46 protein-coding genes are annotated in these 57,671 nt (G+C 34.0%); 37 read left to right on the forward strand and 9 right to left on the reverse strand.

The window, feature by feature from the left end; all coding sequences use genetic code 11:
- Positions 1-235 precede the first annotated feature (235 nt).
- Positions 236-862 carry a response regulator transcription factor gene (locus tag MUN42_RS08645; protein ID WP_243344390.1) on the reverse strand — a complete coding sequence of 209 codons (627 nt, stop codon included), beginning with the start codon at positions 860-862 and terminating at the stop codon, positions 236-238.
- Between the two features lie 226 nt (positions 863-1,088).
- On the opposite strand from MUN42_RS08645, the gene lanM reads away from it, so the two are divergent.
- Genes lanM through MUN42_RS08665 form a run of 4 tightly spaced genes read left to right on the forward strand, consistent with a single transcriptional unit; the run spans position 1,089 to position 8,884 of the window.
- Positions 1,089-3,983 carry a type 2 lanthipeptide synthetase LanM gene (gene lanM / locus MUN42_RS08650; RefSeq protein WP_243344391.1) on the forward strand — a complete coding sequence of 965 codons (2,895 nt, stop codon included), beginning with the start codon at positions 1,089-1,091 and terminating at the stop codon, positions 3,981-3,983.
- Positions 3,973-6,108 (forward strand): peptidase domain-containing ABC transporter, encoded by a 2,136-nt coding sequence (locus MUN42_RS08655; RefSeq protein ID WP_243344392.1) that lies wholly within the window; start codon positions 3,973-3,975, stop codon positions 6,106-6,108. The genes lanM and MUN42_RS08655 overlap by 11 nt, the downstream gene beginning before the upstream one ends.
- 1 nt (position 6,109) lies before the next feature.
- Entirely contained in the window at positions 6,110-6,865 is a 756-nt protein-coding gene (locus MUN42_RS08660; RefSeq protein WP_243344394.1) for an ABC transporter ATP-binding protein, read from the forward strand.
- On the forward strand, positions 6,866-8,884 hold the full coding sequence (locus MUN42_RS08665; protein ID WP_243344396.1) for an ABC transporter permease: 2,019 nt from the start codon (positions 6,866-6,868) through the stop codon (positions 8,882-8,884).
- Positions 8,885-9,151: 267 nt separating this feature from the next.
- Here the strand turns inward: MUN42_RS08665 and slmA are convergent, their stop codons facing one another.
- From slmA to MUN42_RS08685, 4 genes are all read right to left on the reverse strand, one after another.
- Positions 9,152-9,352, reverse strand: a complete 201-nt coding sequence (gene slmA / locus MUN42_RS08670) for a salivaricin M family lantibiotic (protein WP_243344398.1) — start codon at positions 9,350-9,352, stop codon at positions 9,152-9,154.
- Positions 9,353-9,517: 165 nt separating this feature from the next.
- A complete protein-coding gene (locus tag MUN42_RS08675; RefSeq protein ID WP_243344400.1) occupies positions 9,518-10,051 on the reverse strand; it encodes a 5-formyltetrahydrofolate cyclo-ligase in 534 nt (177 codons plus the stop codon).
- Positions 10,035-11,015, reverse strand: coding sequence for a YihY/virulence factor BrkB family protein (locus MUN42_RS08680; RefSeq protein WP_243344403.1), 981 nt, complete (start codon positions 11,013-11,015; stop codon positions 10,035-10,037). The genes MUN42_RS08675 and MUN42_RS08680 overlap by 17 nt, the downstream gene beginning before the upstream one ends.
- A complete protein-coding gene (locus tag MUN42_RS08685) occupies positions 11,005-12,924 on the reverse strand; it encodes a S9 family peptidase (RefSeq protein WP_243344404.1) in 1,920 nt (639 codons plus the stop codon). The genes MUN42_RS08680 and MUN42_RS08685 overlap by 11 nt, the downstream gene beginning before the upstream one ends.
- Before the next feature lie 115 nt (positions 12,925-13,039).
- On the opposite strand from MUN42_RS08685, the gene raiA reads away from it, so the two are divergent.
- From raiA to MUN42_RS08715, 6 genes are all read left to right on the forward strand, one after another.
- Positions 13,040-13,579, forward strand: a complete 540-nt coding sequence (raiA, locus tag MUN42_RS08690; protein ID WP_243344407.1) for a ribosome-associated translation inhibitor RaiA — start codon at positions 13,040-13,042, stop codon at positions 13,577-13,579.
- A gap of 1,089 nt (positions 13,580-14,668) precedes the next feature.
- Positions 14,669-17,404: a preprotein translocase subunit SecA gene (secA, locus tag MUN42_RS08695; RefSeq protein WP_243344408.1), complete on the forward strand. Its 2,736-nt coding sequence runs from the start codon at positions 14,669-14,671 to the stop codon at positions 17,402-17,404.
- A protein-coding gene (prfB, locus tag MUN42_RS08700; protein ID WP_243344410.1) for a peptide chain release factor 2 occupies positions 17,404-18,508 on the forward strand; the annotation gives its coding sequence in 2 pieces (ribosomal slippage) (positions 17,404-17,478 and positions 17,480-18,508; 1,104 coding nt in all). The genes secA and prfB overlap by 1 nt, the downstream gene beginning before the upstream one ends.
- A gap of 52 nt (positions 18,509-18,560) precedes the next feature.
- A complete protein-coding gene (trpS, locus tag MUN42_RS08705) occupies positions 18,561-19,643 on the forward strand; it encodes a tryptophan--tRNA ligase (RefSeq protein WP_243344412.1) in 1,083 nt (360 codons plus the stop codon).
- Positions 19,644-20,205: 562 nt separating this feature from the next.
- Entirely contained in the window at positions 20,206-21,510 is a 1,305-nt protein-coding gene (locus MUN42_RS08710; protein WP_243344414.1) for a sodium-dependent transporter, read from the forward strand.
- Between the two features lie 55 nt (positions 21,511-21,565).
- On the forward strand, positions 21,566-22,801 hold the full coding sequence (locus MUN42_RS08715) for a Gfo/Idh/MocA family oxidoreductase (protein ID WP_243344415.1): 1,236 nt from the start codon (positions 21,566-21,568) through the stop codon (positions 22,799-22,801).
- A gap of 73 nt (positions 22,802-22,874) precedes the next feature.
- On the opposite strand, the gene thiC is transcribed toward MUN42_RS08715, so the two are convergent.
- Positions 22,875-24,170, reverse strand: coding sequence for a phosphomethylpyrimidine synthase ThiC (thiC, locus tag MUN42_RS08720; RefSeq protein ID WP_243344417.1), 1,296 nt, complete (start codon positions 24,168-24,170; stop codon positions 22,875-22,877).
- A 294-nt stretch (positions 24,171-24,464) separates the two neighbouring features.
- Here thiC and MUN42_RS08725 point away from each other — a divergent pair, with 294 nt between their 5' ends.
- The 16 genes from MUN42_RS08725 to MUN42_RS08800 all read left to right on the forward strand — a co-directional run bounded on the left by MUN42_RS08725 (position 24,465) and on the right by MUN42_RS08800 (position 43,183).
- Positions 24,465-25,193, forward strand: coding sequence for a hypothetical protein (locus MUN42_RS08725; protein ID WP_243344419.1), 729 nt, complete (start codon positions 24,465-24,467; stop codon positions 25,191-25,193).
- 1 nt (position 25,194) lies between these two features.
- Complete coding sequence (locus MUN42_RS08730) at positions 25,195-25,626, forward strand: hypothetical protein (protein ID WP_243344421.1); 432 nt, start codon at positions 25,195-25,197, stop codon at positions 25,624-25,626.
- Between the two features lie 464 nt (positions 25,627-26,090).
- Positions 26,091-26,234: a hypothetical protein gene (locus MUN42_RS08735; RefSeq protein ID WP_243344423.1), complete on the forward strand. Its 144-nt coding sequence runs from the start codon at positions 26,091-26,093 to the stop codon at positions 26,232-26,234.
- Between the two features lie 29 nt (positions 26,235-26,263).
- A complete protein-coding gene (gene purF / locus MUN42_RS08740; protein ID WP_243344425.1) occupies positions 26,264-27,610 on the forward strand; it encodes an amidophosphoribosyltransferase in 1,347 nt (448 codons plus the stop codon).
- Positions 27,607-28,149 (forward strand): phosphoribosylglycinamide formyltransferase, encoded by a 543-nt coding sequence (locus MUN42_RS08745; RefSeq protein ID WP_243344427.1) that lies wholly within the window; start codon positions 27,607-27,609, stop codon positions 28,147-28,149. The genes purF and MUN42_RS08745 overlap by 4 nt, the downstream gene beginning before the upstream one ends.
- Positions 28,146-29,651 carry a bifunctional phosphoribosylaminoimidazolecarboxamide formyltransferase/IMP cyclohydrolase gene (purH, locus tag MUN42_RS08750; RefSeq protein WP_243344428.1) on the forward strand — a complete coding sequence of 502 codons (1,506 nt, stop codon included), beginning with the start codon at positions 28,146-28,148 and terminating at the stop codon, positions 29,649-29,651. Before MUN42_RS08745 ends, purH begins: the two co-directional genes overlap by 4 nt.
- Before the next feature lie 8 nt (positions 29,652-29,659).
- Complete coding sequence (locus MUN42_RS08755; protein WP_243344430.1) at positions 29,660-34,558, forward strand: phosphoribosylformylglycinamidine synthase; 4,899 nt, start codon at positions 29,660-29,662, stop codon at positions 34,556-34,558.
- Positions 34,558-36,009: an IMP dehydrogenase gene (guaB, locus tag MUN42_RS08760; protein ID WP_243344431.1), complete on the forward strand. Its 1,452-nt coding sequence runs from the start codon at positions 34,558-34,560 to the stop codon at positions 36,007-36,009. The genes MUN42_RS08755 and guaB overlap by 1 nt, the downstream gene beginning before the upstream one ends.
- Positions 36,010-36,018: 9 nt before the next feature.
- Complete coding sequence (gene purE, locus MUN42_RS08765; protein ID WP_243344432.1) at positions 36,019-36,495, forward strand: 5-(carboxyamino)imidazole ribonucleotide mutase; 477 nt, start codon at positions 36,019-36,021, stop codon at positions 36,493-36,495.
- Positions 36,495-37,517, forward strand: a complete 1,023-nt coding sequence (gene purM / locus MUN42_RS08770) for a phosphoribosylformylglycinamidine cyclo-ligase (RefSeq protein WP_243344433.1) — start codon at positions 36,495-36,497, stop codon at positions 37,515-37,517. Before purE ends, purM begins: the two co-directional genes overlap by 1 nt.
- An 8-nt stretch (positions 37,518-37,525) precedes the next feature.
- Positions 37,526-38,209, forward strand: coding sequence for a phosphoribosylaminoimidazolesuccinocarboxamide synthase (locus MUN42_RS08775; protein ID WP_243344434.1), 684 nt, complete (start codon positions 37,526-37,528; stop codon positions 38,207-38,209).
- Between the two features lie 62 nt (positions 38,210-38,271).
- Positions 38,272-39,927: a formate--tetrahydrofolate ligase gene (locus MUN42_RS08780; RefSeq protein ID WP_243344435.1), complete on the forward strand. Its 1,656-nt coding sequence runs from the start codon at positions 38,272-38,274 to the stop codon at positions 39,925-39,927.
- 123 nt (positions 39,928-40,050) lie between these two features.
- Positions 40,051-40,602 carry a hypothetical protein gene (locus MUN42_RS08785; protein ID WP_243344436.1) on the forward strand — a complete coding sequence of 184 codons (552 nt, stop codon included), beginning with the start codon at positions 40,051-40,053 and terminating at the stop codon, positions 40,600-40,602.
- Positions 40,572-40,937, forward strand: coding sequence for an ABC transporter transmembrane domain-containing protein (locus MUN42_RS08790; protein ID WP_243344437.1), 366 nt, complete (start codon positions 40,572-40,574; stop codon positions 40,935-40,937). The genes MUN42_RS08785 and MUN42_RS08790 overlap by 31 nt, the downstream gene beginning before the upstream one ends.
- 10 nt (positions 40,938-40,947) lie before the next feature.
- Positions 40,948-41,625: an ABC transporter ATP-binding protein gene (locus MUN42_RS08795; protein WP_243344439.1), complete on the forward strand. Its 678-nt coding sequence runs from the start codon at positions 40,948-40,950 to the stop codon at positions 41,623-41,625.
- 253 nt (positions 41,626-41,878) lie between these two features.
- Positions 41,879-43,183 carry a sodium-dependent transporter gene (locus MUN42_RS08800; RefSeq protein WP_243344440.1) on the forward strand — a complete coding sequence of 435 codons (1,305 nt, stop codon included), beginning with the start codon at positions 41,879-41,881 and terminating at the stop codon, positions 43,181-43,183.
- Positions 43,184-43,271: 88 nt separating this feature from the next.
- Here the strand turns inward: MUN42_RS08800 and MUN42_RS08805 are convergent, their stop codons facing one another.
- On the reverse strand, positions 43,272-44,030 hold the full coding sequence (locus tag MUN42_RS08805; protein WP_243344442.1) for a DeoR/GlpR family DNA-binding transcription regulator: 759 nt from the start codon (positions 44,028-44,030) through the stop codon (positions 43,272-43,274).
- A 155-nt stretch (positions 44,031-44,185) separates the two neighbouring features.
- Between MUN42_RS08805 and MUN42_RS08810 the strand changes: the two genes are divergently transcribed.
- The 11 genes from MUN42_RS08810 to MUN42_RS08860 all read left to right on the forward strand — a co-directional run bounded on the left by MUN42_RS08810 (position 44,186) and on the right by MUN42_RS08860 (position 56,716).
- Positions 44,186-44,986: an ABC transporter permease gene (locus MUN42_RS08810; RefSeq protein ID WP_243344444.1), complete on the forward strand. Its 801-nt coding sequence runs from the start codon at positions 44,186-44,188 to the stop codon at positions 44,984-44,986.
- Positions 44,968-45,759 (forward strand): ABC transporter ATP-binding protein, encoded by a 792-nt coding sequence (locus MUN42_RS08815; RefSeq protein ID WP_243344446.1) that lies wholly within the window; start codon positions 44,968-44,970, stop codon positions 45,757-45,759. Before MUN42_RS08810 ends, MUN42_RS08815 begins: the two co-directional genes overlap by 19 nt.
- 19 nt (positions 45,760-45,778) lie before the next feature.
- Positions 45,779-46,864, forward strand: coding sequence for an ABC transporter substrate-binding protein (locus MUN42_RS08820; protein ID WP_243344447.1), 1,086 nt, complete (start codon positions 45,779-45,781; stop codon positions 46,862-46,864).
- 87 nt (positions 46,865-46,951) lie between these two features.
- Positions 46,952-48,046 carry a class II fructose-bisphosphate aldolase gene (locus MUN42_RS08825; protein ID WP_243344449.1) on the forward strand — a complete coding sequence of 365 codons (1,095 nt, stop codon included), beginning with the start codon at positions 46,952-46,954 and terminating at the stop codon, positions 48,044-48,046.
- 14 nt (positions 48,047-48,060) lie between these two features.
- The gene (locus MUN42_RS08830; RefSeq protein WP_243344451.1) at positions 48,061-48,897 is read left to right on the forward strand and encodes a triose-phosphate isomerase family protein; all 837 of its coding nucleotides are present in this window, start codon (positions 48,061-48,063) and stop codon (positions 48,895-48,897) included.
- 11 nt (positions 48,898-48,908) lie between these two features.
- Complete coding sequence (locus MUN42_RS08835; protein WP_243344454.1) at positions 48,909-50,387, forward strand: lactate racemase domain-containing protein; 1,479 nt, start codon at positions 48,909-48,911, stop codon at positions 50,385-50,387.
- Position 50,388: 1 nt separating this feature from the next.
- On the forward strand, positions 50,389-51,558 hold the full coding sequence (locus tag MUN42_RS08840) for a diphosphate--fructose-6-phosphate 1-phosphotransferase (protein WP_243344455.1): 1,170 nt from the start codon (positions 50,389-50,391) through the stop codon (positions 51,556-51,558).
- On the forward strand, positions 51,559-52,722 hold the full coding sequence (gene nagA / locus MUN42_RS08845) for an N-acetylglucosamine-6-phosphate deacetylase (protein ID WP_243344457.1): 1,164 nt from the start codon (positions 51,559-51,561) through the stop codon (positions 52,720-52,722). It begins immediately after the preceding gene.
- Positions 52,722-53,618 (forward strand): haloacid dehalogenase-like hydrolase, encoded by an 897-nt coding sequence (locus tag MUN42_RS08850; RefSeq protein WP_243344458.1) that lies wholly within the window; start codon positions 52,722-52,724, stop codon positions 53,616-53,618. The genes nagA and MUN42_RS08850 overlap by 1 nt, the downstream gene beginning before the upstream one ends.
- Positions 53,619-53,634: 16 nt before the next feature.
- Entirely contained in the window at positions 53,635-54,357 is a 723-nt protein-coding gene (locus tag MUN42_RS08855) for a glucosamine-6-phosphate deaminase (RefSeq protein ID WP_243344459.1), read from the forward strand.
- A 292-nt stretch (positions 54,358-54,649) separates the two neighbouring features.
- A complete protein-coding gene (locus MUN42_RS08860; protein ID WP_243344461.1) occupies positions 54,650-56,716 on the forward strand; it encodes a glutamine synthetase III in 2,067 nt (688 codons plus the stop codon).
- A 384-nt stretch (positions 56,717-57,100) separates the two neighbouring features.
- On the opposite strand, the gene MUN42_RS08865 is transcribed toward MUN42_RS08860, so the two are convergent.
- Positions 57,101-57,289, reverse strand: a complete 189-nt coding sequence (locus MUN42_RS08865) for a DUF6440 family protein (protein ID WP_243344463.1) — start codon at positions 57,287-57,289, stop codon at positions 57,101-57,103.
- Positions 57,290-57,311: 22 nt separating this feature from the next.
- Entirely contained in the window at positions 57,312-57,638 is a 327-nt protein-coding gene (locus tag MUN42_RS08870; RefSeq protein ID WP_243344464.1) for a hypothetical protein, read from the reverse strand.
- Positions 57,639-57,671 lie beyond the last annotated feature (33 nt).

Raw genomic sequence — 57,671 nt, forward strand, 5'->3', positions numbered from 1 at the left:
CAAAATTAAACGGGATGTCTCCTGTTATTTACAGATTACATTCCGCTTAAAATATTATTAAATTATTCCGTGTTTAAGGGTTCAGGTCAAAATTTGAATCAAAAATTCAAGCACTCTTTTAGCTGTATTACAAGCTTTAGGATCGCTTTTTTCTTTTTAACTGTCAAATTCAGGATTTTGCCAAAAGAAATCAGATAATATAGATATTAATTATAATAAATGTTATATATGTACTTTAGAAATCTAAAAAGTAACCTAATTTTTCTGCTTGATATATAGCCCCTTCTTTATTGTGGACTTTAAGCTTTGAATATATATTAGCTAAATGATTGTATACAGTTCTTTTACTAATAAAAATTTTATGTGCAATTTCGTCAATATTATCTCCCTTTCTTAATAAATCTAATATTTTTAACTCACTAAAAGTTAAGATATCTTTATTATTTATTTCATCTTTAAATTTTTTAAAATATTTTTCACCTTTATAAATCTTCTTTAAGATTTGTAACAACTCAGCAGGTGATATATTTTTATCTATAAAAGCTTTGACTCCTATTTTTTCGGATATCAACTTATATATCTTTTTTAAATGGCCCGTCAATATGGCAATTTTAATATCCTCTTTTTTATCAATTAATTTTTCTGCTAATTGTAATCCTGTTTCATTATGTAATCCTGTTTCATTAGATAAATTATTTAAATCTATATCAATAAGATATATATCGTAAAAATCGGTATCTATTTGCTCTAATTTTTTTATATCATCTAAAGAATCAATTTCATCAATATCATCAAAACTATTCAAAACCATTTGCAAACTTAAGGTAAATAACTTATGGTCATCTATTAATAATAATTTCAACCTTATCCTCCTATAAGTATTTTAGCTAATTTTATATTAATTTATCATCTGAATTAATTTTTATTATTATACTCAAAATTATAAGAATGTCAAAAAAATATCATACCATACATAAAAGCGAGAAAGGATGATAATTACAACCTAATTAAATTTGCATATTTTACTTATTTACTTATATCATCATAGTGATATCATAATTACATATTATGAAGAATTGGAAGTAAAGATGAACAATATTGTAAAAAAATGGATTGATATTTTAGGAAATATTAACAGTGAAGAAGAATTAGATGATTTTTTAATCAATAAAACGGGTAGAGATTTAGATTTTTTTCTAAGAGAAAGAAGAAAATTAGACAGGCATTTAGATATTAATTTTAATGATATTGATAATGATCAATTAAGGAAAATTTGTGACTGGGGCAAACTTTATAATATAATATACTTTAAATATAGGAAAAAATTTCTAAGAACAGTGCATAATAACAAATATATCCAAATAAACAAATTAATTAAAGATGTGGATAATTATTGTGTTCAAGAATTACTAAATATATCTTATAGATGTGTTATAAAGGAAATAAACAGACTAAGAGTACAAAATCATTTGGTTGGGGATACAAGTGAGGAAAGATATTATTATTTTTGTAATTATTTATGTAGTGACAAGCAATATTTAAAAGAATTTTATAGAAAATATCCTTTGCTAAAATCTTTATTAGAGTTAAGAATGAAACAAATAATGGACTATCTTACAGAGATTTGTATAAATGTTTGTAGAGATAATAAAGAGATATCAACAAAATTTTTTGATTGCGAAAAGTCAACTTTATGTGGTTTAGACTTTAATATGGGCGATGCTCATAATAATGGAAAGTTTGTATGTTTACTAGAGTTTGAAAATAATAAAAAACTTATTTATAAACCTAGGAGTATGTCCATAGATAGTAAATTAATTGATTTATCTAAATTTATTTCACTTAAAAGTAATGGTGCAATTAATATTTATGTCCCTGATGTAATTACAAAATGTGATTATGGATATGCAGAATTTATACAAGAAAATAGTTGTAAATCAAACTTGCAAATAAAAAAATATTATAAAAATATGGGTTATATTATGGGTTTATTATATTTTTTACAATCAAAAGATTATCATGGGGAAAATATTATTAATTCGGGCGATAAACCTTATTTAATAGATAACGAAACTATTTTACATAAAATTGATTCTAGTGTACTTTATAAAAATTGTACAGAATTCATTTATAATAAAATAAATAATTCCGTGTTCTCGACAGGTCTATTGCCATATTCAATTTATTCATCTAAAAATAATTTGTCAATGGAGGTTGGTGCTTTAAATTCAGGGAAAATAAGAAAATCGCCTTTTAAAACTCAAGAAATAGTTAATAAAAAAACAGATAAGATCAAGATAATAAGTGTTTTTAAAAATCTGATGACATTTCCTAGTTCTCCGAAAATAAATGAAAAATCAGTATCTTGTGAAATGTATTTAAGAGATATTGAAGATGGTTTTATTGAATTTTTTAAGTTCATATTGGGCATTAAAAAAGAATTTATCGAAACAATAAAAAAATTGTTTGCTAACGAAAAAGTAAGGTACATATATAGGAATACGAACACATATACTCAACTTTTAGAAACAAGTAAACATCCGGATTTATTGGAAAATAAAATTGATAGATATATTTATTTTTTAAGATTATATACCGTAACAGAGGATAATAATGTTGATAAAGCAATTTGTAGTAGAGAGATAAAATATCTCTTAAATAATGATATTCCTATGTTTTATATAAAATGTAATGAGAATATCGTTTATGATACAAATGAAAATACAATAATAAAAGATAAAAATTCAACTATTATTAAAAGTTTAGTTCAAAATATTAGTCAAATAGATTTAAACGATATGGAATACCAACTAAAAATTATTAATATGTCTTTTTTAGGAAATAATATGACTAAAGGAATGGCTAAGACTAATTTAGTTATTGATAATTTAAAAATATCAGAAATTATTGTACAACGTATTCTAAAAAATTCTTTTACTTATAATAATGAGACAGGTTGGCAGTCGTTAATTAATATGGGTAATGGACAATATAATATAGCCCCTATTGATTTTTCTTTGTATCAAGGAACAAGTGGAATTATGCTTATATTAGCTAAAAGTGGATTATTAAATAAAGATACGCTTAAAAGAATAATTAATTATACTATATCTAATTATAAATTAATAAATTTCGATAAATTTGGTGCTTTTGATGGAAAGTTTGGAATATTATATTCTTTAGCTAATATTTATAATATGAATATAGGATATAGAGATGAATTAAAAAAAATCATTTTAGATGAGTTGATTGGAATATTCTCTAATGAAAAGTTAACGAATCTAAAAAATGATATAATATCAGGTTATGCCGGTATATTGGGAGTGTTATTAACAATTAATGATATTTTTAGGAATGATGTAAAAATTAAAGATTTGTCATATAGAATGTCTGATTACATCCTCAATATTATACTTGAATCAAAAATCGATAAGACGGATATAGGGTATGCTCATGGTAATGCAGGTATTATTGTACAATTGTACAGGTATTTAAAATATTATAATATTAATAATTCTTTAAAGTTGAAAATTAAAAACAAAATATCTAAGTTAGAAAGTGTGGAGAGAATAAGTAATGGTAGATATGAAATTAGAAAAGATGCAAAATATTATTCTTGGTGTAACGGAGTATTCGGTTTACTATTAAAGAATAAATATATTAATAAGAACTATGTAATACCTTACTATATTAAAAATGATTTACTTAATAATGGATTTGGAGAAGATTTTTCAATTTGCCATGGAGATATAGGTAACATATCTATATTAAATTATATTTGTAATTTAAGTAAATGTTATAGGAATAAAATGGTTGATAAGTCAATAAATAAATTATTTTCATTTAAAAAGAACAACGATTATGATGATCGGGGACTTATGACAGGTGAAACTGGAATATTAGCATATTATAATGATAACGGTTATGATGATATCGTAAGAATACTATGCTTAGAGAAGCTGAGAGTTAATAATGAAAAATAAGATTAAAGTACCATTTATAGAACAACATCAGAAGACAGAATGCGGCTTATGTTGTGTAGCTATGCTTGCAAGTTATTATAATCATGAAGTATCAATCAAAGAATTAAGAAATACTATTGAAACAGGGAGAGACGGTACCAGTTTCATACAATTAGTTAATTTACTTAAAAAAATGAATTTTCATGTAAAAGCATATAAGATTCCGAACGAATTAGAAAATGTTAAATTCGTAATTCCTAAAAGTATTGCATTATGGAATAGCAAGCATTTTGTTGTAATTGATAAGATTACAAAAAGAAATGTATATGTTATTGATCCTGAAATTGGCAGGATAAGCTATACTTATAGAGAATTCATGGAAGGGTTTTCAGAATATCTTATATCAGTACGAAAAACTGATAAAGTAAAAAAAAGACATATAAAAACGAATTATTCATTTATAAAAAATATATTCACCAATAATATTGAAAAAATTATGCTATTACTAATTTTAACGGTATTTATGTATTTTATTACATTTATTATACCGATATTTATAAGAGAAATAATAAATTCTATAGATAGTGGGAAAAATATTTACCAGTTTAAACAGATATTTCCATATGTCTTTCTTTTTGGTTTGTTATATTACTTAATTTCTGTTTTGCTGAATAATTGTGCAATATGGTTAAGATCATCACTTGATAAGGATTTAAATAGAGTTTCAATAATAAAATTATTTAAATTACCTTATAAATTTTATTCAAATAGGAGCAAGGGAGACATAATTTATTCTTTAAACGGACTTTCCAGTATACGAGAGCTATTTGCCAACAAAATAATTACAGGGATATTAGATATAGGAATATTGGTATGTATATCAGTTTATTTATTTTATTATGATTCGTCAATATTCTTTATTGTTTTATTACTATTTAATTTAAATTTGATATTACTTTTTATATCAAAGCAAAAATTAGAGCAAAATAATACAATGTTATCAATTCAACAAAATTTGGTTCAGAATAAACAAATGGAAATTATATACTCAATGATGGGAATAAAAATGGAAGGGTTTGAAGATGATATTTATAAGCAACGGGAAAATCAATTTCAAAAATATATATTCAGATATACACGAACCGAAAGATTTTCGAATTATATTAACTCATTGTTACAGACCATAACTTTTATATCGCCTTTTATTATTTTATTAGCATCTATAAGTAAATATAGTATGAATAAAATGAGTATAGGAACGGTTATTTCAATATATTCATTCAGTAGTATATTTTTTAGTAAGACTGATAGCGTATTCAATACAATTGTTTCTATTATAAATAGTAAAGTTTTTATTTTAAGAATTAATGATATTTTATCGGAAGAAGACGAAAAAACAGGGAAAATTAAACACATAGTTCAAGGAGATATTGAATTAAAAAACGTATCTTATTCTTATACAAAAGATAGTAAGGAAATACTGAAAAATGTGAACATGACAATAAAGAAAGGTCAAAAAATTGCCATAGTGGGTACTTCTGGTTCTGGGAAATCAACGATATCAAAACTAATAGTTGGATTATATAGTCCTATAAAAGGGGAAATATTATATGATGGTTTGCCTAATGATAAGGTTGATCTAAAATTTATAAGAAAACAGATAGGAATAATTCCTCAGGATATTACACTTTTTAATAAAACAATTAAGGATAATATTTTAAACGGTCTCAAATGCAATATGGATGAAGTAATTAGGGCTTGCAAATTAGCTAATATACATAATGAAATAATGGATATGCCAATGAAGTACAATACTATTATTTCAGAAATGGGTTTAAATTTATCAGGTGGACAGAGGCAAAGAATTATTCTTGCTAGGACTTTATTGAAAAAACCAAAAATAGTTTTATTGGATGAGGCTACAAGTTATTTGGATAATATTAATGAAAAACTGATAATGGATGAATTTAAAAAGAAGAATATTACTCTTATTGTTATTGCACATAGACTTTCAACTATAATTGATTCAGATATGATTTATGTTTTTAATGATGGTAATATAATAGAAAATGGTACTCATGATGAATTAATAAATAAAAAAACAGGTCTGTATAGACAATTATATCTAACATTAAAAGGAGATTAATATGTTATTAAAAATTGATAAAGTTAGCAAAATTTATGGTGAAGGAGATAACAGTGTTATTGCCCTTGATAATATATCTTTAGATTTTAATGCAGGCGAATTTGTTGCAGTAATGGGTAGTAGCGGGTCTGGCAAGACAACTTTGTTAAATTGCATTTCAAGTATTGATAAGCCAACAAAAGGAAACATCTATTTTGGTGAAAGAAATCTTTTGAAAATGAACGATGATGAATTATCAGAATATAGGGCTAAACATATATCATTTATATTTCAAAACTATAATTTGATAACAAATTTATCTGTATATGAAAATATTATTTTACCATTACAAATTTTAGGGAAAAGCATAAAGGAAAATCAAAATAATATAGAAAAAGTAATGGAAGAATTAGGTATAAGCAAATTAAAATCAAAATTTCCAAATCAGTTATCAGGTGGTCAACAACAAAGGGTTGCTACAGCAAGAGCAATAGCGAACTCAACTGATATATTGATTGCAGATGAACCGACGGGAGCTTTAGATTCATCTAATTCGGAGAATCTGATGAAATTGTTCAAAGATTTAAATAAAAAATTGGGTCTATCTATTTTTATGGTAACTCATGATCCTTTGGCTGCAAAATTTTCTTCTAAAGTCATATATCTTTCTGATGGCAAAGTAATAGATATACTTATGAAATATAAGAATGAAAGTGAATATGAATTTTTAGAAAAGATAATAGAAAAGCAAAAAAGTATTGATGAAGGGGTGATATAGGTGTTAACAAAATTAGCTTTTAGGAATGTAAAAAGGAATATTAGAACATATTCTATATATTTTGCTACCCTTGCTTTAGTGTATAGTCTATTTTATTCTTTTAATGCTGTAATCGGTAGTCCCTTGTTAAATGATATTAGCGAAACAAAAAGAATATTAACTAATTTTATGGAAGAGTTTATGGGTATATTTTCTGTAGTTGCTTCTTTAGCATTTATATTTTTGGTGTTATATACAACTCAATTTATATTAAAAAGAAGAAGTAACGAATTGGGATTATATGCATCTTTAGGAATGAAAAATAAGAAGATTAGCAATGTACTGTTTTTAGAGAATTTACTAGTAAATGCTTTGGCCTTATTTGTTGGTGTTATAATTGGTGTAGTAATATCTATATTTTTACAAGGGCTGTTAATTAATATTTTTTCTTTAGATGGGAGTATAGATTATTTCTATTTAAATGGTAAATCTATAAAAATAACCTTAGTATGCTTTGTGATGATTGTTGTTATTTCATATATATTTAACAAGATTAAAATAAAAAATACAAATATAATTTCTCTATTGAAAGTTGATGAAACAAAAGATGTGGAAGTATCAATTGTTAGGATAAAGCAAATAGTATTTATGATAATTTTCTTAGTATTATTGTCTGTATCTGCATATTTAATTTATTCTTTAAAGGATATGTCTGAATTAAAGCACTCAGTTTATGCTATTTTAATAACAGCTATAATCGGCGTTATAGGATTTTTCTATGAAATCGGTAACTTCATTTTTGTTCTTATAAACAGAATTCCAAACTTATATTATAAGGGTATGAATACTGTTTTTATTAGGAAATTATCATCGGAAACAAGCAAAAATTCTATAACAATAGCTGTTATCTCTATCTTCCTTTCTTTATCATTTACATCGATACTTATAGGAGGAAGCTCTTATATTTCTATGAATAGAGAAATTATTAAGGCTAGTCCTTATAATTTAAGTCTATTTTCAGTGAATCCGTTACAGGAAAATCAATTTATTGATGAATTAGAAGAATGGGGAATAGATACTAAATCTACATTCAGTTCTTTTCACGAATTTTATGTCCATTCATCAGAGGTTAAATATGAGAATTTAGGAATTATGGAAAAAAAATTATGGAAAGTAGATAAGGGATTAGTTAATATCGATGTACCTGTTATTAGCTTATCAGACTACAATAAAAATATGAAAATGCAAGGAAAAGATCCTCTAAAATTAAAAGAGAATCAATATATAATAAATTGCAACTATAAGGGAACTATTGCAATGATAGAGGATTTTTTAAAAGAGCAAAAATCAATTAAGATAAATAACTTATTACTGGAACCTGCATTAGAAAAACCTACAAAAAATACTTGGATGATGACAAGTGTAGGAAATAATGACAGAGGAACTTTGATAGTAAGTGACTATATTGCCGATAAATTAAAAAAAGATTATAGTTATTTAAATGCTGTATACTTTGATGGTGTTCCTGAGAGGAAATTAACAAAAGAATTAAATGACTTTATTATGAAAGAAACATGGCAAGATGAATCAGGACTTCATTTTGACTATCAATTTCAAACAAGAGATAGACTTAAAGATATGTTTACCGGGTTTATGGGTGCTCTTGTTTTTATAACCTTATTTGTAGGTATAATATTTACATTGATTTCTTTATGCATTTTGTCCCTTCATAGCGTAACAAATTCAATGAGTTTTAAGAGAGATTCAATAATAATACATTCTTTAGGTTCAAGGTATAGGGAAATAAATAAGCTAATGTTTAAGGAAACTTTATTCTATTTCTTGGTACCTTGTATAATAGCAGTACCAGCAAGTATATTAATAGGTCAAAAGGCGATTGAGTTTTTTGAAAAATTTTTAAACTTTCATATTGAGATAAATATATTTGTATTACTAATCCAAGTTGTCTTGTTTATAATATATATAATTTTATCATATAATGTAAGTAAAAGGATTATTTTAGAAACAAAAGAACAATAAATATTATAAAATTTTAAGTTGAGGAGATATATGTCTCTATTATATAATGAATAAATAAAAGGATGCCATATCTATTTCAAGAATGGCATCCACTAATTAATTAAGTATCGTGAATGATACTTATTATGTTAAGATTTAAATTAGTTTACTTTTTAAAAATTTATTTATTTTTCTTTTTAACTAATAAAACTACGCAAATTATTATTATTATAATTATTATAATTGGTGCATAAAATCCTAATGTACCCTTAATTGCTTCTATATTCATTAGCAAGATACGTTATTACTTGTGCATTCATAGGATCCTGTAAAGAGTTTACCACATTTACTTGCTAATGTTAGTTGAATAGCTGTAAATATACCACTACCTGATTTTCCTTCCAATTCTTGGTTATCAATTTCAAATTTCAAACTTTCTATTGAATCGTTTTCTTCATTGTTGAATTTAGATAATGAACTTTTTTTCATAACATCCTCCTTTGATTTTTACTATAGCTGTTGATCAACTTTGCTATGATATTATTTTAATGCTCAAAATAAAAAATTACAATAGGTAAAAAATGCAATTTTTTCAAAAAATCATATTTTATACTAATATCCAATTGAATATAGATTAGATTTACTATTTTATTTTTATATAACTTCCTTATCAGTGATTATATAATCCAGGGCCACATCCCACTTATCCCTAGGTAGTCTTGTTGTTTCAAATTCTGATAGGAAGAGGCCGATTTTTAGGGTCTTGTTTGTATCTAGAAATTTATCATAGTAGCCTCCACCATAGCCCAGACGGGTTTTGTTTCTATCGAAGGATAGGCCAGGGACTAGGGATAGGTCGGGGTTTGTTATGGTTTCATCCGACCTAGTCGTAGGAATCCCGTATTTTCCTTCAATTATATCATCCAGGCCATTTAGTCTAACTGCCTTCATTGAATCTCCATCTATATGAGGAATGTAGACTTTTTTCTTATCGGCTAGGGCCTTCGCTATGATTTTTCTTGTATCGACTTCTTTATCTATTGATAGGTAGGTAAAGATCGTACTTGCCTCTTTGTAGAAGTCGCTAGCTATTAGTTTTTCATAGATGGCAGCTGATGCAGCCTTAATTTTTTCTTCAGACATTTCTCTTCTTAGGTTTTTAAAAAATCTTCTATATTCGTTCTTCATCTTTATTCCTTTTTAGTAATTCGATAAGGGTGTTCATTATCCTATTTTTTTTCTTGTTTGCTAGATTTTTGGTAAAGAAGTTCTCCTTGTAGCCCTCCCTATAGGCCGCTATGGCTTCGGCGCAGAGGATTATTATTAGGGAAACTATGAGTAACCATATAAATAAGGCCAAGATTCCTGCCAAGGCTCCATAGACTACAGACTTATTAGAGAAGTTGTTTATAAAGAAGGAGTAAACAAAGCTTGATATAAATATGGCTATAGTGGCAAGGAGACCTCCGAGGAAGGCTTCCTTAAAGGATATTCTATTTTTGGGCTCTGATGGACTATACTTATAAAAAACTCCTAGTGCCGTTGCCATTACTAAAAATGGTAGGGCAAAGGTAATAATCTTAAAGATAGGCGATGATATCATATCGAGGGCCACCTGGATAACAGATGAGAAGTGCTCGGTTATTTTCTCAAATATCTGGGCATCCAGGATACCAAGGATTGTAGATCCATAGACTTGGAAGACTAGCATAAATACGATAAGGACTATAAATATTATGGTAAATACTAGGCTCATTAGTCTTTGCCTTACAGCGTTTTTATTAGTCTTTAAACCGTAGGCATGATTTATGGCGTTCATCAATTTATTTATACCGGAAGTTGCAGACCGTAGGGCAAACAAAATTGTAAAGGTCGTAACAGCTGCAGATTGGTTACTTTTGATAAGGATATCGATCATTCTTGCTAGGATATCACTTGATGTTTTTGGTAGCAGATCCAAAAATCTGTATATTATCAGCTCATTTCCCTCTAATAAATTAGATAAAATATTTATAAGCACCATCATTAGAGGGATTGAGGCTTGCAAGATATAAAAAGACAAGGCAGCTGAGTAAGTTGTTATGTCATGCCTATTTATCCTATTTATTAGGTTTAGTATAAAGTTCTTGAAATTTCTTTTTTTAATTTTCATCTTTTAAATATTTATCAAACCATGCTTTGATTTCAGTAAGTCTTTTTAACCTGCCCTTAGGTTTACCAGACCTAGAAAGTTCGTGGTTTTCTCCATGGAAGATATACATTTTGGTATCAACTCCATTTAATTTAAGTCTAGTATACATTTGTAGGCCTTGTTCTAATGGGCACCTGTAGTCTTCATCAGAGTGGATAAAGAGAGTAGGGGTTGTTACATTCTTGGCATACTTGATAGGAGATTGGTCCCATAATTTGTCAAAGCTATCCCATATATCAGCATCAGTTTGGTCAGTAGCAAAGTAGTAGCCTATGTCAGATACACCATAGAAACTTGTCCAGTTGGAGATAGACCTTTGAGATACTGCTGCCTTAAACCTCTTAGTGTGGCCTATGGTGAAGTTAGTCATAAAGCCACCGTAGCTTCCTCCATAAACTCCTAGCCTATCGACATCAATTTGTGGGTATTTTTCTATGGCAAGATCGACAAATCTCATTAGGTCATCGTAGTCTGTATCTCCATAATGACCCCTTATATCAGAGAAGTCTACTCCCCTACCAGATGAGCCGTGTGGGTTGGTGTAGATTATTATATAGCCATCGCTGGCAAACATTTGGTGTTCATGGTGGAAGATATCAGAAAATTCGGTCTTTGGACCACCATGGACAGATAGTAATGTTGGATACTTTTTGCCCTCATCAAAGTCTTTAGGTAAGACTACATAGCCAGTAAGCTTATCTTCATTTGACTTAAAGTCGAAGGTCTCGATTGGGGATACAAAAGTACTTACCTTATTTTCTATTAGTACGTCACTTGATCCATTTCTTCTTAGTTCAGCCAAGTGGTCTGTTCCTATTTCAAAATAATAGATATTATTCTCACCTAGGGCAAAGTCTTCTACTCCTGACTCTATTTCGCATCTTAAGTCACCCTTGAGGTTGATAGAATAGAGCTTACTTTCTTCAAAGTCAGTTACTACAAAATAGAACCTACTGTTTTTGACATCAAAACTCCTAGCTCCACCAAATCTCGCATCAGTTCCAACAGAATTAACGAAGGCCATATCAAAGTCGCTGTCTACGATTTTTTTATACTTTCCATTAAAGTCTAAGGAATAGATAAAGGCATCTTCGTTAATACCATGCTTGTTCATATCAGTTCCTACAAAGATTATCTTATCTTCCAAGAAATTAGCAGTGTAGGTAGCAAAGGACTTTTCAACTAGGGTCTTAGTTTCCTTGGTTTCAAAGTCTAAAAGAACTATGTCATCCCTAAACTCATCAACCATATTTTCATTACTGTTATATCTAATAAATAAGGCTTTCTTGTTAGCAAGGTCAACATCACTTAGGTACAACCTATTATTTGAATCGGTTTCTAGTAAGAGGTCAAGCTTATCCTCTTCTTTATTATATAAATAGAAGGAAGAATAATTTTCTTTGACATAGCCTTCCCCATTACTGTAGAAAGGAAGTCTAGTAACCTCTTCAAAAAAGGCTTGGTCCTTTTCTTTTTGGATATCTTCTTTGGATTTCTTCTCACTTGCCTCTATGAAGTAGGTGGTTGCATCTAGGGCCTTGATAAAGGAAACATTCTTCTTGATCTCCATAAATTTTTTTGGAAGACCTGGATTATCCTTAATATAAAAGACATCTGCTTCATCAGTAGACTCTTTTTTGAAGATAAACTTATTATCTGTAGTGAAGGTAGAAATACTAGCCTTGTTATCTTCGCTTACTTGGTAAGTTTCATTACTCTTAGTGTCATAAAGATAAAAATTGCTATCATAGCGGTTTTCTTTTTCGTTAGCTCTAGTTTTTTTGTAAGAAAGTAGACTTTCATCATCAGCTATATTTAATTCTGATAAGAAGTCATATGTTAAAATATCTTTTAATTGTGTTTTTTCCATAATTACTCCTTTATTTATGCTTTAATTATACTTTAATAATTAAATTTTGTTAAAAGAAAACGTTTATAATTTTGGGAAATGGGTATCAAAATAAAAAGCAAATAGGAGGCACCTTATGAAATTAAATTTGATAGGTAAAAATTTTAAAATTACTAGCGATATCAAAGAAGAAGCTCAAAAGAAGTTTGATAGGCTTGACAAGTACTTTGACCAAGCTTATGAAATGGATGTAAGATTTTCAAAGGAGGGAAACTTCTATACCGTAGAATCAACAGCCTTTCTGAATAGGGGTAGGATACTAAGAAGCGAAACTACAGCTGATACCTACCTCACTGCCATTGACCAAAATATAGATGGTCTTGTTAGACAAATTAGAAAAAACAAAACAAAACTAATGAGAAATAGGCAAAGTGGAGATTCTATCAAATTCGAAAACCTAGAAGAAGACCTAAAAGAGCTAGAAAACACAGATTTAAACATAGTCAGAAGAAAAGAAATCCACGTAAAGCCAATGGATGAACAAGAAGCAATCCTTCAAATGGAACTCCTGGGTCACAACTTCTTTGTATATCTAGATAGTGAGGACAACGAAGTAAGAGTAATTTACAAGAGAAAAAAGGGAGACTATGGACAAATAATACCATACCTTGACTAAAAACCGACAACTAAGATAGATAATCCTGTCTTAGTTAAGATACAAAACTATACAAGCTCTGGAATTAGTTTAATTATTAATTTCAGGGCTTGTTTACCTTAACTATGGTCGAAATACTTTTTGAAATTAAAAAACAATATATTAATTAAAAATATATTTAAAAAACAGCATCTGAATTTATTAAATTATTTATTTTCAGTAATAAGAATTTATTAAAAAATACAAAAACAGGATCAGCTATACATCATCTAAATAAAACTCTATTTAAGGATTTGTTGGTAGGCATTCCTCCTATAAGTGAACAAAAAAGAATAATAAGAAAAGTTAAGATAACGAATCAATTAATTAAAAAAATTGTTTAACTTTAATTACAATTAAATTTTGTTCTTCAATAGGTGGAATAGGCAAAAATAGCTTTTCTAAATCATTTTTGTTAAATCCTGACTGCGCACTCATTGAGTTATTCTTTACTAAGGATTGATATATCTGAGTTATAAAAAATATACATAAATTCTTTAGTTAATATTTCGGCTTTATAAATAGGAGTTACTTTTGCCATTGCTACATTATATGCACCCTCTTCAGCAATAAATACTTTTCCAATAGATGCTCCATATCTAGCTAAAAGAATGTCATTATTTTCAGTTGTCTTCTTAGCGTATTTTTGGGGAATATAAATTGGTACAGGATTTTGACCATAATCTCGAATTTGATATAGTCTTATACACCCAACGGCAGGGTAACTAATAAATTCAGATTTAGGAGGTTGAGATCCCCTGGATATCTCAAATATTTTATTATGTATCCCTATTTTCCAATTATTAGGTATATTAAAATAAGTATAGAACTTCTCATAATATGAGTTATCATCACCTGTATGAATGATATATTACCAAAGATTGTTATAAAATATCTTTTATTCCTTAATATAAACTTATTTTTACTCTCAAGTATTTTTTTATTGAAATTAACTGGTATAGTAATAAAAGCGAATATAAGTAGATTTTTTAGAAATATTAAAGATACTATAATATAATTATAACCCACAGTTTATTTTTAGTCTTGTGGAAGATATGGAAGGTGAATAATTTGGCATTATTTAATTTTTTTAAGTCATTTAGCCAAAAGGAAATCGACGAGGATATGAAGCTTGTCGATCAAATCCTTGCCCTAGATGAATCGATGCAAAAGCTGACAGATGCTCAGTTACAAAATAAGACAAGTGAATTTAAGCAAAGATTAGCAAATGGCGAAACTGAAGATGATATTTTGGTTGAGGCTTTCGCTGTAGTTAGGGAAGCAAGCTTTAGGGTACTAGGTTTGAAACATTACCCAGTACAACTTTTGGGTGGTATTGTGCTACATAATGGACAAATAGCAGAGATGAAGACAGGAGAAGGTAAGACCTTGGTTGCAACTCTTCCTGCCTATTTAAATGCTCTAAGTGGTAAGGGTGTCCATGTTGTTACAGTAAATGACTACCTTGCTAAGCGTGACCAAGAGTGGATGGGAAAGGTTCATACTTTCCTTGGACTTAGTGTAGGTTGTATAGTTTATGGACTAACTAACAGTGAAAGAAGGAAGAATTACCAAGCCGATATTACCTACGGTACTAATAACCAATTCGGTTTTGACTACCTAAGGGATAATATGGTTATTTATAAGCGAGATATGGTACAAAGGGGACTCCACTATGCCATAGTCGATGAGGTGGACTCTATACTTATCGATGAAGCGAGAACTCCTCTTATTATTTCAGGACAAGGGGATGAATCAACTGATACCTACAAGAAGGCTAATGAATTTATCCAAACTTTAGAAGGTAGAATTCTAGATCCTAATGAAGATGCTGAAATTGATCCTTTTGATAGGGAATTTAAGGTAGAGGATGTTGACTTTATAGTAGATGAGAAGAGAAAGTCATCCAACCTTACTGAAAAGGGTACTGCTAAGGCAGAGAAGTTCTTTGGTATAGATAACCTATCAGATAGTGATAATATCGAGCTTGCCCACTATATTAATAATGCCCTAAAGGCAAATACTACAATGACCAAGGATGTTGACTATGTAGTAAACCATGGGGAAGTTGAAATCGTAGACGAATTTACTGGAAGAATTATGCAAGGTAGGAGGTTCTCAGACGGACTCCACCAAGCAATAGAAGCTAAGGAAGGTGTAGAGGTTAAGGCTGAGAGTAAGACTCTTGCTACAATTACCTTCCAAAACTACTTCAGAATGTATGAGAAGCTTTCTGGTATGACTGGTACAGCCAAGACTGAAGAAGACGAGTTTGACGAAATCTACAAGTTAGACGTTGTAGAAATTCCAACCAACAAACCTGTTCAAAGAGCAGATGATGTTGACTATGTATATATAAATGAACGTGGTAAGTTCAACGCTATAATTGAAGAAATCAATAAGGTCCATGCTACTGGTCAACCAATCCTTGTTGGTACAATATCAATCGAAGCAAGTGAGAGATTATCATCAGCCCTCAAGAAGGCTGGCATTGCTCATACAGTATTAAATGCAAAGAACCACGAAAGGGAAGCTGACATAGTAGCTCAAGCTGGTAGACTAAACCAAGTTACCATAGCTACCAACATGGCTGGTCGTGGTACTGATATTATGCTAGGTGGTAACGTAGACCACATGGCTATGCAAAGACTTAAGAGAGAGGGATTAAGCGATGAAGTCCTAGAACAAGTTGATTCCTTTGCAGAAACAAGCGATAAGGAAGTTCTGGATGCTCGTAAGAAGTATAGACACTACAAGGATATATATAGACCAGATATAATGGCTGAGGCAGAAAAGGTAAGAGAAGTTGGCGGCCTCTACATCATAGGATCAGAAAGACATGAGTCAAGACGTATCGATAACCAATTGAGAGGTCGTTCAGGTCGTCAAGGAGACCCTGGTAAGTCAAGATTTTTCATTTCCCTAGAGGATGACCTAGTAAGGTTAAATGGTGGAGAAGCTGTATCAAAGTTTGTAGAAAAATACGACTATGACGAAAATGAACCTATTGTTTCAAAAATGGTATCAAAGGCCGTAGAAAAGGCTCAAATCAGAGTAGAAGCTAATAACTTCGCTACAAGAAAGAGAGTCCTCCAATACGATGATGTTATGAATAAACAAAGAACTATTATCTACAACGAGAGAAAAGAAGTTCTTTACGGAAATGATATGAAGAACCAAATTATATCTATGATAAAGGATGTTATATCATCAGCAGTTTATACCTTCACAAACCCTGATATCAAACCAGAAAACTGGGAAATGACAGCCCTCTTAAACTACTTGAATGGATTAGCAGTTCCAGTTTCAACCTTGCATTTTGAAAATATAAATGATTATAGCCAACAAGACTTGATTAACTATATAACAGATGCAACACTTGCTAAATACGAAGATAAAGAAGCTCAATTTGGATCTGAAAATATGAGAGAAGTCGAGAGAGTTATCCTCCTTAGAGTTATAGATCAAAAATGGATGGATCATATCGATGCCATGGATCAAATGAGAAAGGAAATCGGAGTTAGGGCTATGGGTAACGAAGACCCAGTAAGAGCTTATACTAATGAAGGTTTCGAAATGTATGAAGATATGACCAAGTCTATCCAAGAGGATACTGTAAAATATATGCTATCAGTTCAAATTAGACAAAATATCGAGAGAAGACAAGTCCTAAAACCTAGCGAAGAAGTCAAAGAAGCAGAACCTAGCCAAGGAAGTGATGGCAAGGACCCAAGACTTGAAGGTCTAGGTAGGGCTGAGAGAAGGAGACTTGAGAGAGAAGCAAAGAAATCTCAAGTTAAGAAATAATGAAAGAAGTATTTGAATTAAGAGAAGAAATCGAAGACCTACAAGGAAGACTAAAATTAATCGGAGACTCTCTTTGACCCAGCTAGGCTAAGAGAAGAGATAAAGGACTTATCCAGGCAAAGTCAAGAGGCAGACTTTTGGGATGATAGTCAAAAGGCAAGTAAGATTATGGCGGATCTTTCCCAAAAGCAAGATGACCTCAAAGACTACGAAGAGCTTGAACAAGGGCTTCTTGATAGTACAGACTACCTTGACCTAGTTGAGTTGAGTGATGGCAGTGAGCTAGAGACCCTTGAAGTTGTTGAAGCAAATCTAAGGGCTTTACAAAAGCTTGCCAAAAAAATGAAACTAAAGACCCAACTTAATGGGGAGTACGACCGTAATAATGCATACCTTTCTATAAATGCAGGTGCAGGTGGACTTGAAGCGACAGACTGGGCAGATATGCTCTTTAGGATGTACACTAGGTATGCAGAAAAGAGTGGATTCAAGGTCGAGATCAAGGATATTAATAATGAAGAAGCAGGGGGAATTAAGTCTGTTACCATGCACATAACAGGTCCTTTTGCCTATGGCTATCTTAGAGGGGAGAAGGGTGTTCATAGACTTGTAAGGATTTCACCTTTTGATAGTCAATCCAGACGCCACACTTCCTTCGCTTCTGTGGATGTCTTTCCTGAACTTGATGAAAATATTGAAGTAGATATCGACCCATCTGACCTAAGGATAGATACCTACAGGGCATCAGGAGCAGGAGGCCAACATGTAAACAAGACCGACTCTGCAGTAAGGATTACCCACATACCAACTGGAGTAGTTGCGACAAGCCAGGCAGAAAGGTCTCAGATCCAAAACAAGCAGACTGCTATGAATCTTTTGCTATCAAAGCTTATACAAATCAAGGAAGAAGAGCAAAGAGAAAAAATTGAAGATATCCAAGGTAAGTATTCTCAAATAGCCTGGGGAAGTCAAATAAGATCCTACGTCTTCCAACCCTACACCATGGTTAAAGATCATAGGACAGGCTATGAAGTGGGAAATATTGATGCAGTAATGGATGGGGACATCCAAGGCTTTATAGACGCTTACCTATCTACGAAATAAAGAAAAGCTGTTTAGCCTTAGGGTTACTACGGCTTTTTTATAAGGAGGATTTATGAAAGATATAATACTAACAGGAGATAGACCAACAGGTAGGCTCCATCTAGGCCACTATGTTGGTTCTCTAAAAAATAGAGTCCTTATGCAAAATGAGGGCGAGTTTGACCAAATGTATATCATGATAGCAGATAGCCAAGCCCTAACTGATAACTTTGATAATCCAAAAAAAATCAGAGACAACCTAATTGAAGTGATCCTAGACTACCTATCAGTAGGAATTGACCCAGCGAAGACTAATATTTTTGTCCAAAGTCAAGTAAAGGAACTTGCTGAGCTAAGTTTCTACTTCCTAAACCTAGTTACCCTATCAAGGCTTGAGAGAAATCCTACAGTCAAAAACGAGATCAAACAAAGGGGCTTTGAAAACTCTATCCCTGCAGGATTCTTGGTCTATCCAGTAAGCCAAGCGGCAGATATCTTGCTCTTTGATGCCAATATCGTCCCTGTTGGAGAAGACCAAGAGCCAATGCTTGAGCAAGCCAGAGAAATCGCAAGAAGCTTCAATAATATCTATGGTCAAACCTTTGTTGAGCCAAAGGCAGTCCTACCAGAAGGCAAGGTCGCAAGGAGGATGCCAGGAATAGACGGCTCAGCCAAGATGAGTAAGTCCCTAAATAACGCAATCTACCTAGCAGATGACAAAAAAACCCTAAAGAAAAAAGTTATGTCCATGTACACAGACCCTAACCATGTCAATATAGAAGATCCAGGTCAAGTCGAAGGCAACATTGTCTTTACCTACCTTGATGTCTTTGCCAAGGATGACCAGTTCGAAAGATATTTACCTGAATTTAAGAACCTTGAGGACCTCAAAGACCACTATTCTAATGGAGGGGTTGGAGATGTCAAGGTCAAGAAATTCTTAATCAAGGTCCTAGAAGAAGAACTAGCACCTATCAGAGAACGCAGAGCAAACTACGAAAAAAACATAGACCAAGTTTTTACAATTCTAGAAGAAGGAACAAGAAAAGCCCAAGAAGTTGGAAGAGCTAAGATAGAAGAAGTTAAAAAGGCCATGGGTATCGACTACTTTGATGATGATAACTTAAAAAAACTTATCCAAGAAAAGTACAATTAAATTATATAAGAAGATACTGCTGTAAAATTTACTTACGGCAGTTTTTTTATTATACAGTTAATTGAATTGAGTGAGCGATAGAGAGTGAAAAAAAAATAACCTGCTATGAGGTTGGAGGAAATTAGCTTTAGCTTCAAGTCCAAGAAATGTTATTAGTATAATTGCGGTTATAAAACGCACAATCAAAAAGAAATATTGGACAAAATACTTATTCCATAATGTTTATATGCAAATATAATAATCTCTTTGAACCAAAATACAGGCACATAGACAATTTAAAATATAGGAACTATACTTAGAGATTATGTTCAAGCAAAGGTATAAATAGAACAGACGCAGAAATATGAACAGTCCATGAACACTAACTGGTAGTTTTGATTATATTGAATAGAGTTAATAGCTTGAATAGAAGCTTACAAGGTCTAAAAAAATAACCAAGTACTTGAATTTTAAAAAATAGAATAGAATCAAAGATAATTTTATTAATAGCCCTATAAAAATAATTAAAATCTATGGTATAATATAAAATAATAATTATAAATATTAATTGTTAACCTATTTTATGAAAGGTGGTGGTATTATTAATAAGTTTAATAATAAGTTGGGTTTTATTTTGACAGCAGTCGGATCTGCAGTCGGAATGGCGAATGTGTGGGGTTTTCCCTACAAGCTCCAAGAGGGTGGTTTAATTTTTTTAATATTTTATTTATTATTTATTGCCCTATTTTCCTATGTGGGACTTTCTAGTGAATTTGCCATAGGAAGGGCAGCAGATGCTGGTACTGTTGGCTCTTATGAGAAGGCCTATGAGAAATATAACAGAAGAGTAGGAACTATTGTTTCGATTCCTCCCCTTATAGGCCTAATCTTACTTACTATAGGTTATAGTGTAGTAATAGCTTACATATTTAAGGCTCTAGTCGATAGCCTAACAGGAACGATTATGACTTCTGATATTAATATATGGTATAGCGACCTCTCTGAAAGAGCGTATTCTGTATGGCCCTACCATTTGATAATTATTATATTGACAGCCCTTACTACCCTAGGTTCTGCCAAAACACTAGAGAAGTCTTCTAAGTTTATGATGCCAATATTTTTCCTTTTCTTTGTTATAATTACCCTAGTAATTATGACTTTGGATGGGGCGAGCGATGGTTATAGGTATATGTTTAGACTTGATTTATCCAAGATAAGCATAAGTACCCTGGTATCAGCAATGGGGCAAGCCTTCTTCTCCCTATCTATAACAGGCTCTGCCATGATGGTTTGTGGGGCATATTTAAAGAAGGATGAAGATATTGTCCATTCATCAAAGATAACAGGCCTCCTTGATACTGTAGCATCAATGGTGGCAGCCCTAGTTATGATTCCATCGGTTATAGTTTTTGATATGGAAAATGCCCAAGGCCCAGGACTTTTATTTCAGATTTTACCAACAGTCCTTAAAAATATTCCCGGGGGTAGGATTATTGCTATAATCCTATATACAGCCGTATTATTTGCAGGTATAACTTCCCTTCAAATAATGATTGAAGTAGTGGTAGAGTCTCTTAATTACAAGGTCAAAAATTTAAATAGAAAGATTACCCTAGTTCTTTTATCTGCCTTTATATTTATTATAGGAATAAACATGGAAGAGATAAAGATTTGGGGACCATTTATGGATATTATCTCAATATATATCATTCCAATAAGTGCTGTAATAGGTGCTATATCCTGGTTTTATGTTTTGGATAAGAAGACCCTGGTTGATGAAATAAATCAGGGTGCCAAGAAAACCTATGGGGACACTTGGTATTGGATAGGAAAGTATTTTTATACCCCCCTTGTTGTGATAATTTGTATTTTGACTATAATAATATAAAATACTTTGACCAAATAAATTAGGTCATAATTTTAAAATTTGGGGATGATAAAAAATGATTAAAGTAGCAGTAATAGGAGCAGGAAACAGAGGATATGAAGCATATTATCCTTATATAAGAAAAAACGAAGAAATAGAACTAGTATCTATATGCGATATAGATAAAGAAAGACGTGAAAAAATCAAAAAAGAAGTTGACCTTGATGAAGAATATATATTTGAATCTACTGAAGAATTCTTCAAAAAAATGGACAAAGGAGTCTTCTGTGATGCCATAATAATTGCGACCAACGATAGAGACCACTACAAGACAACCATGAAAGTATTGGACTATCCTGTCCATGTCCTACTCGAAAAACCAATTAGTGGAAACAAAAAAGAAGTAGTAGATATAGCCAAAAAATCCGAAAACATGGATAGGGTTTTTATGATCTGCCATGTATTAAGATACGCTCCACTATACAAAAAAATAAAAGAGCTTCTTGATAAGGGAGAAATAGGAAAAATAATGAGCATAAACCATAACGAAAACATAGGCTACTACCACTTTGCCCATTCCTTCGTAAGAGGAAACTGGTCAAACGCAGAAAAAAGCTCACCACTAATCCTACAAAAATCATGCCATGACATGGACATCCTCCTATACTTCATAGGAAAAAAACCATTAAGCCTATCAGCCTATGGTCACCTCTCCTACTTTACAAAAGAAAACCAACCAGAAGGAGCAAGCTCAAGGTGCCTCGATTGCAAATACCAAGACACCTGCGTATTCTCATCAAAAAACTTCTATAACTCAAATAAAGGTAGAGGCTGGAGAAACGTAGTAACAGATGACCCAAGTCAAGAAGGCCTAGAAAAAGCCCTAAAAGAAGGACCTTATGGAAGATGCGTATACGAAAGCAATAACACCGTATGCGACCACCAAGCTATAGCCATAGACTTTGAAGATGGAGTAAACGTCGTATTCAACCTATCAGCCTTCTCCAATGAAGTTCACAGAAACATCAAAATAATGGGAACCAAAGGAGAACTAATAGCAGATGACCATACAAACGAAATAACCATCAGAAGATTTAAAGAAGACACTTCTATAACCTACAAAGTCCAAGCAGAACATGGCCACGGTGGAGGAGACTATGGACTAATGGATGCCTTTTATAAGGCAATCAAAGGCGAAAAGGCAGAAGTACTAAGTGGAGCAAGAGAATCAGTACTAAGCCACCTAATGTGCTTTGCAGCAGAAGATAGCAGACTCAATAAGAAGATGGTAGAGTTTAAGGAAGAAATTTAATAGAAATAAAAATACCAGAACTAGCTAAGTCCTAATTCTGGTATTACTTTGCTTATTTTTATAAAACTTTAACTTATAAAATTACGTCCTTGCCATCAAGGATTAGGTTCATATTCTTTACTGAACACATAGCTCCACACATGGTGCAGGTGTTTTCTTCTTCTGGGAGAGATGAGTCTCTATACCTTTTGCATTTTTCTGGGTCAATGGCAAGCTCAAACATTCCCTTCCAGTCAAGGGCTTGTCTTTTCTTGCTCATTTCGAGGTCCCAATTTCTTGCATCCTTTAGTTTGGCAATATCACCTGCATGGGCTGCTATCTTGCAAGCAACTATGCCTTCCTTAACATCGTCTACATCAGGAAGCCTAAGGTGTTCTGCTGGGGTTACATAGCACAAGAAGTCTGCCCCATGGCTTGCAGCAATAGCTCCACCTATGGCTGATGTGATGTGGTCATAGCCAGGTGCTATATCTGTTACCAAAGGTCCTAGGACATAGAAAGGTGCATTGTGGCACAACTTCTTCTCGAGTTTTACATTCATTTCTATATCGCTTATTGGCACGTGTCCTGGGCCTTCTATCATAACTTGGACGTCTTTTTCCCATGCCCTCTTGGTTAGCTCACCAAGGGTAATTAGCTCAGCAATTTGGCTAGGGTCAGTCGCATCATGGATACCACCAGGTCTTAGTGAATCACCAAGTGATAGGGTAACATCATATTCTCTAAGGATATCTAGGAGTTCATCATAATATTCATAGAAAGGATTTTCCATATTGTTCATATGCATCCAACCAAATAAGAGAGAACCACCACGAGATACTATTTCATTGACCCTCCTATTTCTCATAAAAATTTCTGCATTGGCCCTATTGATACCACAATGGATAGTAACAAAGTCTACTCCATTTTCGGCATGGTTTCTTACAACATCAAGGAATTCTTCAGCCTTTATAAATGATAGGCCCTTGTCAAGAAAACCTACTGCATCATACATTGGTACAGTTCCAATCATGGCAGTTGATTTTTCGATTAGTTTTTTTCTAAATTCTTGGGTCTTGCCGTAGTTTGATAGGTCCATGATAGATTCTGCACCCATACTTAGTGCCATATCTACCTTTTGCATCTCGAGCTCTAGGTCGTTTAGGTCTTTTGAGATACCTAGGTTTACGTTAATCTTTGTCCTAAGACTTGTACCTATTCCTTCTGGAGAAATAGAATTGTGGTTTTTGTTCCTAGGGATAACTATCTCACCCTTGGAAATCTTTTCTAGTAAAAATTCTTCACTAACATTTTCCTTCTTTGCAACGATCTTCATTTCTTCTGTTACAAATCCAGCCTTAGCAGCTTCCATTTGTGTTTTATATTTCATAAATTAAAAAAACCTCCTAAAATATTATAGGAGTATAAATATGCTTCATCCCTTGCAGGCATTACCCTGACCGGTTTGATGGTCGAAGTCTAACTTCCTCTCAGCACATAGCTCCCATAGATCATTAATTTACATATCTATTATATACGATATTTATATAATTGTAAAAACATATGCTAAATTATATAAAAACTATATGGAATAATGCTTGAGGCACTGTCAAATATATGAGGAGTAAAAAATTGTTTATTAGTATGTAAATCGGGTATAAATTTATTGAAAAGGTTGTATTAATTGAATAAAAAAGATGAGAAACTAATGAATAAATTTCTAAAAAATATAACTTTTATAACTATTTCTTCATTTTTAATATTATCTCCATTCAAAAATGTAAAAGCTGATAATTTTAATGATGAAACGGAAGATAATTATTCTTACATATCTATAAAACGTTTCGATAAACCTATTGATGTATTAGATGTTAAAACTGTTGAAGACAATTTAAAAGTGTCTAATTCTTTAACTAGAATGACTAACCATCAATTAAATGAAGTTATTAATTATGTTGCAGATAATGATAGTGGTATATCAACATACGCTTCTTATAATTTAAACAATGCTTTAAAAATAGCATGGAAAGCAGCGGCACAAATAGCTATAAATAATGGGTATCCATTGGCTAGTACTCTCGTAATATCTTCTGTTGACGATATTGATTACTATGAACAGAATGGTGCTTTTTCTCAAGCTATCAAAAGAACAAATGTTTATAAAAGAATACAGTCTGGATCTGGAAGTGACAAGTTTACTCCAAGTGATAGTAAAAATTTATACTATGTAATCCATGCTTTCGATTATCATAATAGTAAAACTAATCGATTATCTATTTCAGGAACATTTGATTTTTCTCTTAACACAGATTACCAAAATATGTTTTCCACACTAGTTAATAACTGGGGGTATTTAAATCAAAAAAAGGAAGTATTGAAACCTATAATAGTTAACATAGAAATGGAGAAATAAAATGATGATTAAAAGAAAAAAATATATCCCCTTTTTAATACTTGTAGTATTTGGAGTATGTCTAATATTTTTCAACCTAAAATCTAGTGTTGAGAATGTCCAACCTGCAAAGAGGATATTTAAATCTGAAAGAGCTTTTGGAGATGATCACTTCGATATATACCTAATAAATTCTAAGGGAAAGCAAGCAAGCGATTGGAAAAAAATAGATGATGACTATTATATAAAATCGAAAAGGTTCAAACAAATGATGGAAAGTTATAAATCTGAAATAGAAGATTATGATCTCTTGTCAAATTCGATATACCAATTAGAAAAAGACATCAATACTGTTTACTCCTACCAAGAAAATATCGACAAAGAAGGCCACAGAATCTTATATATTTATAACAGTGATTTGGATAAGGGATATATCTTAGATTTTCAAATTTAAGGGAGTCTTTTTTATAAAGAGTCTAAAAATAATTTTGTGTATCAACCTAAATCCTGATGAAAAGGCAAGGATTGATATATTTTTGTATCAATCTTGTCCATTTCTATAGAAATGGAGTTTATATTAATTTTACACAACTTTAATAAACTGTTAAATCTTTATAAAAATTTGTAGCTGTTTTTAAAATTTATTATTTGATATTAGTATGAATCATTTGATACTAAACTAATTATAACAAATCTAATTATATTCTACTAATTACTAAATTATCTTATAATAGGAATTGATAAAAATTTTTTGATAAGTACAGTATGAAAAAACAATTTGCTCTATAGCGTTAATTAAATGATACGTTGTATAATTTCTATTAAATTCTAATCAAATTTGGAGGTGGCTCTTCTTGACATATAATTTTTTAATTATATAATAACATCATACAAAATTTAGGGGTAGTGGAGGGTATTATGAATTATTTTATTTCTAAAAATAAAAATCATTCTTTTGATGAGATCATCATGTTCTCTTTGCTTGCCTATGTAAAAAAACTAAAAATGTCAAAAGATAAGTATGCCTATAAGGGAGTCCGCTTGGACTCCCTTTTTTGTTGAACTAGGGGAGGAGATATGGAAAAGAATTTATGAGTGGAGTTGTAGGAATTGTATCTAAGAAGAAGGTAGGAAAGGAATTACTTTTTTCCCTTAATTCTATCCAACATAGGGGACAAGACAGCGCAGGAATTATAGTTTCTGATGGCAAGAACCTAACTAGGATGAGGGGATCAGGTTTAGTAAGTGAAGTTTTTTCGGAGAAGAACTTAAATAAAATAGATTCTCATATAGGAATTGGTCATGTTAGGTCTTCACCAGAAGGACTAAATCAAGACTATAATATAGAACCCTTGTTTTCTTTTATAAAGGGTGAGGAGTTTTCTATTGGTAATGATGGCAATATTATGAATTATAAGTCTTTAAAACAGGATCTAGAGAATGAAGGGATTTCCTTCCATACTCATACTGACAGTGAACTTATTATCTTCCTTATAGCTCGTTATTTTAAAGGAGATATAGTAGAGGCCATTAGAAAGACTATGGCTAAGCTTATAGGAGGCTACTCTTGTGTAATAGCTATGCCTGATAAGCTTATAGCCTTTAGGGATAGGCTTGGTATTAGACCATTAATGCTTGGTCATAATGAAGAAAATATTGTAATAGCATCTGAGAATTCTGCCATTGAAATCCTAGGGGTTGATGACTATAGAGACCTAGAAGCTGGAGAGATTATTGTAGTAGATAAAGACGGATTCAAATCCTATAAGATGGAAGAAGACCTTAATCCTAGACATTGTATATTTGAATATGTCTACACATCAAGACCTGATGCCAACATAGATGGAATTAATTCTTATATGTTCCGTAGGAGGTGTGGGGAGATCTTATTTAAGGAAAGTCCAGTAGATGTTGATCTAATTTGTCCAGTGCCAGATTCTGGTACACCATCAGCTATAGGCTATGCTCAAGCATCTGGGATTCCTTTTGCTGAAGGGCTTGTTAGAAACCGTTATATGGGTAGGACCTTTATAAAGTGTACCCAAGAGGAAAGAGAAATTGCTGTTAAACAAAAACTCGCCCCACAAAAGGCAGTAATTAAAGGAAAGAGGATAGTCTTGGTGGACGACTCGATAGTAAGGGGTACTACTTCCATCAATTTGATTGAGCAAATTAGGGCAGCCGGGGTCAAGGAAATTCACTTGATGATTACTTCTCCTCCTTTCAAGTATCCTTGCTACTATGGGGTAGATACTCCTAACAAGGAAAACCTAATGGCTAGTAGGCTAGATGTCGAAGAGATGAGGGAAGCTATAGGAGTTGATAGTCTACATTTTATTAGCTTAGAGGGACTTATCAGTGCCAGCAAGACAAATGGAGAAAGTTTCTGTAAGGCTTGTTTTACAGGCGATTATGCCAAATATGGAGAGAAGATTTGAATTTAGCAGTATTTATATCAGGAAGAGGTAGCAACCTAAGGGCCCTCCTCGATGCCCAAAGGGAAGGGTATTTTTCTAGCAAGATTTGCCTAGTAGTCTCCAATAAGGAGGCCGAGGGCCTAGACTATGCTAGGGAAGAGGGAATTGACTACTTAGTAAGTAAGGACGATAAGGAGATTATAAGGACTATGAAGGATAAAAACATAGACCTTGTAGTCCTTGCAGGCTACCTTCCTAAGATTAGCAAGGACTTGATTGACAATTTCACTCTTATTAATATCCATCCATCTCTCCTTCCAAAGTATGGGGGCAAGGGATATTATGGAATGAATGTCCACAGGGCAGTATTTAAGAATGGTGAGAAGACTAGTGGTGTTACCGTTCATTATGTAAATGAAAAACTTGATGATGGCAAGATTATACTTCAACGTGAAATTGATATTAGCAAGTGTGAGTCAGCAGAAGAAGTAGCAGATGAAGTATTAGTAGTAGAGCATGAGATACTAAAAGATGCGATAAAGTTATTGGAGGAAAAATGAGAGCTTTATTATCAGTTACAGACAAAACAGGAATAGTTGAATTAGCTAGGGGACTAGAATCTCTTGGAGTTGAGCTTGTATCCACAGGTGGAACCTACAAGCAAATAGCAGATGCTGGTGTAGATGTTATAGAAATTGACAAGATAACAAACTTCCCAGAAATCCTAGAGGGCAGGGTAAAGACCCTATCACCTTATGTTCATGGGGGCATCCTCTACAAGAGAGATAGCGAAGAGCATGTTCATACAGTAGAAGAGCTAGGAATAAAGCCAATAGACATAGTGGTAGTTAACCTATACGAATTCCAAAAGGCCCTTGAGTCCAAGGACCCAGATAATATCATAGAAAATATTGATATAGGTGGACCTTCTATGGTTCGTTCAGCTGCCAAAAACCATAAGGACGTACTTATTGTAACAGATCCAGAAGACTATGAAGACCTTCTAGATAGACTAAAAAATAATAATATAGATCTCGCCTACAGGCAAAAATTAGCTATGAAGGCCTACAGCCTTACAGCCTACTATGATTCAATAATAGCTAGGTACTTCCAAGACTTGACAGGGGAAGAAGCTAATTACAAAACTTATGGATTCAAAAAAGAAGAAGAACTAAGGTATGGAGAAAATCCAGGCCAAGGAGCAGCACTCTACAATGACACTTATGTTAAGGGACTTCTTGATACAGCAGAAGTTATCCATGGCAAGAAGATGTCCTATAACAACTACAACGACCTAAACCCAGCAGTAGAGCTTGCAAAGGAGCTTGGGGATAGGGCAGTAGTTGCCCTAAAACATCAATCACCTTGTGGGGTTGCAGTAGGAAGTGATATCTATGATTCCTACATCAAGGCCTATGAATGTGATAGCCAATCAATCTTTGGTGGAATAGTAGCAGTAAATGGAGTGATTGACGTCAAGACTGCCCAAAAGATGTCTGAGATCTTCCTAGAAATAATAGCTGCTAGAGACTTTGAAGAAGAAGCCTTGGAGATTTTATCAAAGAAGAAAAATGTAAGACTAGTTAAAATTGACTTTGATGTAGATTCAGTTAAGGAAGAAATTAGATACCTAAATGGTAAGGTCCTAATCCAAGAAAAGGACTTTGCAGAAGACGAAGTAAATATAGTAACAGAAACAAAGCCAAGTGATGAGGACATAGCAGACCTCTTATTTGCTCAAAAGGTCGTAAAATATGTCAAGAGTAATGCCATAGTTGTAGCCAAGGGCAAGAAGACTTTAGGATGTGGTGCAGGTCAACAATCTAGAGTATGGGCCTTGGAATCAATCAAAGACCACTTCCCAGAAAGAGATTTTGAAGGAGCAGTACTTGCAAGTGATGCCTTCTTCCCATTCTCAGATACAGTAGAAATGGCAAATGATATGGGCATAAAATCAATTATAGAACCAGGTGGATCTATCAGAGATCAAGATTCAATAGATGCCTGCAACAAGTACGGCATATCAATGGTATTTAGTAAAGCTAGACATTTCAAACATTAAGGGTGGATATGAAGATATTAATTATAGGGTCAGGTGGAAGAGAATATGCCCTGGCCCAAAAAATACAAAAAGAAGATAGGGAAGTAATACTCGCTCCAGGTAATGGAGGAAGTAGTCAAGAATTTAGAAACGTTGATATAAGTGTAGAAGATAATGAGGCCCTAGTAGCCTTTGCCAAGGAAGAGAATATCGACTACACCATAGTAGGACCTGAAGTACCTTTGTGTAATGGGATAGTAGATGATTTCCAAAAAGAAGGCTTAGAAATATTTGGAGTAAACAAAGAAGCCTCTCAATTTGAAAGCTCCAAGATCTTTACCAAGTCTTTCTTAGAAAAATATGGAATCAAGACAAGCCCATACCTTGCGACAAGCGAGCCTGATGAGGCTATGGACTTTGCAAGGACAAGTCTTGATAAGAATTCTCACCTAGTTATAAAAAGAGATGGTCTTGCCCAAGGCAAGGGAGTTTCTATAGTTGATAATATAGATGAAGCTCAAGCAAAGATTAAAGAAATACTAGACCAAGATCAAAAAATCCTCCTAGAAGAATTTGTATCTGGCTTCGAGATGAGCCTTCTAGTCCTAACCGATAGTGAGGATTACCTAGTCCTTCCTAGTGCCAAGGACCACAAGAAGATCTACGAAAATGAGGGAGGTCCAAATACTGGAGGCATGGGAACTTATGCACCAAATATCGAGGCTGATGCTTATGTTAAGGATATAAAAGAAAATCTATTACCAAAAATCATAAAGGGCTTTAAGGAAGAGGGCATAGACTATCGTGGAGTCCTATTTATAGGATTTATGATTAATGAAAATGGTGCCTATGTCTTGGAATTTAATGTAAGATTTGGAGATCCAGAAACTCAAGTTGTCCTAGAGCTAATCGATAATGATATCTTGGACCTCCTAAGGGCAACTAGCTCAAAAAAACTTGGTCAAGTCGACCTAAAGACAAACAACAAAAAGGCTATCTGCCTAGTCCTTGCTTCTGGAGGCTACCCAGGAGCCTACGATAAGGGCAAGGAAATTACCTTTGATAATGGAATAAAATCCCAAGTCTACCATGCAGGAACAGAATACAAGGATGGAAAATACTACACAGCAGGTGGTAGGGTCCTAAACCTCATAGCAGTAGGGGATAGCTTTGACGAAGCCATAACTACCCTCTATGAGGATGCAGAAAAAATCCACTTTGATGGCAAATATTATAGGAAGGACATTGGCCCTAGGGTTAAGAGAGTTTATGTTTGTAAGAAAGATAGGTTCGACCGTCTAAGTCCATCCATAAAAAAGGACCTAGAGACTGCCCTAAATATAAAAATCGAAGACCTCAAAATTTATAACCGCTATGATGTACAAACAAGTAGTGAAAATCTTGAGAAACTAATAGACACAGTCCTAAGCGAACCTCCTGTTGATGAAGTCTTCGCCTTTGATGAAGCCTTCAAACTACAAGCAAGTATGACATCTGCCTTGGTTAGCCAATACCTACCAGGACAATTTGACCAAAGAAAAAAAGGTGTACTTGATACAGCCCAACTTATAATCGAACAAGACGACCTAGACGTAAGAACAGCTACAGTTTATGACTTCAAGGGAGTAGACCCAAAGGATATGGCAAGGATTGAGTCCTACCTCATAAATCCTGTCGATTCTCATAGGGTTGATCTTGTAGGAGTACCAACAAGTCTAGCGGGAAAGGATGAGAAGAACTTAGAAAATATAGTATATGATGGCTTTAGGGACTATGACCTCGATGACTTAGAGAACTTTGTAGAAGAAAATTCCCTAGCCATGAATGTGGAAGACCTCAAGCTTGTTAGAGATTATTTTAGGGAAGAAGATAGAGATCCGAATGAAACCGAGATCAAAATTCTAGACACCTATTGGTCAGACCATTGTAGGCATACAACCTTCAATACCTTTATTGATGTGAACTTTGACCCTGTAAGTCTCTTGGATAAGACTATCAAGGAAACTTTTGATAAGTATGTCAAGATGAGGGAAGAATTAAATATAACAAAGCCTATTAACTTGATGAGCTTTGGTACAATCCTCGCCAAATATATGAGGGCCAATGATAACTTCAAAGACCTTGAGATATCAGATGAAATCAATGCCTGCTCTATTTATACCAAGGTCAGAGTGGTTAAGGATGGCAAGGAAAGCCTAGAAGATTATCTCTTGATGTTTAAGAATGAAACCCACAACCACCCAACAGAGATAGAGCCTTTTGGTGGAGCGTCAACCTGTCTAGGAGGAGCTATAAGAGATCCATTATCTGGTAGGTCTTATGTATATCAAGCCATGAGACTTAGTGGAGCTGGCAATATCTTAGAAAACTACGAGGACACCCTAGATGGCAAGTTGCCTCAAGCAAAGATTACCAAGGAAGCTGCTAAGGGTTATTCATCCTACGGCAACCAAATAGGTCTTGCTACAGGACTCGTTGATGAGTTTTATCATCCAGGCTTTAAGGCAAAGAGGATGGAACTAGGAGCAGTAGTAGCTGCAGCACCTAGCAAAAATGTAAAAAGACTTACTCCAGAAGTAGGTGATATAGTTATCCTACTTGGAGGAAGGACAGGTAGGGATGGTATAGGTGGAGCCACAGGATCATCCAAGTCCCACAAGGTTTCATCAATTAAGACAGAGTCAGCTCAAGTACAAAAGGGTAATGCACCAGAAGAAAGAAAGATTCAAAGACTCTTTAGGAGAGAAGAAGTAGCAAGCCTTATCAAAAAGTCAAATGACTTTGGAGCAGGTGGAGTATCAGTTGCCATAGGCGAGCTATATGATGGACTTGATATTTACTTAGACAAGGTCCCTCTCAAATACCAAGCCTTAAAACCAGTAGAGATTGCCATATCAGAATCTCAAGAAAGAATGGCGGTAGTTATTAGAAAGGCTGATAAGGAAAAATTCATCTCCTATTGTAAGCAAGAAAATATAGAAGCTACAGAAGTTGCTACAGTAACAGATGATAGGAGGATGACCCTCTACTACGAAGACCAAGTTGTAGCAGACCTATCCTATGACTTCATAAATACTAACGGAGCTAGTAGATATCAAGATGTAAAGGTAAAGAGTGAAGAAATCCCTGACCTACTTACAGAAAAATCATCAGATCCAAGTCTTTTCTATGACAAGGTAGCTGATCTAAATATAACATCCAAGAAAAACCTAATCGAAATCTTCGATTCAAGTATAGGTAGGGGCACAGTCCTATCTCCTCTAGGAGGAAGAAAGCAAGTTAACCCTTCACAAGTTATGGCTGCCCTCATACCAACAGATAAGGGTAGGAGCAAGACGGCATCTATTATGGCCTATGGCTATGACCCATACCTAGCAGAAGTTAGCCAATACCTAGGAGGATACTATGCAGTTATCGAGTCAATCTCAAAGCTTGTAGCAGTAGGATCTGACCTCGAGCAAATTAGACTAAGCTTCCAAGAGTACTATGAGAAATTAACCGACCCTTATTCTTGGTCCAAGCCACTAAAGTCCCTCCTAGGAGCTTTTGAGGCATCATCCTACTTTATGATGCCACCTATAGGGGGCAAGGACTCAATGAGTGGAACCTTTGAAGATATAACAGTCCCACCATCCCTAGTATCTTTTGCTATAACTACAGAAGATGTTGAGCATATTATAAGTAATGACCTAAAGGGCAAGGGAAAACTTGGTCTAATCTCAGTTGACTACCTAGAAGATGGTAGGGTTGACCTAGACAAGCTAAAGGCTAATTACGAATTCTTGATAAAAGACATTAGGGAAGGAAATATAATTTCTGCCATAGCCCTAGATAGGAAGGGACTCCTAGCAGATATCTACGAACAAGCCCTAGGTAATACTGGCTTTAGCCTAGACTATGACAACCTATATAGTCCAATGTATGGATCCTTTGTTGTTGAATACCTAGAAGATAGGGACTTCATAGAAGAAATCGGTAGCTTCTCTGAAGATATAATAGTAAATGGCAAAGACCTAGATAAGGCTCGCTTGGAAGAAGCCTACCTCCATACCCTTGACCCAGTCTTCCCTCCAAAAGATGACGTATCCTATGAAGAGCTAAATCCTTGTAGGATAGAAAGAAGACTAAAGAGCAAGAAACCAGTTGATGAAGTAAGGGCCCTTATCCTTGCTACACCTGGTACAAACTGTGAATGGGATACAATGAGGGCACTTGAAAAGGCAGGAGCTAAGGCAGATATATTAGTATTTTGTAACCAAAACCAAAAGGATATAGAAGATTCTATCGATAAGCTAGTAGATGGCCTGGGCAAGGCTCAAATATTTGCCTTACCAGGAGGCTTCTCCCTAGGAGATGAACCAGATGGATCTGGTAAGTTTATAGCCAATATCCTAAGAAATGAGAGAGTATCTCAAGCTATTGATAAATTCTTGGATGAAGATGGCAATGATGGTATAATCATAGGAATTTGTAATGGCTTCCAAGCCCTTATGAAGACAGGCCTATTGACCAATGGTAGGGTGGCTGACCTAAAGGATACTGACCCAACCCTTACAGTAAACACAGTGCCAAGGCATATAGCAAGCTTTGTTGAGACAAGACTTATTACTGACAATAGCCTATGGACCACAGGACTTGATAAGGATAAGACCTATAAAATGCCTATAAGCCATGGCGAGGGTCGTTTTATAATAAATGAGGAAACCTTCAAGGAATTCTTGGCTAATGACCAAATATTCTCAGTCTATGAGAAGTCACCAAATGGGTCAGACTACAATATCGAAGGAATAATATCCAAGGATGGAAAGATTTTAGGAAGAATGGGTCACCAAGAAAGAGTTGATGATGACCTATTCAAGAACATATATGGTATTGAAGAAGAGAAAATCTTTGACAATGCGGTTAAATTTTTTAGAAAGGAAGACTAATGCAATTTTTAGGAGAAGGACTAACATTTGATGATGTACTTTTGGTACCAGGCCCATCAAATGTTCTACCAAACGAAGTAGATACCAAGACACGTCTTACAAAAAAAATCAAACTAAATATCCCCCTACTTTCTGCAGGAATGGATACAGTAACAGAATCCAAGATGGCTATAGCCATGGCTAGGCAAGGGGGCATAGGCATCATTCATAAGAATATGTCTATAGAAGAACAAGCTAAGCAAGTAGATGTAGTAAAGAGGTCAGAGCATGGAGTTATAACAGATCCCTTTTATCTAAACCCTGACAATATTCTCCAAGATGCCCTAGATATCATGGCAAACTACAGGATATCTGGTGTTCCTATAGTAGATGAAGACATGCACCTAAAGGGCATCCTTACCAACCGTGATGTTAGGTTTGAAGATAACCCTAATGTTATAATAGGCGATATTATGACTTCAGAAGGACTTGTTGTTGGCTATGAAGGAATAACCATGGAAGAAGCTATAAAGCTTATGGAATCTAAGAAGGTAGAAAAACTTCCTATAGTTAATGATGATAACATCCTAAAGGGCCTAATCACTATCAAGGATATAGAAAAATCTAGACAATATCCAAACTCTGCCAGAGATTCTGAAAACCGTCTTTTGGTAGGAGCTGCAGTAGGAATCACTAACGATATGATGGAGAGGATAGCTGCCCTAGTTAAGGCTAAGGTTGATGTAATAACTGTAGATACAGCCCATGGCCATTCTAGAAATGTAATCAAAGCTATCAAACAAATAAAAAGCAAGTACCCAGACCTTCAAGTTATAGCAGGTAATGTAGCAACAGCTGAAGCCACTAGAGATTTGATAGAAGCTGGTGCTGATTGTATTAAGGTAGGTATAGGACCTGGATCTATTTGTACAACTAGGGTTGTAACTGGTATAGGGGTTCCTCAAATAACAGCCATCATTGACTGTGTAGAAGAAGCCAACAAGCACGATATCCCAATAATAGCAGATGGTGGTATCAAGTATTCAGGAGATATAACCAAGGCCCTTGCCTGTGGAGCAAGTACAGTAATGGCAGGCTCTCTCTTTGCAGGAACTGAAGAATCCCCTGGAGATACAATCCTCTACGAAGGTAAACAATATAAGGAATACCGTGGTATGGGTTCTCTTGCTGCCATGAAGGCAGGATCAGGAGATAGGTACTTCCAATCAAATACCAAAAAATATGTACCAGAAGGTGTAGAAGGACGAGTAGCCTATAAGGGACCTGTTGGAGAAGTAATTTACCAACTTATGGGTGGACTTAAATCTGGTATGGGCTATGTGGGTAGTGCCAACCTTGAAGAACTCTATGAAAAATCTAAGTTCATAAAGATTAGTAGCGCAAGCCTTATCGAAAACCATCCACACAACATAACCATAACCCGTGAATCACCAAACTATTCTAAAAACTAGGAGGAAAAAATGACAGATGTTAAAGTAATAATGGGATCTGCATCAGATATAGATATTGCAAAGAAAGTAACCAAGACCCTAAAGGAATTTGACCTAAGCTATGAGGTTGAAGTTATATCAGCCCACAGGGCCCTTGATGTCTTAAAAGAATCAATCGAAAAAGACGATGCAGAAGTTTATATAGGCATAGCCGGCATGGCAGCCCACCTTGCAGGAGTTATGGCTGGTATGACTATAAAACCAGTTATAGGAGTTCCTGTAGCAGGCTCTAAGACAGGAGGATTTGATGCCCTCTTGTCTATGGTACAAATGCCTAAGGGAGTGCCTGTTGCAACGGTTGCCCTAAATGGTGGAGAAAATGCAGCAATACTAGCAGCTCAAATCCTAGCCTTATCTAATGAAAAACTTAAAGAAAAGTTAGTCAACTACAAGAAGGAAATGAGAGAAAAAGTTCTAGCAGATGATAAAAATCTTGAGGAAATCTAATGGCTGGACTAACTTATAAAGACGCTGGAGTAGACAAGGAAAAGGGCTACGAAGAAGTTAAGCTAATAAAAAACCTTGTAAAGAAGACCTATAGCAAAAATGTCCTCACCGACCTTGGGGGCTTTGCTGGTCTCTTTCAACTAGACCTAAGTGATATCAAAGAACCAGTCCTCATAAGTGGAACTGATGGGGTAGGAACTAAGATCAAACTTGCTATGGAGATGGACAAGCACGATACAGTTGGAATAGACTGTGTAGCTATGTGTGTCAATGATATAATTTGCCAAGGAGCAAGACCTCTATTTTTCTTAGATTATATAGCAACTGGAGAGCTTGAACCTGCTAAGATGAAAAGCCTAGTAAGTGGAGTAGTAGATGGCTGTATGGACGCATCCTGTGCCTTGATAGGTGGAGAAACTGCAGAAATGCCAGGCATCTACGGTAAGGATGACTATGACCTAGCAGGCTTTGCAGTGGGCCTTGCTGACAAGGCAAGAATCATAACATCAAAGGACCTAGAAGTAGGTGATGTAGCCATAGCTATCAAGTCATCAGGTCTACATTCCAACGGATTCTCCCTTGTTAGAAAGGCCATGGAAGTCGCAGGAGTTTCACTTGATGATAAGTTTGATGAAAATAGTTCAATAGGAGAAAAATTATTAACTCCTACTAAGATATATGTCAAAGAAATTCAAAATTTGATGGGCCAAGTTAACTTAAAGGCTGTATCAAATATAACAGGAGGCGGTTTGTACGAAAATATACCTAGGGTACTAAAGGATGATATGGACTGCGAATTTGTCCTAGAAAGGGATGATGTAGATCCTATCTTTAAGAAAATCCAAGAATGGGGAGATATATCAACCGATGAGATGTATTCAACCTTCAATATGGGCCTAGGTATGGTAGTGTTTGTTGGAAAAGAAGATGAAGCAAAGGTCCTTGAGATCCTAGGAGATCAAGGCAAGACAGTTGGTCAAGTTACTAAAGGAAATAAGGAAGTAAAAATAGAATTAAGGTAGGTAATAATATGAAAAAAATATATACAGGAAAAACAAAAGACGTTTATGAAATCAATGACAAGGAAGTTCTATTAAAATTTAAGGATGATGTAACAGGAGAAGATGGAGTATTTGATCCAGGTGCTAACCATGTAGGATTAACCATAGAAGGAGTTGGCCACCAAGCTGTTTCAATGACCAAATATTTCTATGAACTCCTAAACGAAAAGGGACTATCAACCCACTTTATCTCAGCTGACCTTGATAAAAATGAAGCAGTAGTTAAAAAAGCTGAAGTCTTTGGTAAGGGAGTTGAAGTTATAGTTCGTTACTATGCGGTAGGATCCTTTATCAGACGTTATGGAAGCTACATTGAAGAAGGAACCAAGATTAATCCTTATGTAGAAATTACCCTAAAGGATGATGATAGGAATGACCCACTAATAACAGAAGATGCCCTAGACCTTCTTAACATAATGAACCACGAAGAATATGAAACTCTAAAACAATTAGCTCTTGATATAGGACAAATTGTAAGAGAAGAACTAGCTAAAAAAGATCTAGAACTCTATGATATAAAATTCGAATTTGGTAGAATAGAAGATGGAAAGATTGCCCTAATCGATGAAATCTCTGGTGGAAACATGAGAGCCTACAAGGATGGCCAATATATTGAACCACTTGAACTAGAAAAAATCTTCTTAGGAAAATAATAAAATGGAAAGTCAAGCTCCATATCATTACTAGGTAGGGGGCTTTTTAAAAAGGAGGGACTATGAAAACAGATATTGAAATAGCAAGAGAAACTAAGATGAAGGATATAGGCGAGATTGCCGAAAATCTTGGCATCAAAAATTACGAAAAATATGGTAACTACAAGGCAAAAATCTCCCTAGATGAGCTAGATGATAGCAAAAAAGATTCTAAGCTAGTCCTTGTTACATCAATCAACCCTACACCTTTTGGGGAGGGAAAGACTACAGTCAACATCGGCCTATCAATGGCCCTTAATAAAATCAACCAATCAGCTATCTCAATCCTTAGAGAGCCATCCCTAGGACCTTGCTTTGGTATAAAGGGGGGAGCAGCGGGAGGTGGCTACAGCCAAGTATTGCCAATGGAAGATATCAACCTCCACTTTACGGGAGACTTCCACGCTATAACTACTTCCGTTAACCTAGTAGCAGCCATGCTAGATAACCACATCTACCAAGGCAATGAAAAAAATATAGACACCAACAAGATTGTATGGAAGAGATGTCTTGACCTAAATGATAGGGTGCTAAGAGATGTAGTAGTGGCTCTTGGCAAGAAGACTAACGGGGTTGTAAGGGAAGATGGCTTTGATATAACAGTAGCTACAGAGATGATGGCAGTATTCTGCCTATCAAATAATCTAGAAGACTTTAGGGAAAAAGTTTCAAAAATGATAGTGGCCTACGACTTCGAAGATAATCCTGTTACAGTAGATGACATAGGAGCCACAGGATCTGTAGTAGTACTTATGAAAGATGCACTAAAGGCAAACCTAGTTCAAACAACAGAAAACACCCCTGCCATAATCCACGGTGGACCATTTGCCAATATAGCCCATGGGTGTAACTCAATTATAGCTACCAAAACAGGCCTTAGCCTAGCTGACTATGTAGTAACAGAAGCAGGCTTCGGGGCAGACCTAGGAGCTGAGAAATTTAATGATATAAAATGTAGACTAGCAGGACTAGAACCAGATTGCACAGTTATAGTTGCTACAATCAGGGCCCTCAAATACCACTCTGGTATGAAGATGGATGATATAGAAAATGAAAACCTTGACTACTTAAAAACAGGCTTTGTCAACCTACAAACCCATATAGAAAATATGAAAAAATATGGCAAGAACCTAGTTGTAGCCATAAATATCTTCCCATCTGATACAGAAAAAGAAATAGCCTTACTCAAAGAACTAACAGAAGAGCTTGGAGTTAGGGCAATAGAAACAAGAGTCTTCTCTGATGGAGGAGAAGGGGCAATAGATTTAGCTAAGGAAGTAGTAGAGCTTTGTAAGAAGGATAATGACTTCTCTATGCTTTACCCAGATGAGCTTGGTATAAAAGAAAAAATTGAAACTATAGCTAGAGAAATATATAGGGCAAGTGGAGTAGAATTTTCTAATAAGGCTAGCAAAGAAATCGAAAAAATCGAAAAATTGGGCTATAGTTCATATCCAGTTTGCATAGCCAAGACCCAATACTCCTTAACAGATGACCCTAAAAACCTAAATCCAACAGAATCCTACAAGATAAATATAAGCGATATAAGACTTAATGCAGGAGCAGGCTTTGTAGTAGCCATCACAGGAAATATTATGACCATGCCAGGCCTACCTAAAAAGCCAGCAGCCTTTGGCATAGACATTGACAAAGAAGGAAATATAGTAGGCTTGTCATAGGCTAGATTAAATTTTATTGATTAAAATATATCTTGTAAGTAAAATAAAATAGAAAATAATTTGTAGCACCCTTACTAAATTTATTTTGGTGGGGGTGTTTTTCAATATTTAAGGGGTGATACTATGTTTACATATTTAGCTAAGACTAACAAAAAATATTTTTTATTAGGCTTTGGACTCTTGATACTTTTTTCCTTAGATAGACCAATCCTTGCTTATCTTATAATGTATGATACAAAACTTGCTGATGGGAGTCTTGACTTTTCCTGGTTTAGCTTGATTTTGCCAAACTTCATCTATCTCTTGTATTATTTTATGACTAATTATTATTCTGAGTTGTTCTTGGATAAGTTTGAAGTCGCATCAAGGCATAAGTTAAATTATGAGTTTTATGCGAGTCTTATAAAAAATCCAAGAAATGCTAGTAATTCTGAGATAGCTACTATTTTTACCAACGACATACCAGTAATAACAAGCTCCTACATATCAGGTATGATGTCTATATTATATCTCGTAATTTCGTTCTTTGGATCAGTTATGATTTTATATTCGATAAATGTAAAAATCCTTATTTACCTTATACTAATATCGGTTATAACCTTTACCTTCAAAGAAGAATCGCTAATGCCCTCCAAGACCAACAAGTGGATTTCAATAAGAAAGTTACTGGGATAATAGGCTCTGTCAATGAAACATTCTCGTCTATAGGTCAGATAAGGATTTATAGGCTTGAGGATAGGCTTATTAAGAAATTCAAAAATAAATCCCAAGAAGCTTGCAAAAATTTATATGACTTGACCTTGTCAGAAGATTTGGTTGAAGTTGTCAATCAATTTTCTGCAACCCTAATAGAGGTCGGTCTCTATGTTTTGGGAGTCCTACTTATATTAAGAAACGAGCTTTCAATCAATGCCCTCTTATCCCTAGTGGTTACTTCATCGACTGTGACCCACCCCCATATATGCCTTTTCCAGAACTGCTGCCAAGTTTTCAAAAACCAAAAAGCTTAGAGAAAAAATTATGGATATTATTAATGAGGATAAGGACGAGGACGAAAAAAGATATAAAATCAATGATATTCAAGATATAAGACTTAATAATTACCAAGGAAGGTATGGGGACAAGCCTGTCAATAAAAAGCTTGACTTTGATATAAGTAAATCCGATAAGGTCCTAATCCAGGGGCAAAATGGGGCAGGCAAGTCGACCTTGATTGATAGTATAATTGGTTTTAATAGGACTTATCTGGGGGACATTTTGTATAATAACAAGGACCTAAGACTTATAGATTTAGCAAGTCTGTGGGAGAGGATATCCTACGTTTCTCAAAAGACCTTAGTTTTTGAGCAGAGTATAAGGAATAATATAATCTTAGATAAAGACTTTGATAACGATAAGTACACTAAAATAATCAAAAGCCTGGGTCTTGATAGGCTTGATGATGGTTTGATAGTTAATGAGAAACAAAATAACCTATCAGGTGGCGAGATTCAAAAAATCCTCATAGGTCGTGCCATCTATAAGGAAAGTGATTTGGTAATAATGGACGAGCCATTTTCTGCCCTTGATAGTGCTAGCATAAAAAGACTAGTATCAAGGGTAAGAGATGATGACAGGACTTATATAATCATAGCCCATAACTTGTCTAAGGAAATAAGGGAGAGTTTCGATGAGGTTATTGAGATAGAAAAATTATAAACACATACTTATTAAATATAGAAATGTTAAAGAGTGTGGCTGCTTATTTTCCTAGGCAAGTCATGCTCTTTTTTGTTGAAAGTTTTTGCTTGGTTTTGGAAAAAACTAGAAGCTTATTGGAAATTATTTGAAGGTGGATTATTTTACTGACTTATCTATAAATTTTCATAAAAAATTTTGAAATCCTGATAAAAAAAGTATAATACTTATATACTTTAAAGGGGTATAGTTTTGAAGTTTAAAGGAGAATTACATGAATAAGTTTAGTTCAAAAATTGGTTTTGTCTTGACGGCAGTTGGTTCGGCTGTTGGTATGGCAAATGTATGGGGCTTTCCTTACAAGTTCCAAGAGGGTGGCTCGGTTTTTTTAATATTTTATTTGATATTTATTGGCTTGTTTTCCTATGTAGGTCTATCAAGTGAGTTTGCCATCGGAAGGTATGCTGGTACTGGAACCCTTGGAGCCTATGAGAAGGCCTTTACTAGTAGGAATAAAAATAGCAAGCTTGGCAAATTTATTGGGTTTATTCCCCTCGCTGGATCGCTTTTGATAGCCATTGGTTATTCTGTTATAGTGGCCTATGTTTGTAAGGCCCTCTTTAATTCCCTCACAGGGGAGCTAATGGAGGTCAATACGACTCAATGGTTTGAGTCATTTTCCAATAATGATTATTCTGTTGTTGCTTTCCACCTTATAGTAATAGTCTTAACCCTTATTACCTGTATAGGAGGAGCTACTACCATAGAGAAGTCTAATAAGATAATGATGCCTATATTTTTTGTTTTATTTTTGGTCTTAGCCATTAGAATTTTGACCTTGGATAATGCCATCGAGGGCTATAAGTATATGTTTAGATTTGATAAGGATGCCCTATCCTTAAAGACGGTAGTTGCTGCCATGGGCCAGGCCTTCTTTTCCCTTTCTGTAACTGGTAGTGGAATGATAGTTTGTGGAGCCTACCTAAGCAAGAAGGAAGATATAGTATCAGCCAGTAAGCTTACAGGCCTCCTTGATACCATAGCCTCCTTGCTATCATCTTGTGTAATAATCCCTGCTATTATGATCTTTAGCATGGACCAAGTTGGTGGACCTGGCTTACTATTTCAAGTCTTACCTACTATCCTTCAAAATATGTTTTTAGGAAGGCTCTTTGCCATAATCCTTTACCTAGCTGTAATAGTAGCTGGCATATCATCCCTCCAAAATATGTTCGAGGTAGTGGCAGAGTCCTTGATGAAGAGATTTCCAAAAATCAAGAGAAACCTAGCCCTACTTCTTATAGGTATTATAGTATTTGGCATAGGTGTAAATATGGAAACTATCAACAAGTGGGGACCTTTTATGGACATAGTATCCATATATATAATCCCAATCGGTGCAAGTATCGGAGCCTTCACATGGTTCTATGTCTTTGCCAAGGATAAACTCCTAAAGGAAATCAACCTATCAGCCAAGAAGACCTACGGAGACACCTGGTATAAGATAGGCAAATTCGCCTACACACCAATCGCCATAATCCTATGTATCTTGGCCTTGGTATTTAAAATTTCTTTCTAAAATAATCCTTTCATATAAAAATAAGGGACTCTCGCAGGTTGATTATTCTTGCAAGAGTCCCTTTTGTAATAGAAAATTAATAAGAAAATTATTGCCAAATAACGTCAGTGAAGGGTTTTAAACTTTTGATAAATTCATCATCTGGTTTTTTGTCTGTAACTATATAATCAAATTGGGTTGGCTTGTAATTAGATACAAAAGATTTTTTATAAAACTTCGAAGAGTCAGCCATAAGTACCTTAACGCTTGAATTTTGTAGCATGATTTTCTTGATCTCAGCAAGGTCATTATCAGCCTCGTAAACATTTAAATTATCTAGGCACTTGCAAGATATAAAGACATAATCAGCATAAAAGGACTTTAAAAAATCATAAACTTGAAGGCCTACTAGGGAATAGCTGTTAAACTTGAGGGTCCCACCTGATAATAGGCACTTAACATTAGAGTTATCGTATAAATTTTTGGCTATTTCTATACTATTGGTCAAGACGACTAATTGCTTATAATTTTTAAAATACTTGGTCAAGTAATTTGTTGTGCTTGAGTCATCTAAATATATTGACAGGTCATCTTTTAAGAAATACTTATCGCACAAGTTAGCTATATATTGTTTCTCATCGACATTCCTATTTTGCCTAATAAAGCTAGAATATTCGCTATTGGTATTGGAAGAAAGGGTAACCCCTCCTCTAATTTTTTTAAGAAAGCCAGCACTTTCCAGGTAATTTATATCCCTCCTTAGGGTTGACTCGGAACTATATATTTTTTTGCTAAGATCTTTTATACTAATTGTTTTTTCTTCAGTTAGAATAGATTTTATTTTTTCGTATCTTTCCTGTGGTATCATACTTAACAATCCTCTTTTGAAAAATTTTGAAAACTTTTGAAATTATTATACTTCAAAAAAAGGTTTTTTTCCATTGTGACTTCTAAATTTGCGATGTTTCTTATAATCTGTTATATTATAGTTAATAGAAGAGTTAATAGGGTTATTAACTGCTTATGAAAATATTTGCATTGGAGGATGAGATGAACAATCATAAAAAGAAAAAGGTCATAAATGATAAAGTTTGGATCTTAATATCAATAGCCATAGCATTTCTTGTATGGTATTTGCTATCAATTGGAGAAGTCACTCAAAGAAGTTTCCCTTTTATAGACAAGGTTGTTAATGCTATTGGCAAAATGGTTGAAAGAGGAGTACTTTTTCAAGATATTAAAAGTTCATTATTATGTGTAGTTGCAGGATTCTCTTTGGGATTTGTAACTTCTTTACCAATTGCTTTCCTAATGGCATGGTATAAGCCAGTTCAAAAAATTCTTGAACCATGGATCAATTTTATTAGAAATATACCAGCACTAGGTTATGCTCCACTACTAGTAATTACTTTTGGTGTTGGTAAGAAACCTGCTATTATACTTATTTGGATTGCTACCTTTATGACTATGAGTATCACTATTTATCAAGGAATTAAAAATATCGATGTAACTTTGATAAAGGCCGCAAGGGTTTTGGGGGCTAGTGACAAGGACATATTCTTCAAAATAATTTGTCCAGCAGTAGTTCCTTTTATAATAACAGCCGTAAGACTTGGACTAAGTGCTGCACTTACTACGTTATTAGCTGCTGAGTCAACAGGCGCACAAGCTGGTATTGGTATGAGAATTAGATCTCTATCAAATTCATTCGAGTCAGATGGTATGCTAATGTACATAATTTTACTTGGTATAATAGGATTGATTTTAGTTAAAATTACAGATTTCATTGAAAGGAGACTAACAGGGTGGCAAGAGAAGATTTAGATGTCAAACTAAAAATTGATAATGTGTATAAGGAATACACTACTAGAAAGGGCAAGGTGATAGCCCTAAATGGTGTAAATTTAGATATCAAAGAAAATGAATTTATTTGTGTAGTTGGGCCATCAGGCTGTGGAAAATCAACCCTACTAAATAATATAGCGGGGCTTGATACACCTACTTCAGGTACTATCTACCTTGATGGTAAACCAATAGAAGGTACTGGTGTAGAAAGGGGAGTTGTCTTCCAACAATATGCACTATTTCCTTGGAGAACAGTTCTAAAGAATGTAATGTTTGGACTAGAGATCAAAAACGTTCCTAAGGATGAAGCTGAGCAAATAGCTAGGAAGTATATAAAATCTGTAGGACTTGAAGGCTTTGAAGATTCTTATCCAAAGGAACTTTCTGGAGGTATGAAGCAAAGGGTAGCTATAGCTAGGGCCTATGCTGTAAATCCAGAAGTCCTATTGATGGATGAGCCATTTGGAGCCTTGGATGCCCAAACCAGAGTCCAACTCCAACAAGAGCTACTTAATACATGGCAAAATGAAAAGAAAACTTGCTTCTTTATAACCCACGATGTAGAAGAAGCTGTTATACTAGCTCAAAGAGTTGTAATAATGAGTGCAAGACCAGGAAGGATAAAGAGAATAGTTGATATAGATATTCCTTATCCTAGAACACAAGAGATAAAGACTTCACCAAGGTTTGTAGAACTTAAAAATGAGATTTGGGATGAAGTATATCAAGAATTTTTGGAAGTAAGAAAATAAAAATATAAAGGAGAAAATTATGAAAAAAATGGTTAAACTTATGGCGATGGCAGCTGCAGTATTTACACTAACTGCATGTGGTGGATCAGGTAACGAGGCTCAAGAAGCTCCTAATGAAGCTAGCACTCCAGAAAATGTTAGCGTAGAAGAAAACGCAGAAGCACCTAGTGGTGAAGAAACTGAAGCAGCTACAGAAGAAAACAAGGAAACAGTGGACTTAAATGTTGCCTACATGCCTAACTATGCATCACTTTGGCACTTGGTAACAGCAGTAGATAAAGGATTCTTTGAAGAAGAAGGACTCAATGTAACATTAACAGAATTTGCTGATGGTCCATCGGAGATAGCAGCTATGGAAGGTGGAAGTGTTGATATAGCATATATAGGCCATGGTGCTCACAAACTAGCAATCGAAGGCAATGCAAATATCATAGTTCCTTCATCAGTTCATAATACTGACAAAATAACAGTCCTTCCTGATAGTGGTATAGAAAAAATTGAAGATATCAAGGGCAAGAAAATAGCTTATACAGCTGGATCATCATCAGAGACAGCCCTAACAAGTGCCTTATCTAAGGCAGGTCTAACTATGGAAGATATTGACCCATACGAAATGGATGCTACAAACATGGTTGCTGCTATGATGAGTGGATCAGTAGATGCTTGTACTGCTTGGAACCCATACGATTCTCAAATATTAGAAAATGTCGAAGGATCAAAACAAATTGAATTTGCGACAGATTCAGTTAACCTATCAAGTTTTATCGCTCTTCCAAAATATGTTGAAGAAAATAGAGACATCGTCCTAAGATTCTCTAGAGCAATATATAAGGCTATGGAATTCTCATCTAAAGAAGAAAATTGGGATTATGCAGTAGGTCTATATGCTAAGCAAACAGCTAAAGACAAAGAGGCTTCTATGGTTGAAACTTCAGATGCTACTTGGTTCTCAGCAGAAGATGTTAAAACAGGCATAGAAGATGGCACAATGAAAGAATACTACGAAAAACAACAAAAAATGTTTATAGACAGTGGTGACGTAGCTGAAGAAAGACCTGTTGAAGAATACGTAGAATTTGATCTAATGAAAGAAGCTTTGGAATAATATTTGAATTTGATCTATAAAGAAATGATGGGAAGATTTTTATAATCTTCCTATTATATTGACAAATAGAAGAAATTAGGAGATAAAATGACATTAGTTAAAGGAAAAGACTTACTCAAAGAGGCTGAAGAGAGGGCCTATGGACAAGCTGCTTTCAATATAAATTTTGTAGATCAGGTTGATTCAGCCATTGAAATCCACGAAATATTGCACGCACCCTTGATACTACAAGTTGCAGATCCGGCCCTTGGATTTTTTGGGGGAGGATATGATTTCAAGAATTCAACCCTAGAGCAAAAGAAGAGGGGAGCCAAGATAATAGCTGACTATGTGAGGGATAAGGCAGAGAAAACTGATATACCAGTAGCCCTCCACCTAGACCATGGAAGAAACTTTGAAACCTGCAAGGCTTGTATAGATGCTGGCTTTACTTCAGTCATGTATGATGGTTCATCCCTACCATTTGAGGAGAACATAGAAAATACAAAAGAAGTAGTAGACTACGCAAAAGAATATGGTGTAAGCGTAGAAGCAGAACTAGGGGTTTTGGCAGGAGTAGAAGATAACGTAGTTGCCAAAAACTCTACATACACTAATCCCTTGGAAGCACTAGAATTTGTAAGGAGAACAGGAGTTGACTACCTAGCAATATCTTACGGTACAAAACATGGCTCCAATAAGGGTAAAGACGTAAACTTGAGTACAGACATAGTAACTGCTATAAAACAATTATTCTTATTTAACGATATAGATTGTCAACTAGTATCTCACGGATCATCCACAGTTCCAAAATATATTGTAAAAGATTTGATGAATTATGGTTTAGACCTATCAGGTAGTGAAGGAATTAAAATATCCCAAATTAAAAAAGCTATAAAGGCTGGTATCAATAAGATAAATATCGATACAGATATAAGGATGGCAACAACTAGAAATATCCTTAGTTTGCTAAAGAAAAATCCTGAATTATTAGAAGATGAAAGATATAAATTTGTAGCTAATTATTTGAAAGATAATCCTAATGATATAGATCCTAGATCATCCCTCAAATATTTTATGAATGAAGTTAGCCAAGGCCTAGGTGAAAAAGATCAGGACCTCAAAAAGGCTATGAAGGATGGGGTCTTTGAGATAATGGGTCAAATTATAGTTTTATTTAACCAAGTAGGCAAGGCTAATTAAAGATGGAGAATAAAATGAAACATATTCATTTAAATTTAAAAAGATTTGATATAAAGAAGGAATATGGTGGGGTAAATACCAATGATGATATAAATCAATGGGCTAGCTCTATAATAAAAGCTAGTGAAGCTGAATTAAAGAAGATAGCTTGCGAAAAAGATGTAGAATTTACAATGTATTTCCCAGAAATTCATCTTCTTAATGCTATAAATGCTAGGCAAGATTCCAAATCTTTTTCAATAGGCTGCCAAGGAGTCTATGAAGAAGACTCTTCAGTAGGTGGAAATTTTGGAGCCTTTACAAGCCATAGGACAGGAAATTCTATGAGGCAAGCGGGAGTTGATTCAGTAATAATAGGACATTTGGAAGAAAGACTTGGTCTAAAGAATGTCCTAAAGGAAGGGTCAGTGATAGACTTCTCTAGTGTAAACAGGATACTAAATAAGAGAGTAAAAAAAGCAGTTGAAAGTGGACTCAAAGTCTTATTTTGCATAGGTGAGACCCTAGAAGAAAGAGATAATTGGAAGGAAGTACTAAAAGAAGCTATTGAAGTCGGACTTTCTGATGTAGGAAGAGAAAATATTATTATAGCTTACGAACCTGCCTGGGCAATAGGACCAGGTAAGGTACCACCTACTAGCCAAGAGATAAAAGAAATTGTAGACTATATTAAAAGCGTTGATAGTAGTTTGGAAGTTCTATATGGTGGAGGACTCAAAAAGGACAATGCCAAGGACTTATCAGAAATAGAATCTCTCGATGGTGGACTAATAGCTTTAACCCGATTTAGTGGAGATATAGGATTTTATACAGACGAATATTTAGAAATTATAAGAGAGTTTTTATATTAAAGGAGCAAAAAATGAAGTTAGAATTTGAATACGGTAATGGTATGATGAGCGCAAATTTACCAGATAATACTGATGTATTTATTCCTGGTGAGACTGTAAAAGATCCTCCTTATATACCTGAAGATAAATTAGAAGAAGCATACTTAGAATCTTTACACAATCCTGAAGGAAATATAAAACCTATAAGTGAATTAGCAAATAAAGATACCAAAGTTACAATAATATTTCCTGATATAGTAAAGGGAGGATTACAAGAAACTTCCCATAGAAAATTATCTATTAAGTTAATATTAGAAGAGCTAAAAGAAGCAGGAGTTAAGAAAGAAAATATCTTATTAATTTGTTCAAATGGTCTACATCCAAAGAATACAAGGGAAGAAATTTATTCAATATTGGGAAAAGAAATTTTTGATGAATTCTGGTACACAAACCAAATTATAAACCATGATAGTGAAGACTATGAGCACATGGTATATCTTGGCAAGACAAAAGAACATGGGGATGATGTTTGGCTAAATAAATATGTTTATGATAGTGACATAGCTATACTAATCGGTCATAGTCAAGGTAACCCTTATGGTGGATATTCAGGAGGCTATAAACATTGTGCTACTGGATTAAACCATTGGACTTCCATAGCTAGCCACCATGTACCTCAAGTTATGCATAGGGATGATTTTACACCAGTAAATAATAATTCCTTGATGAGACATAAATTTGATGAGATTGGTTACCATATGGAAAAATCTATGGGTCATCATTTCTTCTGCTGTGATGCTGTTTTAGACACTTACTCTAGACAAATTGAGATCCATTCAGGTACAGCAGCTGCAGTACAAGAAAGCTGTTGGAAAATGGCAAATAAGAGAACTTATGTTCCTTTTGCTGAGAAAAAATATAATGTAATGGTATTTGGACTACCTCAAAACTTCCACTATGGAAATGGTATGGGAACTAACCCTATTATGCTTATGCAAGCTATATCAGCTCAAGTAGTAAGACATAAGAGGGTTATGGCTGATAATTGTGTAATAATTGCTTCATCAAAATGTGACGGCTTCTTTAATGATATGCGTTGGCCATATCTAAGAGAGTTATATGATATATACCAAGGTAATTATATGCAAACATTGCCTGATCTAAATAGATTAGGAAGATACTTTGCAACAAACGAAGAATATATTAGAAAATATAGGTTTGCTAATGCCTTCCACCCATTCCACGGATTTTCTATGATATCTAGTGCCCACATAGCTGAGAAAAACACAGCTGCTATCTATATAGTAGGAGCACAAGAGCCAGGATATGCAAGGGGTATGGGACTTAAAACAAGAGCTACTTTTGAAGATGCCCTAGAAGATGCTAAAAAAATCGTAGGAGATAATCCTAATATCTTAGCACTTCCAAAAACATTCAAACTATCAGCTGTTCACCTTATGATGAAGGATGATGAGTATCCTACAACACCAGATTATAAGGAATTTAAATAATATGAATTATTTGATAGTTCATGGTGGGGGTCCTACTGCTGTAATAAATGCTTCCTTGTATGGCTTAGTTAAAAGACTAAAAGAAGAAAAATCAACTGAGCATATATATGGAGCAATAGGTGGAATAGAAGCTATATACTTTAAAAATTATGTAGATTTTGCAAAGGTAAATAAATTTGAACTAGAGAGCTTGCTTTATACACCTGCTAGTGCCTTGGGATCCTCCAGATATCCTCTGGATGATGAGGAATATGCTAGATTAGCCAAGGAGCTAAAAGAGCAGGGAATAGATGCCGTTTTCCTAAACGGTGGAAATGGAACTATGAACACTTGTGCTAAACTAAGTGATGCGGTTAAAGCTTATAATATTAAAGTCATGGGTGTACCCAAAACCATAGATAATGACATTGCCATAATTGACCACAGTCCTGGCTATGCATCGGCTGCAAAATTTGTAGCAAATACAATATCTGAAATTTCTGTAGATATTAAATCCCTTCCTATCCACGTATGCATAGTCGAGACTATGGGTAGAAACTCTGGCTGGTTAGCTGCATCTGCATCGCTTGCGAAATCTGAATTCATAGATGGTCCTGATTTCATTTACACACCAGAGAGGGACTTTGATGAAGATACTTTCTTAAATGATGTTTCCAATTTATGGAATAAGAAAAAAGGAATACTTGTAGTAGTGAGCGAAGGTTTAGTAAATAAAAATGGAGATACAATAGTTCCGCCGATCTATAAAACAGGTAGGTCTGTATATTATGGAGATGTAAGCTCATACTTATCCGAATTAGTAATTAAAAATCTTGGCATAAAGGCAAGAAATGAAAAGCCAGGCCTTTTAGGTAGGTGCTCTATCTCAACTAGGTCAAGGGTAGATGTAGAAGAAGCTATAATAGTTGGTAGAAAGGCAGCTGATGCAATAATCGCCAACAAGAGTGGCTATATGGTTGGAATAATGAGGGAAGATGGTGAAAATTATAAAGCTAATTTCCCACTTATACCAATAGAAGAAATTAATGCTCCAGAAAGAAAGATGCCAGATGAATTTATAAATGAATCAGCAAACGGAATTACAGAAGACTTCATTAAGTGGGCTAAGGATATAGTAGACTTTCATCCCTACGATTATGTGTCATATAACAAAAATGAGAGGAGTTTATAAATGTCATATTATGTAAAAGCAAAGAATATAGTTTTGGAAGATAGGCTTCTAAAAGACTCCTATCTAAAAATAAACGATGATGGGACCTTTGGAAGAGTTCTAAAGGAGATACCTAAGGATAGTAGAGTTATAGATTATTCAAATTATACAATAGCACCGGGACTTTTTGATACCCATATCCATGGTTATGGTTCATATGATGTGATGGACAATGACTTTGAAGGTCTAAATTTGATGAGTGAAAAGCTCCTATCATGCGGTGTAACAAGCTTTTTGCCAACAACCCTAACAGATAGTTTTGAAAAAACTACCAGTGTTCTAGAAAATATAGCCAAAAACTACAAAAAGATAGAAGGTGCCAAGATCCAAGGAATTTTCTTGGAAGGACCATTCTTTAGCGAAAAGTTTAAGGGAGCTCAAAATGAAAAATACATGAGTCCCCCATCAATCGATAAATTAGCTAAATGGGATGAGGCTTCTAACCACCTAGTTAGAAAAATTGCCATAGCACCAGAATTAGAGGGAAGTGTTGACTTTATTGATTGGGCAGTAGACCACAATATCTATGTGGCCTTGGGTCATAGCGATGCTACCTTTGAAGAAGCTAAGGAGGCAGTAGATCATGGAGCAAATATCTTCGTCCACACCTTCAATGCTATGAGCAACCTTCTTCATAGACATCCAAGTATGGTCGGTGCAGCCTTCTCACTAGAAGATGTTTATGCAGAATTAATTTGTGATGGCCACCACAACCACCCATACTCTGTAAATGCCTTACTAAGGGCGAGGGGGATTGACCAAACAGTTCTTATAACAGATTGTATGAGAGCCGGTGGAATGGGTGAGGGGGAATCTTCTCTAGGAGATTTTGCTGTAACAATTAAAGATGGAACAGCCAAATTAAAGGGAACAGATACCCTAGCAGGATCAATCCTAGAGCTAATCCTAGCCGTAAAAAATATAGTGAAGTGGGGCTTTGTATCCTTTGATGATGCTCTAAGAATGGCATCCCTATATCCAGCCAAATCAGTTGGGGTAGATGACCTATGTGGTAAGATCGCCTACGGTAGAGATGCTGATTTTATAGTAGTAGATGATGAACTAAACCTTATAGCTACTTATCTTGATGGTGAATTAAGGTATGAAGAAGGTGAGAATAAATAATGAAAAGATTATTAGACAGTGTTGCAAGTGAAATTTTGGCCATGGATAGGGAAGAGCTTTTAGAATCAATAAAATTATCTGAAGGTCGTACCATCTTATCAGAAAATAATGTAGTTATTACCCAATTCCAACCAATGATTACAAATAGTGAGATAGCAAGAGCTTTTGGAGCTGACCTTATCTTATTAAATTGCTTCGATGTTTTTAACCCAAAGATAAAGGCGATTGACCCTGCAATAGAAGAACCAGTTAAATATCTAAAAAAATTATGTGGTAGACCGATAGGACTTAATCTTGAGCCAGTGGATTATAAGGCAGAGATGGGAGAAGATAGGGATGATATTGTTAAAGGTAGGATATGTAGTGAAGAAACTGTAAAAAAAGCCAATGAGCTTGGATTCGATATAGTTTCCCTAACAGGCAATCCTAGTACAGGAGTATCAAATAATTCCATAGAAAAAGCAATTGAATTAACGAGAGCTAACTTTGATGGCATAATCATAGCTGGTAAAATGCATGGGTCAGGTGTTAATGAGCCAATCATAGATGAAGATACAGTTAGGAAATTTATTAAGGCAGGAGCTGATGTAATCCTCCTTCCAGCAGTAGGAACCTTCCCTGGAATTACAGTCAACTTTATAAAAGACCTTGTTGATATAATCCACGCAGATGGAGCACTAGCTATGAGTGCCATAGGAACAAGTCAAGAGGCTTCTTCAGTCGAAACAATTCGTCAAATCGCCCTACTAAATAAGATGACTGGGGTAGATATCCAACATATAGGAGACCATGGCTATTCTGGACTTGCTCCATATAGAAATATTTTAGAATTATCAATAGCTCTAAGGGGAGAATCCCTCACACTAAGAATGATAGGATCATCAGTATTAAGGTAAAAGAAAAGAGGTAAATATGAAAATTTTAGTTACAGATGGCAATCCTAGCGGAAGTAAGATAGCATATCAAATTATAAGAGATGAAGTAGATAAAGGATCAAAAGTCTTTGGCTTTGCAACAGGTATCGCTCCAGAAGAAACATATAGGTTACTTAGAGAATCAGATGTAGACTTTTCTGATAGGATATCCATAAACCTTGATGAATATGTAGGACTTGCTGACGACCATGTTCAAAGTTATCATTACTTTATGAACAAACACCTATTTAATGCAAAACCTTTTGCCAAGTCTTATATACCTGATGGACTAGCTGATCCTGAAGTAGAAGTAAAAAGATATGATAAAATTCTTGAAAAAAATCCAATTGACCTTCAAATACTAGGACTAGGTGTTGATGGACATATAGCTTTCAATGAACCAGGTACACCATTTGATAGCACAACCCACGTTTCATATCTAGATGAGTCAACAATAAAGTTTAATAGTCAACTATTTAATTCAATTGATGAAGTTCCTAGATCTGCTATCACTATGGGAATAAAATCAATTATGGATGCTAAGAAAATAATCCTCTTGGCCTTCTATGAATCAAAGGCTGAAGCTATCTATGAGATGGTAATGGGTCCTGTAAGTAAAGACTTGCCAGCAAGTATTTTACAAAACCACCCTGACACAACCCTAATCCTATCAAAAGAATCAGCCAAATTATTACCTGAAGATAAAAAGACCTACATGTAAAAAAAAGACTGCCTTCTAAGCCCCGTTGATCATTGATTGACGGGGTTTATTTTATTGAATACAAAGGATATTTCCGCAAAATTGTTACTAAATACCTTTAAGACCATCGACTGTTTATATATTTTTATATCATATCAAAGATGAAATTAAGTATTATCAAGTTAGGAATATACATTTAATAGGATATAGTGATATAATATTATTGTTTTTTCGATGTAAAATTTTATGTATATATATTTAGAAATTATGCTATAATAAAAATGAAGTATTAGAAATTAAAGAAAGGTTATATATGAATTTAAAAGAATTTGGAGTCTTAGCTTTTGACAAAAAAACAATGAAGGAAAATGTACCCTATCCAGTATATCTAAAACGGAAAGAAGCAGCAAGAAATAATGCTAATCTTGATAAAGAAACAGCTGATTCTATTGCACATGCTATGAAATCATGGGCTATATCAAAAGGAGCTACTTCTTATACTCATTGGTTTCAACCCCTAAATGGAAAAACTGCAAATAAAAAAACAGCCTTTTTAAATAGGGATGATAAGCATAATCCTATAAATAGATTTTCAGGAAATGAACTTATAAAGGGAGAACCAGATGCTTCATCATTTCCATCTGGAGGAATGAGATCTACTTTTGAAGCAAGAGGCTATACATATTGGGATCTTACTGCAAATTCTTTTATAGAAGATAAGGTCTTATATATACCATCGGTTTTTGTATCGTTTTATGGCGAAAAACTTGATAAAAAATTACCCCTAATAGAGTCAATGAATAGGGTGAGTAAAGAAGCAACAAGACTATGCAATTTATTTTTGAAAGATCAAAAAACTTATAGGGTCAAAGCAAAGATAGGATTAGAGCAAGAATTTTATCTAATAGATAAGAAATATTTTGATAGGAGAATAGACTTAGAATATTGTGGAATGACCCTAGTTGGCAGGGACCCTATGGTGGAAAAAGAGCTTGTTTCTCACTATTTGGGCGCAATCCCTCAAAGAGTTAATGACTTTTTTGAGGACGTAAATGAAAAATTATACCAGCTTGGTATATATATGGAGGCAGAGCATAATGAAGTAGGTCCAAACCAATTTGAAATAGCTATAATGTATGAAAATTGTAATATTTCTGTAGATAATAACCAAATTCTTATGCATATTTTAGAAGAAACTGCCTTAAAACATAATCTTGTCTGCCTTTTAAAAGAAAAACCATTCAAAAATATGGCTGGAAGTGGTAAGCATAATAATTATTCCTTAGCTACAAATTATGGGAAAAACTGTTTTTCTCCAGGAAAAGATCCAAAAAATAATATCCTCTTTTTGTTGTTTTTATCAGCTATGATTAAGGTATGTAATGAATATCAGAGCCTTATTAGAATAGCATCATCATCAATAACAAACGATTATAGACTTGGTGGAGATGAAGCGCCACCTTCAATAATTTCGGTTTTTATAGGAAACGACCTAGAAGATATTTTAAAATCTATAGCGGAAGATGACTTTAAGCAAAAGGAAAAAAATAATAAGTTAAAAATTCCCCATCTTGGAGAATTAGAAACTGATTCCTCTGATAGAAATAGAACTTCTCCAATAGCCTTTACTGGTAATAAATTTGAATTTAGGATGCTCGGTTCTTCAAAATCTGCATCAGACTTAAATACTCTAATAAATCTTGCTATGTCTAAGGTGATAAAAGATATTGCAGATAAGTTAGAAAATGTAGATGATAAAGACTTAAAAGAAGAGTCTTACAAAATTGTAAAAGACATATACAATGAAAATAAGAGGATACTTTTCCAAGGGGATGGTTATTCAAAAGAATGGATAGAAGAAGCTAAGAAAAGAGGTCTTCAAAGCCATGAGAGCTTCTTGGAAGCTATCTTATATGCTAAAAAAACAAATGCCTATAAAATTTATGAGGATGAAAAAATATTTTCTCATAAGGAGATATCATCAATTATTAATGTAGAATTTGAGGAAATATGTAAATTTTTCTCATCCCAACTTGAAATATTAAACAATATGATCTACCAAGAAATCCTTCCATCAGCCATGAAGGAAATAAAAAGAATAAATGAATATGTATCATTTGTTGATAACAAAAAATTAAGTCAAAAAGCCATAAGGATAAATGAAAAAATAGAAAAATTATTAGAATATGGGGAAGAGATTCCTAATATATTAAATGAATTTGAAAATATAAATGGTATCGAAGAAAAGGCAATATATATACAAAAAAATACTAGGATAATTTCTGAAAACATAAGGGAAGTATCAGATTCCCTAGAAAATGAAATATCAAGGGAAAATTACTCTATGCCTAGGTATGTTGATATGCTCAAATCTTTATAAATTAGACAAAAAAATATTAGATACAAAAAACACCTTCTGATTTAGTCAAGAAAGACTAGCAGGAGGTATTTGTGTTTAAAAATACCTATACCACAAGTGTAGATGTAGTGATACAATAATTTGTCATAACGGATGTAGACATGTTTGAAGAAAATAGAATAAAAAAGACAAATCTGTCTAAATTCATAAAATTTTTAATAGCTAATTAATAAAAGTATAAAAAAACAATATTTCTAAATAACAAAGCCCTACAAAAGAGCTTCTACTAAGCCGTGGTAAATATATCAGGAAAGTGATTAGTAAATATATATATTAAAAGTATCAACCTTACTCTGATTAGTTTTAGGTTGATACATAAAATTATTTACAGACCCTAGATTTGAATTACTTATCCAACTTATCGATTACTACCTTACCATTCTCATCTAATAAAGGTGTAATCCCTAAAGGAGTAGTACCTACAGTTATTAAATAATTTACACCTGTTTGGGTATCTACTACAATCTGGATGGCTCCCAAACCAAAGTTTTCATCAGATTTTAATTTAAATCTTTTTTCTTTTTTATCAAACATTTACTTTTCTCCACAAATTATTTTATTCAATAACCGATATGTAATCCACAGAATCTATTCTAAAAACACTAATTTTCTTTTCCCTATTTTTATCTAGGTATTCTAGTTTTATCCATTCTTCATCGGTTTCTAATATTAGACCTTCAATTTCTGCTTTGCCTACAAGGGTTAAAGCTTCATCTGTATTTATTAGGCATTTTTTGTTAACTAATCCTTGAATTACCTTAGACATCCCTCTTTCCTCCTGATTTTGTCTAGTTTGTTTCTTCACTAATTTGTTTAGTTTTTCAAATTTTTCATTAAGGGAAAAGTATATTACGACTAGCCCTAATAAAATTATCCAATTCATCATCTTCCTCTATTTTAAAATACACAAAGAGAT

The organism is Anaerococcus sp. AGMB09787 (genome assembly GCF_022808955.1).
In the GTDB taxonomy this organism is placed as follows: Bacteria; Bacillota; Clostridia; order Tissierellales; family Peptoniphilaceae; genus Anaerococcus.

What these genes read in the sequence shown, in the direction of transcription:
- lanM (WP_243344391.1), top strand. Translation starts at nt 1,089, where the DNA reads ATGAACAATATTGTAAAAAAATGGATTGATATTTTAGGAAATATTAAC.
- MUN42_RS08655 (WP_243344392.1), top strand. Translation starts at nt 3,973, where the DNA reads ATGAAAAATAAGATTAAAGTACCATTTATAGAACAACATCAGAAGACA.
- MUN42_RS08660 (WP_243344394.1), top strand. Translation starts at nt 6,110, where the DNA reads ATGTTATTAAAAATTGATAAAGTTAGCAAAATTTATGGTGAAGGAGAT.
- slmA (WP_243344398.1), bottom strand. Translation starts at nt 9,352, where the DNA reads ATGAAAAAAAGTTCATTATCTAAATTCAACAATGAAGAAAACGATTCA.
- MUN42_RS08675 (WP_243344400.1), bottom strand. Translation starts at nt 10,051, where the DNA reads ATGAAGAACGAATATAGAAGATTTTTTAAAAACCTAAGAAGAGAAATG.
- MUN42_RS08680 (WP_243344403.1), bottom strand. Translation starts at nt 11,015, where the DNA reads ATGAAAATTAAAAAAAGAAATTTCAAGAACTTTATACTAAACCTAATA.
- MUN42_RS08685 (WP_243344404.1), bottom strand. Translation starts at nt 12,924, where the DNA reads ATGGAAAAAACACAATTAAAAGATATTTTAACATATGACTTCTTATCA.
- raiA (WP_243344407.1), top strand. Translation starts at nt 13,040, where the DNA reads ATGAAATTAAATTTGATAGGTAAAAATTTTAAAATTACTAGCGATATC.
- trpS (WP_243344412.1), top strand. Translation starts at nt 18,561, where the DNA reads ATGAAAGATATAATACTAACAGGAGATAGACCAACAGGTAGGCTCCAT.
- MUN42_RS08710 (WP_243344414.1), top strand. Translation starts at nt 20,206, where the DNA reads ATGAAAGGTGGTGGTATTATTAATAAGTTTAATAATAAGTTGGGTTTT.
- MUN42_RS08715 (WP_243344415.1), top strand. Translation starts at nt 21,566, where the DNA reads ATGATTAAAGTAGCAGTAATAGGAGCAGGAAACAGAGGATATGAAGCA.
- thiC (WP_243344417.1), bottom strand. Translation starts at nt 24,170, where the DNA reads ATGAAATATAAAACACAAATGGAAGCTGCTAAGGCTGGATTTGTAACA.
- MUN42_RS08730 (WP_243344421.1), top strand. Translation starts at nt 25,195, where the DNA reads ATGATGATTAAAAGAAAAAAATATATCCCCTTTTTAATACTTGTAGTA.
- MUN42_RS08735 (WP_243344423.1), top strand. Translation starts at nt 26,091, where the DNA reads ATGAATTATTTTATTTCTAAAAATAAAAATCATTCTTTTGATGAGATC.
- purF (WP_243344425.1), top strand. Translation starts at nt 26,264, where the DNA reads ATGAGTGGAGTTGTAGGAATTGTATCTAAGAAGAAGGTAGGAAAGGAA.
- purH (WP_243344428.1), top strand. Translation starts at nt 28,146, where the DNA reads ATGAGAGCTTTATTATCAGTTACAGACAAAACAGGAATAGTTGAATTA.
- MUN42_RS08755 (WP_243344430.1), top strand. Translation starts at nt 29,660, where the DNA reads ATGAAGATATTAATTATAGGGTCAGGTGGAAGAGAATATGCCCTGGCC.
- guaB (WP_243344431.1), top strand. Translation starts at nt 34,558, where the DNA reads ATGCAATTTTTAGGAGAAGGACTAACATTTGATGATGTACTTTTGGTA.
- purE (WP_243344432.1), top strand. Translation starts at nt 36,019, where the DNA reads ATGACAGATGTTAAAGTAATAATGGGATCTGCATCAGATATAGATATT.
- purM (WP_243344433.1), top strand. Translation starts at nt 36,495, where the DNA reads ATGGCTGGACTAACTTATAAAGACGCTGGAGTAGACAAGGAAAAGGGC.
- MUN42_RS08775 (WP_243344434.1), top strand. Translation starts at nt 37,526, where the DNA reads ATGAAAAAAATATATACAGGAAAAACAAAAGACGTTTATGAAATCAAT.
- MUN42_RS08780 (WP_243344435.1), top strand. Translation starts at nt 38,272, where the DNA reads ATGAAAACAGATATTGAAATAGCAAGAGAAACTAAGATGAAGGATATA.
- MUN42_RS08785 (WP_243344436.1), top strand. Translation starts at nt 40,051, where the DNA reads ATGTTTACATATTTAGCTAAGACTAACAAAAAATATTTTTTATTAGGC.
- MUN42_RS08795 (WP_243344439.1), top strand. Translation starts at nt 40,948, where the DNA reads ATGGATATTATTAATGAGGATAAGGACGAGGACGAAAAAAGATATAAA.
- MUN42_RS08800 (WP_243344440.1), top strand. Translation starts at nt 41,879, where the DNA reads ATGAATAAGTTTAGTTCAAAAATTGGTTTTGTCTTGACGGCAGTTGGT.
- MUN42_RS08805 (WP_243344442.1), bottom strand. Translation starts at nt 44,030, where the DNA reads ATGATACCACAGGAAAGATACGAAAAAATAAAATCTATTCTAACTGAA.
- MUN42_RS08810 (WP_243344444.1), top strand. Translation starts at nt 44,186, where the DNA reads ATGAAAATATTTGCATTGGAGGATGAGATGAACAATCATAAAAAGAAA.
- MUN42_RS08820 (WP_243344447.1), top strand. Translation starts at nt 45,779, where the DNA reads ATGAAAAAAATGGTTAAACTTATGGCGATGGCAGCTGCAGTATTTACA.
- MUN42_RS08825 (WP_243344449.1), top strand. Translation starts at nt 46,952, where the DNA reads ATGACATTAGTTAAAGGAAAAGACTTACTCAAAGAGGCTGAAGAGAGG.
- MUN42_RS08830 (WP_243344451.1), top strand. Translation starts at nt 48,061, where the DNA reads ATGAAACATATTCATTTAAATTTAAAAAGATTTGATATAAAGAAGGAA.
- MUN42_RS08835 (WP_243344454.1), top strand. Translation starts at nt 48,909, where the DNA reads ATGAAGTTAGAATTTGAATACGGTAATGGTATGATGAGCGCAAATTTA.
- MUN42_RS08840 (WP_243344455.1), top strand. Translation starts at nt 50,389, where the DNA reads ATGAATTATTTGATAGTTCATGGTGGGGGTCCTACTGCTGTAATAAAT.
- nagA (WP_243344457.1), top strand. Translation starts at nt 51,559, where the DNA reads ATGTCATATTATGTAAAAGCAAAGAATATAGTTTTGGAAGATAGGCTT.
- MUN42_RS08850 (WP_243344458.1), top strand. Translation starts at nt 52,722, where the DNA reads ATGAAAAGATTATTAGACAGTGTTGCAAGTGAAATTTTGGCCATGGAT.
- MUN42_RS08855 (WP_243344459.1), top strand. Translation starts at nt 53,635, where the DNA reads ATGAAAATTTTAGTTACAGATGGCAATCCTAGCGGAAGTAAGATAGCA.
- MUN42_RS08860 (WP_243344461.1), top strand. Translation starts at nt 54,650, where the DNA reads ATGAATTTAAAAGAATTTGGAGTCTTAGCTTTTGACAAAAAAACAATG.
- MUN42_RS08865 (WP_243344463.1), bottom strand. Translation starts at nt 57,289, where the DNA reads ATGTTTGATAAAAAAGAAAAAAGATTTAAATTAAAATCTGATGAAAAC.
- MUN42_RS08870 (WP_243344464.1), bottom strand. Translation starts at nt 57,638, where the DNA reads ATGAATTGGATAATTTTATTAGGGCTAGTCGTAATATACTTTTCCCTT.